Source organism: Sphingobacterium sp. UBA3519, from assembly GCF_002377215.1.
Taxonomy (GTDB): Bacteria; Bacteroidota; Bacteroidia; order Sphingobacteriales; family Sphingobacteriaceae; genus Sphingobacterium; species Sphingobacterium multivorum.
This window is the reverse complement of record NZ_DFPI01000033.1, coordinates 57,672-115,342: the sequence shown is the minus strand read 5'-3', so window position 1 is coordinate 115,342 and position 57,671 is coordinate 57,672. Positions and strand designations below refer to the sequence as shown.

At 39.9% G+C, this 57,671-nt stretch carries 55 protein-coding genes (2 of these 55 cut by a window edge); 21 read left to right on the top strand and 34 right to left on the bottom strand.

What is annotated here, in order from left to right:
* Positions 1 to 222: the 5' portion of a MerR family DNA-binding protein gene (locus B3297_RS20915; protein ID WP_070568534.1), read on the bottom strand. Its footprint begins 147 nt before the window's first position; 222 of the gene's 369 nt are visible here — the first part of the coding sequence; its start codon is at positions 220 to 222; the stop codon falls past the left edge of the window.
* A 123-nt stretch (positions 223 to 345) separates the two neighbouring features.
* Between B3297_RS20915 and B3297_RS20910 the strand changes: the two genes are divergently transcribed.
* Entirely contained in the window at positions 346 to 1,233 is an 888-nt protein-coding gene (locus B3297_RS20910; protein ID WP_070568803.1) for an alpha/beta fold hydrolase, read from the top strand.
* A 105-nt stretch (positions 1,234 to 1,338) separates the two neighbouring features.
* On the opposite strand, the gene B3297_RS20905 is transcribed toward B3297_RS20910, so the two are convergent.
* The 6 genes from B3297_RS20905 to B3297_RS20880 all read right to left on the bottom strand — a co-directional run bounded on the left by B3297_RS20905 (position 1,339) and on the right by B3297_RS20880 (position 8,361).
* Entirely contained in the window at positions 1,339 to 4,029 is a 2,691-nt protein-coding gene (locus B3297_RS20905) for a carboxypeptidase-like regulatory domain-containing protein (RefSeq protein WP_286779447.1), read from the bottom strand.
* Positions 4,010 to 4,789, bottom strand: a complete 780-nt coding sequence (locus B3297_RS20900; protein ID WP_112374551.1) for a GLPGLI family protein — start codon at positions 4,787 to 4,789, stop codon at positions 4,010 to 4,012. Before B3297_RS20900 ends, B3297_RS20905 begins: the two co-directional genes overlap by 20 nt.
* Positions 4,790 to 4,855: 66 nt before the next feature.
* Complete coding sequence (locus B3297_RS20895; protein WP_139145066.1) at positions 4,856 to 5,170, bottom strand: hypothetical protein; 315 nt, start codon at positions 5,168 to 5,170, stop codon at positions 4,856 to 4,858.
* A gap of 1,185 nt (positions 5,171 to 6,355) precedes the next feature.
* Positions 6,356 to 7,294: an SPFH domain-containing protein gene (locus tag B3297_RS20890; protein ID WP_070568567.1), complete on the bottom strand. Its 939-nt coding sequence runs from the start codon at positions 7,292 to 7,294 to the stop codon at positions 6,356 to 6,358.
* A gap of 262 nt (positions 7,295 to 7,556) precedes the next feature.
* Positions 7,557 to 8,153 (bottom strand): cation transporter, encoded by a 597-nt coding sequence (locus B3297_RS20885; RefSeq protein ID WP_286779446.1) that lies wholly within the window; start codon positions 8,151 to 8,153, stop codon positions 7,557 to 7,559.
* Positions 8,143 to 8,361 (bottom strand): cation diffusion facilitator family transporter, encoded by a 219-nt coding sequence (locus B3297_RS20880; RefSeq protein WP_286779445.1) that lies wholly within the window; start codon positions 8,359 to 8,361, stop codon positions 8,143 to 8,145. The genes B3297_RS20885 and B3297_RS20880 overlap by 11 nt, the downstream gene beginning before the upstream one ends.
* Before the next feature lie 229 nt (positions 8,362 to 8,590).
* On the opposite strand from B3297_RS20880, the gene B3297_RS20875 reads away from it, so the two are divergent.
* Positions 8,591 to 10,453 (top strand): PAS domain-containing sensor histidine kinase, encoded by a 1,863-nt coding sequence (locus tag B3297_RS20875; protein WP_286779444.1) that lies wholly within the window; start codon positions 8,591 to 8,593, stop codon positions 10,451 to 10,453.
* A gap of 59 nt (positions 10,454 to 10,512) precedes the next feature.
* Here B3297_RS20875 and B3297_RS20870 read toward each other — a convergent pair whose 3' ends face one another.
* Together B3297_RS20870 and B3297_RS20865 are read right to left on the bottom strand one after the other, a co-directional pair.
* Positions 10,513 to 11,313 carry an inorganic diphosphatase gene (locus tag B3297_RS20870; RefSeq protein WP_286779443.1) on the bottom strand — a complete coding sequence of 267 codons (801 nt, stop codon included), beginning with the start codon at positions 11,311 to 11,313 and terminating at the stop codon, positions 10,513 to 10,515.
* Between the two features lie 114 nt (positions 11,314 to 11,427).
* Positions 11,428 to 11,859, bottom strand: a complete 432-nt coding sequence (locus B3297_RS20865) for a hypothetical protein (protein ID WP_286779442.1) — start codon at positions 11,857 to 11,859, stop codon at positions 11,428 to 11,430.
* A gap of 293 nt (positions 11,860 to 12,152) precedes the next feature.
* Between B3297_RS20865 and B3297_RS20860 the strand changes: the two genes are divergently transcribed.
* From B3297_RS20860 to B3297_RS20845, 4 genes are all read left to right on the top strand, one after another.
* Positions 12,153 to 12,650: a DinB family protein gene (locus B3297_RS20860; RefSeq protein ID WP_286779441.1), complete on the top strand. Its 498-nt coding sequence runs from the start codon at positions 12,153 to 12,155 to the stop codon at positions 12,648 to 12,650.
* Positions 12,651 to 12,738: 88 nt separating this feature from the next.
* On the top strand, positions 12,739 to 13,335 hold the full coding sequence (locus tag B3297_RS20855) for a DUF4142 domain-containing protein (RefSeq protein ID WP_046675942.1): 597 nt from the start codon (positions 12,739 to 12,741) through the stop codon (positions 13,333 to 13,335).
* 233 nt (positions 13,336 to 13,568) lie between these two features.
* Positions 13,569 to 14,438: an alpha/beta fold hydrolase gene (locus B3297_RS20850; protein ID WP_286779440.1), complete on the top strand. Its 870-nt coding sequence runs from the start codon at positions 13,569 to 13,571 to the stop codon at positions 14,436 to 14,438.
* A gap of 224 nt (positions 14,439 to 14,662) precedes the next feature.
* A complete protein-coding gene (locus tag B3297_RS20845; RefSeq protein ID WP_286779439.1) occupies positions 14,663 to 15,124 on the top strand; it encodes a DNA-3-methyladenine glycosylase in 462 nt (153 codons plus the stop codon).
* 152 nt (positions 15,125 to 15,276) lie between these two features.
* On the opposite strand, the gene B3297_RS20840 is transcribed toward B3297_RS20845, so the two are convergent.
* Both B3297_RS20840 and B3297_RS20835 read right to left on the bottom strand, forming a co-directional pair.
* On the bottom strand, positions 15,277 to 15,735 hold the full coding sequence (locus tag B3297_RS20840; RefSeq protein WP_286779438.1) for a hypothetical protein: 459 nt from the start codon (positions 15,733 to 15,735) through the stop codon (positions 15,277 to 15,279).
* A 205-nt stretch (positions 15,736 to 15,940) separates the two neighbouring features.
* Positions 15,941 to 16,480: a hypothetical protein gene (locus B3297_RS20835; RefSeq protein WP_286779437.1), complete on the bottom strand. Its 540-nt coding sequence runs from the start codon at positions 16,478 to 16,480 to the stop codon at positions 15,941 to 15,943.
* 613 nt (positions 16,481 to 17,093) lie between these two features.
* Here B3297_RS20835 and B3297_RS20830 point away from each other — a divergent pair.
* Positions 17,094 to 18,083, top strand: coding sequence for a DEAD/DEAH box helicase (locus tag B3297_RS20830; protein WP_286779436.1), 990 nt, complete (start codon positions 17,094 to 17,096; stop codon positions 18,081 to 18,083).
* Here the strand turns inward: B3297_RS20830 and B3297_RS20825 are convergent.
* On the bottom strand, positions 18,070 to 18,492 hold the full coding sequence (locus B3297_RS20825; RefSeq protein ID WP_286779435.1) for a glutathione peroxidase: 423 nt from the start codon (positions 18,490 to 18,492) through the stop codon (positions 18,070 to 18,072). The genes B3297_RS20830 and B3297_RS20825 overlap by 14 nt on opposite strands.
* A 342-nt stretch (positions 18,493 to 18,834) precedes the next feature.
* Complete coding sequence (locus B3297_RS20820) at positions 18,835 to 20,124, bottom strand: glycoside hydrolase family 71/99-like protein (protein ID WP_286779434.1); 1,290 nt, start codon at positions 20,122 to 20,124, stop codon at positions 18,835 to 18,837.
* A gap of 483 nt (positions 20,125 to 20,607) precedes the next feature.
* On the opposite strand from B3297_RS20820, the gene B3297_RS20815 reads away from it, so the two are divergent.
* The 3 genes from B3297_RS20815 to B3297_RS20805 are packed head-to-tail and all read left to right on the top strand — an operon-like array spanning position 20,608 to position 25,001.
* The gene (locus B3297_RS20815; protein ID WP_286779433.1) at positions 20,608 to 21,429 is read left to right on the top strand and encodes an ATP-binding protein; all 822 of its coding nucleotides are present in this window, start codon (positions 20,608 to 20,610) and stop codon (positions 21,427 to 21,429) included.
* A gap of 24 nt (positions 21,430 to 21,453) precedes the next feature.
* Positions 21,454 to 23,196: an ABC transporter ATP-binding protein gene (locus tag B3297_RS20810; RefSeq protein ID WP_286779432.1), complete on the top strand. Its 1,743-nt coding sequence runs from the start codon at positions 21,454 to 21,456 to the stop codon at positions 23,194 to 23,196.
* Entirely contained in the window at positions 23,196 to 25,001 is a 1,806-nt protein-coding gene (locus B3297_RS20805; RefSeq protein WP_115048128.1) for an ABC transporter ATP-binding protein, read from the top strand. Before B3297_RS20810 ends, B3297_RS20805 begins: the two co-directional genes overlap by 1 nt.
* Before the next feature lie 553 nt (positions 25,002 to 25,554).
* Here B3297_RS20805 and B3297_RS20800 read toward each other — a convergent pair.
* From B3297_RS20800 to B3297_RS20765, 8 genes are all read right to left on the bottom strand, one after another.
* Positions 25,555 to 25,908, bottom strand: a complete 354-nt coding sequence (locus B3297_RS20800) for a YtxH domain-containing protein (protein WP_286769662.1) — start codon at positions 25,906 to 25,908, stop codon at positions 25,555 to 25,557.
* A 201-nt stretch (positions 25,909 to 26,109) separates the two neighbouring features.
* Complete coding sequence (locus B3297_RS20795) at positions 26,110 to 26,622, bottom strand: hypothetical protein (protein WP_286779431.1); 513 nt, start codon at positions 26,620 to 26,622, stop codon at positions 26,110 to 26,112.
* A 258-nt stretch (positions 26,623 to 26,880) separates the two neighbouring features.
* On the bottom strand, positions 26,881 to 27,747 hold the full coding sequence (locus B3297_RS20790) for an AraC family transcriptional regulator (protein ID WP_286769664.1): 867 nt from the start codon (positions 27,745 to 27,747) through the stop codon (positions 26,881 to 26,883).
* A gap of 132 nt (positions 27,748 to 27,879) precedes the next feature.
* Positions 27,880 to 29,760: an MGH1-like glycoside hydrolase domain-containing protein gene (locus B3297_RS20785; protein WP_286779430.1), complete on the bottom strand. Its 1,881-nt coding sequence runs from the start codon at positions 29,758 to 29,760 to the stop codon at positions 27,880 to 27,882.
* Positions 29,761 to 30,202: 442 nt separating this feature from the next.
* On the bottom strand, positions 30,203 to 32,143 hold the full coding sequence (locus B3297_RS20780; RefSeq protein WP_286779429.1) for a family 43 glycosylhydrolase: 1,941 nt from the start codon (positions 32,141 to 32,143) through the stop codon (positions 30,203 to 30,205).
* A gap of 252 nt (positions 32,144 to 32,395) precedes the next feature.
* Positions 32,396 to 32,821, bottom strand: a complete 426-nt coding sequence (locus B3297_RS20775) for a DUF1330 domain-containing protein (RefSeq protein WP_070568634.1) — start codon at positions 32,819 to 32,821, stop codon at positions 32,396 to 32,398.
* A gap of 1 nt (position 32,822) precedes the next feature.
* Entirely contained in the window at positions 32,823 to 33,167 is a 345-nt protein-coding gene (locus tag B3297_RS20770) for a GIY-YIG nuclease family protein (RefSeq protein ID WP_286754482.1), read from the bottom strand.
* A 17-nt stretch (positions 33,168 to 33,184) separates the two neighbouring features.
* Entirely contained in the window at positions 33,185 to 33,601 is a 417-nt protein-coding gene (locus B3297_RS20765; protein WP_286779428.1) for a MarR family winged helix-turn-helix transcriptional regulator, read from the bottom strand.
* A gap of 319 nt (positions 33,602 to 33,920) precedes the next feature.
* On the opposite strand from B3297_RS20765, the gene B3297_RS20760 reads away from it, so the two are divergent.
* The gene (locus tag B3297_RS20760) at positions 33,921 to 34,643 is read left to right on the top strand and encodes a DUF3667 domain-containing protein (protein WP_286779427.1); all 723 of its coding nucleotides are present in this window, start codon (positions 33,921 to 33,923) and stop codon (positions 34,641 to 34,643) included.
* 95 nt (positions 34,644 to 34,738) lie between these two features.
* Here B3297_RS20760 and B3297_RS20755 read toward each other — a convergent pair whose 3' ends face one another.
* The 3 genes from B3297_RS20755 to B3297_RS20745 form a co-directional block, all read right to left on the bottom strand.
* On the bottom strand, positions 34,739 to 36,205 hold the full coding sequence (locus tag B3297_RS20755; protein WP_286779426.1) for a sigma 54-interacting transcriptional regulator: 1,467 nt from the start codon (positions 36,203 to 36,205) through the stop codon (positions 34,739 to 34,741).
* 6 nt (positions 36,206 to 36,211) lie between these two features.
* Positions 36,212 to 37,333, bottom strand: a complete 1,122-nt coding sequence (locus tag B3297_RS20750) for a vWA domain-containing protein (protein ID WP_286709500.1) — start codon at positions 37,331 to 37,333, stop codon at positions 36,212 to 36,214.
* A 310-nt stretch (positions 37,334 to 37,643) separates the two neighbouring features.
* Positions 37,644 to 39,731, bottom strand: a complete 2,088-nt coding sequence (locus tag B3297_RS20745; protein ID WP_286779425.1) for a DUF7594 domain-containing protein — start codon at positions 39,729 to 39,731, stop codon at positions 37,644 to 37,646.
* 276 nt (positions 39,732 to 40,007) lie between these two features.
* On the opposite strand from B3297_RS20745, the gene B3297_RS20740 reads away from it, so the two are divergent.
* Positions 40,008 to 40,229, top strand: coding sequence for a hypothetical protein (locus B3297_RS20740; RefSeq protein ID WP_286779424.1), 222 nt, complete (start codon positions 40,008 to 40,010; stop codon positions 40,227 to 40,229).
* A gap of 10 nt (positions 40,230 to 40,239) precedes the next feature.
* On the top strand, positions 40,240 to 40,404 hold the full coding sequence (locus tag B3297_RS20735) for a hypothetical protein (RefSeq protein WP_286779423.1): 165 nt from the start codon (positions 40,240 to 40,242) through the stop codon (positions 40,402 to 40,404).
* A gap of 27 nt (positions 40,405 to 40,431) precedes the next feature.
* On the opposite strand, the gene B3297_RS20730 is transcribed toward B3297_RS20735, so the two are convergent.
* Positions 40,432 to 41,244 carry a class I SAM-dependent methyltransferase gene (locus B3297_RS20730; RefSeq protein WP_286779422.1) on the bottom strand — a complete coding sequence of 271 codons (813 nt, stop codon included), beginning with the start codon at positions 41,242 to 41,244 and terminating at the stop codon, positions 40,432 to 40,434.
* 213 nt (positions 41,245 to 41,457) lie between these two features.
* On the opposite strand from B3297_RS20730, the gene B3297_RS20725 reads away from it, so the two are divergent.
* The 4 genes from B3297_RS20725 (at position 41,458) to B3297_RS20710 (ending at position 46,329) form a co-directional block, all read left to right on the top strand.
* Complete coding sequence (locus B3297_RS20725; protein ID WP_286779421.1) at positions 41,458 to 42,324, top strand: helix-turn-helix domain-containing protein; 867 nt, start codon at positions 41,458 to 41,460, stop codon at positions 42,322 to 42,324.
* Between the two features lie 73 nt (positions 42,325 to 42,397).
* Positions 42,398 to 43,660: a serine hydrolase domain-containing protein gene (locus tag B3297_RS20720; protein ID WP_286779420.1), complete on the top strand. Its 1,263-nt coding sequence runs from the start codon at positions 42,398 to 42,400 to the stop codon at positions 43,658 to 43,660.
* 129 nt (positions 43,661 to 43,789) lie between these two features.
* Positions 43,790 to 45,097: a hypothetical protein gene (locus B3297_RS20715; protein ID WP_286779419.1), complete on the top strand. Its 1,308-nt coding sequence runs from the start codon at positions 43,790 to 43,792 to the stop codon at positions 45,095 to 45,097.
* Positions 45,098 to 45,270: 173 nt separating this feature from the next.
* Positions 45,271 to 46,329: an alpha/beta hydrolase gene (locus B3297_RS20710; protein ID WP_070568666.1), complete on the top strand. Its 1,059-nt coding sequence runs from the start codon at positions 45,271 to 45,273 to the stop codon at positions 46,327 to 46,329.
* A 17-nt stretch (positions 46,330 to 46,346) separates the two neighbouring features.
* On the opposite strand, the gene B3297_RS20705 is transcribed toward B3297_RS20710, so the two are convergent.
* The 9 genes from B3297_RS20705 to B3297_RS20665 all read right to left on the bottom strand — a co-directional run bounded on the left by B3297_RS20705 (position 46,347) and on the right by B3297_RS20665 (position 54,417).
* Positions 46,347 to 46,859 carry a 4'-phosphopantetheinyl transferase family protein gene (locus B3297_RS20705; RefSeq protein ID WP_286779418.1) on the bottom strand — a complete coding sequence of 171 codons (513 nt, stop codon included), beginning with the start codon at positions 46,857 to 46,859 and terminating at the stop codon, positions 46,347 to 46,349.
* Positions 46,856 to 47,110: an acyl carrier protein gene (locus B3297_RS20700; RefSeq protein WP_286779417.1), complete on the bottom strand. Its 255-nt coding sequence runs from the start codon at positions 47,108 to 47,110 to the stop codon at positions 46,856 to 46,858. Before B3297_RS20700 ends, B3297_RS20705 begins: the two co-directional genes overlap by 4 nt.
* A 4-nt stretch (positions 47,111 to 47,114) precedes the next feature.
* Entirely contained in the window at positions 47,115 to 48,386 is a 1,272-nt protein-coding gene (locus B3297_RS20695) for a beta-ketoacyl-[acyl-carrier-protein] synthase family protein (protein WP_112374520.1), read from the bottom strand.
* Complete coding sequence (locus tag B3297_RS20690; RefSeq protein ID WP_286779416.1) at positions 48,383 to 48,820, bottom strand: 3-hydroxyacyl-ACP dehydratase FabZ family protein; 438 nt, start codon at positions 48,818 to 48,820, stop codon at positions 48,383 to 48,385. Before B3297_RS20690 ends, B3297_RS20695 begins: the two co-directional genes overlap by 4 nt.
* Before the next feature lie 17 nt (positions 48,821 to 48,837).
* Positions 48,838 to 49,890 (bottom strand): type III polyketide synthase, encoded by a 1,053-nt coding sequence (locus B3297_RS20685; RefSeq protein WP_112374519.1) that lies wholly within the window; start codon positions 49,888 to 49,890, stop codon positions 48,838 to 48,840.
* Positions 49,887 to 50,600: a methyltransferase domain-containing protein gene (locus B3297_RS20680; protein ID WP_286779415.1), complete on the bottom strand. Its 714-nt coding sequence runs from the start codon at positions 50,598 to 50,600 to the stop codon at positions 49,887 to 49,889. Before B3297_RS20680 ends, B3297_RS20685 begins: the two co-directional genes overlap by 4 nt.
* Positions 50,591 to 51,724 carry an NAD(P)/FAD-dependent oxidoreductase gene (locus tag B3297_RS20675; RefSeq protein ID WP_286779414.1) on the bottom strand — a complete coding sequence of 378 codons (1,134 nt, stop codon included), beginning with the start codon at positions 51,722 to 51,724 and terminating at the stop codon, positions 50,591 to 50,593. The genes B3297_RS20680 and B3297_RS20675 overlap by 10 nt, the downstream gene beginning before the upstream one ends.
* Positions 51,725 to 51,970: 246 nt before the next feature.
* Positions 51,971 to 53,608 (bottom strand): carboxylesterase/lipase family protein, encoded by a 1,638-nt coding sequence (locus tag B3297_RS20670; RefSeq protein ID WP_286779413.1) that lies wholly within the window; start codon positions 53,606 to 53,608, stop codon positions 51,971 to 51,973.
* Positions 53,609 to 53,784: 176 nt separating this feature from the next.
* Positions 53,785 to 54,417: a hypothetical protein gene (locus B3297_RS20665; protein WP_286779412.1), complete on the bottom strand. Its 633-nt coding sequence runs from the start codon at positions 54,415 to 54,417 to the stop codon at positions 53,785 to 53,787.
* Positions 54,418 to 54,623: 206 nt separating this feature from the next.
* On the opposite strand from B3297_RS20665, the gene B3297_RS20660 reads away from it, so the two are divergent.
* The 4 genes from B3297_RS20660 to B3297_RS20645 form a co-directional block, all read left to right on the top strand.
* Positions 54,624 to 54,944, top strand: coding sequence for an ArsR/SmtB family transcription factor (locus tag B3297_RS20660; RefSeq protein ID WP_286779411.1), 321 nt, complete (start codon positions 54,624 to 54,626; stop codon positions 54,942 to 54,944).
* Position 54,945: 1 nt separating this feature from the next.
* Positions 54,946 to 55,410, top strand: a complete 465-nt coding sequence (locus tag B3297_RS20655; RefSeq protein WP_286779410.1) for an SRPBCC family protein — start codon at positions 54,946 to 54,948, stop codon at positions 55,408 to 55,410.
* 8 nt (positions 55,411 to 55,418) lie between these two features.
* Entirely contained in the window at positions 55,419 to 56,003 is a 585-nt protein-coding gene (locus B3297_RS20650) for a YdeI/OmpD-associated family protein (protein WP_286779409.1), read from the top strand.
* 148 nt (positions 56,004 to 56,151) lie between these two features.
* Positions 56,152 to 57,671 carry the 5' portion of a sulfatase family protein gene (locus tag B3297_RS20645; RefSeq protein WP_286779408.1) on the top strand. Its footprint extends 40 nt past the window's final position, so the window shows 1,520 of its 1,560 coding nt (coding positions 1–1,520); the start codon lies at positions 56,152 to 56,154; its stop codon lies beyond the right edge, outside the window.

The window sequence follows — 57,671 nt, the reverse complement described above, 5'->3', positions numbered from 1 at the left end:
CCATGCATCAATAACCTGTTTAATTTCAGCTAAGGTAAAGCCTACAGCTTTCGCCATCTTTATGAACCTCAGTTTTTCGGTTACTTCATCGTCATAATACACGTACTTGTTGGAAGTTACATCCTTTTTTGTCATGCCAGAAATGAGTCCGCTCTTTTCATAAAAGCGTATAGTTCCAATAGGCATGTTCGCTTCCTTCGCTAGTTGACTAATTAATTTCACTTGATAATCAATAGTTTAAAAAAATAATAAAAGTATATAGTATACTTCATACTTGTGGGTTGTAAAAATACAGTTTAAATTTGTCTATTGAAAATCAATGGTAACTATCAATTATCTTTTATCATGAAAATAGGATATTCCGACAAAGAACTTATTAAACTTGTACCCGGCTTCACAAACAATTTTATTGTAATAAATGGCCTATCAATCCATTATGTTCAAGGGGGCAAAGGAGACCCCATAATTCTTATTCCGGGTTATCCAGAAACATGGTGGGCTTACCATCATGTCATGCCAATATTAGCAGAAGACAACCAAGTATTTGTTGTTGAAATTAGAGGGATGGGTAGCTCGGATAAACCGGAAAATGGTTACGATAAAAAGAACATGGCCAAGGATATCTACGAATTAGTCAAGCATTTAGGCTTCGACAGCGTTTGTATTGCAGGTCATGATATCGGTGCACATGTCGCTTTTAGTTTTGCTTGTAATTATCCACAAGCAACAAGCAAATTGATACTGCTGGATACACCACATCCAGACCCAAGCATGTATCAGCTTCCGATGTTACCTATTTTAGGGAGCAGTTATTTATATCCCTGGTGGCTAGCTTTCAACCAAGTCAAAGAATTGCCAGAAAAGTTGCTTGAGGGACGCATGTCAATCGTCATCTCTTGGTTATTCGACAACCTGCTGATTAATAAAGATAGCATAAGCCAATTTGATATATCGGTGTATAGTAAAGCGTATGACAACCAGGATGCCATTCGTAGTTCCAATGCATGGTATCAGGCCTTTCCACAAGATATTAAAGATTACGGGAGCTATGATAAATTAGAAATGCCAGTCCTAGCGATTGGTGCGAGTGGTTATGACCTATTGCATCATTCTTTACCGGAAATCACCTGTAATCTAACACTTAAAAAAATTGAAAACTGTGGCCATTTTATTCTTGCCGAAAAACCTATCGAAACTGCCGAATTGATCAAAGAGTTTTTATTGACGATCTAATTTCAGACGAAATCAACTTGTAATCAACCAGCAACGATTGTGTTGGCTATCCGCGTAGGATTTTCAGCTTTGGGGATAGTACTGTCCTAGTTTCAAAATAAAAACTTAAAAGCTATAATCTACCCCAAAACTGATATAACCAGGCAAAAGCTTATATTCGGTGCTGGTATTATAAAGGTCTGTCAATTCAGCATTTCTGAAAAAGCGAGTATTGAAAATATTTTTTGCTGTCATGGTAAATCTTGTCCTATGCTGCCGCAATTCATAAGCTAAGGAGAAATCCGAGAAATAATAGGTCTTGGAATCCTGGCCAAGGAAACTACCAAAGCGATAGGATTCATTCTTTAGATTACACTGTATGTTTTTTCCCATATTCAAAAATACATTCAGAAACCCGCGGCTATTATGTAGTGTAGTTTTGCTATCTGAGCGATAAGTAACCGACTGCAGGGCGTAACCTGTGTAAATATTCAACCTGGATTTCCATGCACTTCTAAACGATAGTCCATAATCGTATGTCTCTGTATGGATGCGACGATTGCCCACGCCCACCACCAATGTTTCGTAATCTGCTGTATTTGCACCTAAGTCCAAACGAAAATTTCCTCCTACAGCCTTCAGGTAGTAATTAAGATCCGCCTTATAATTGCTGCTCTTTTTGTTTTTGAGCAATACCTGTTGCACAAGGCTAAAATTGGGGTCTAAACTGCTTTCTGTACCCACATAATCAAACAAAATCTGATGTCCGACCGAGAGGTTCGCAAAAAAACGATCTGTCATACTGCCATAGGTATACATCAGCGTGCCACCAGAACTGCTTAGCGTGGCTAGCTTATCCATTCCTCGAATAAAGTTTCGAACTCCTGTCGTATAATAATGGGGAATGAGCTCGGTAAGCGAGGTATTCTGTTGCTGAAAATAGAGGTCGGTTTCCAGGCGCCCTTTTGGGTGGATAACCCATTTCCCCGATAATCCAGGCGAAAGCAAGAGGTTATTTTTAGGCATGGTTTTCCCAAAATCTGTTAACCTATTCTGTACGAGACCTACCTGCAAACGAGGTGTTAATTCCCATTTATTTCGTTTAAAAGTGTACTTGGAAGTAAAGTTTGTCTGGAATACGTTTAAGTCCATCGCATTAGAAAATCCCGAGGGAGAGACTGCTTTTCCCCCTAACTCATCTGGATTTGACAGCAAATCTAATTCGGTATTAAGCTGTTGCTGCTGATAGGCCATATTGAAAGCCAACTCAAAGAAGTCACCATTTTTTTTCCGGCTTACATAATGCGTAGTGGCACCCAAATACTGTAGATTATTTTCAATATGTTGTTTTACCGCACGGATATCTTCCCCCCCAAACAAGTCTTTATAATAATATTGATCGATACTGTAATCTACTGGCGATTGCTGGTTTATCCAACGTAGTGAGCTGACCAGTACATCCCGCTCCGAAAATTTGTAGCTATAACTCAGATTGTGGTTGGTCAAATACCCCTTGCTTTTGGTCAGTTCCTCACTTTGTACACCATTGAACAATAACGCGCCCAAATCATTTTTCCCCAAAGAACCAAGTGTACCCGAATAGCTCAACAGTGTACGCTTATTGGGCTCCAACTGCAGCTCCAGTTTCGTGAAGTAGTTATCGATGTTTCTGGTAAACTGATAATCTTCGGTGTTGGTAAATTGGATATCCTCCAAATGATAGTTCTGCACGGTATTTCGGTAAAATGATTTTTTAGTAGGATTTGCAAAACCCAGCCATTTGATTTTTAACTGTGGGGTCGGATTTAAAATGGTATTCAATGACAACAACTTGTCGTTATTGAAATTGGTTCTTTTATAATCAAAACCAGGCAGATTTGGTGTATTATCTATCAAAGTGGGTGTTGTTACCCCCACACCAATCTGACCTGGTTCATCTGGAGAACCAGACTGAATGAGGTGGTTGATGCTGCTTACGGCATCCACTCCGTTATTGTTAGCAGCACCCAAGAGATAATATTTGTTCTTCTTCCCAAAATTCATCAGGTTAGCACTCGCCTGATAATATTTGGGGCCTATGGGAACCACCTGTGCATCAACAGAGCCAAGCCACTGTGCCCTACTTTCCTCCTTAAGTTGCAGATTTAGTGCAATCTTGTCCGAATTTTCGATACCTTTCAGCTGCTTATTATTGGAATACCGCTGCAATATCTGAATTTTTTCCAAGGGACGAACAGACATGCTTTGCGTCAGCAAGCGGTAGCGCTTTTCGAAAAAATCATCCCCTTCCACCATCACTTTTTCCACTTCTTTATTACCTATTTTGATACTGCCGTCGGTACCCACCTGAATACCTGGGATCTTTCGAAGTAGATCTTCTACCGTACGCTCGTCGCCCTGCAAAAAGGATTTCACAGCAAGCTCAATGGTATCTCTGCCCCGACGATAAGCCCCTTTGGAGTGGACAATCACTTCCTGCAATTGTTCCACTCCCCCCGCTGATAACTGCACATCAATTAGCGTATCGACCTGCATTGGTGTGATGGAAAGGGAAACAGACTTAAAGCTCAGCGCCTTGAATAGCAACGTTAATGATCCACTTTGGGCCGTTTGCACATGATATTTCCCCTGACCGTCGCTAAACGTATAAGCCAGCATTTTGTTATCGCCATCACGCCGTAAATCAATACGCACCCCTCCTAAAGGTTTTCCTTCAGTACTGACGCTTCCATGGATAGCAACTTGTCCATATACGGCCATACACAACAGACAAAAGCTGAGTAAGACCGCTATCCGCTTATTGATGTTCCCATTCATACACTTGCTCTACACTGCCCCTAACTTTTTGCTTCTCAACGCTTACGCCTTCCATCATTGGCATTTTGCTGTACATAATGCGCATTTGCTCTTCATTGAATTGGTCGTCTTTCTTGACAAACTCTTCCAGGCTCAATTTGGGTAAAGACTGAATATATTTATCATTTACGGGAATATCGCCAGTATAGGGATAATTTACCTCCTTCAAGTACCAATAGTTCGGATTAGCACTTTCGTTATAGAGCATCACGATAAGGCCTGGCAAGCCGCCAAATTTCGATGGTCCAACAGGCACGGGAATATCATTCGTATAATAAGCTACCAACGTAGTCCCTCGATAAGAGGCCGTTGCCTTATGGCATACATGTTTGCCCAATGTATCCACATCGGTGTAATCCGTATTCCAGACCAGCGCCGGAAATTTGTCCGTCACCAAATAGTTAACACCTTGAATGGAACGGGTTTCTAACTGTTGGTCAGTCTTATTTTGATGGATCACGACCCTGTTATACCTCTTGCCAGAACCGATTGTTATCGAAAATGAAGATGCTACTTCTTCATCGTCGGCATCTTTGTTAAGCTCTTGCTTACGAATTGGCATCGAATCACGAACAGCAATCTTCACTGTTCCATCATAATAGACCGCTTCTTTAAAAGTAGCCATTGCCGATGGAATGTATTCATATACGGCATGAAGCCGCTGTGCAGAAGATAATCTGGAAAGGAACAGAAATAAAAAGAATATATAATATTTACACATGATAATTTAGTTTAGAAAGACGGGGTCAAAGCCCCGCTTTTGTTTTTTGTGATAATGAATAAAAAGTTAGTTGTTTGCAACCCAGTCATGCATTGCAGCAAAAAAACCCGCACAACCGCCAGCTGAAGAAGCATAATCTGTATAGACTGCGCTGCCTAGCAAAACGCCGTCGCTGCTATATATGCTTACCTTAAAATTACAGCGTACAAAGGCTGCATTCGTTTCCGTGGTTTCCTCGGTTACCCGGAGCGTATTGTTGGCCAGGCGCTGGGAAGTTGTTTTCATAGATGCATTTCCGTTGACCGGTGTTGTCGCTGTCTTAGCCGAAGCAACAGATGATAGCATAACCACTGCTACCAAACTCATCATTAATCTTTTCATTGTTTTTAAATTTACTTGTTAAACCATGGTATGATTTGATGGCATACCCTTGTATATGACGGTAAAAATAAAGACACATTTAATTATTTAAATGATGATTAAATATCTGTAAATGGTCACTTAGAATTCGTAGCTGATCCGTTACTATTCGCAATGGGCTTGTTCACTGAATAACTAAAATTATGGGGCAAATCGCTATGAGATAAAAACGCACAAAGCCTTACCGGATACCGATTAAGGGGGCTATATAAACAGGAGGTCAACTTGCAGCTTATGCTGATGTTGAATAAGGTAGATGAAGTAGCGAAAAGTTGTATCAATCAGATTCGACAACGTGCAGAACGAAAATCTGAAGTGCTTAACTAAGATCCGATGGTCCTGGATAATCTGTTTTTATGAAATTTTCATTTTGGTCAAAAGAATATAGCGCTGAATTCCTGTCTCTTAAATACTTGCCTTAAGACAAGTATTTGAGGTATTTTATGCTTTAGTTTTACAAGATTAATGTTTCTTAATCATGCAAAATCTTTTTCTAGCTATTACAATAAGTTCTCTTGTCCTATTTTGGTTCGCTGTAAGGCACAAACTTTCGATACAAGTTTATATTATTTGGTCGATCTTCATAGTATTCGCCGCTCTTTCGGGGCTCTTTATACAATTCCCACCTTCTTTTGCCTTATTGCTATTGGGTACAGTTATAATAATAGTCTGGTGTACCAAGTTATTGACTAACACAAAAATAAATATTTATTTGCTTTTGGCGATCCATATCTTGCGTATTCCCATAGAATTTGTTCTCTATTCTTTATTCAAAGCTAAAATGCTGGCGCGAGAAATGACCTTTATTGGCTTCAATTATGATATAATTTTCGGAATTACAGCTTTAGTATTTTTGATAATTGGTATTTTCTTTCGTAAAATTTTCTATTTCCAGATTTTCAGATTATGCAACATATTCGGTATTTGCTCGGTTCTAATCGTTGTTATTCTAGGAATACTATCATCCCCAATTCCTATACAATTGATCGCCTATGATCAGCCGAATATTGCTATGCTACGATTTCCATATGCTTTATTGCCCAATCTCGTAGTACTCTTGGTGATCTTATCCCATATCCTGCTGTTGAGGAATTCAGTTACATCAACATTTAGATAATACATACTTGGAAGAGCCTCTTCGGATTTCTATTCCTGCCGACTGCTATCTTTAGGAATTTCAGGCAATTGCGCACTAGTATGCCCATCAATTTTTTGTGCTGCGGCCATTGAAACTACCAAATCATTCAGCATAGTGCTTGCTGCTGTTGGTGAATTTGGAAGCAAGACCAAATTGCTTCTGCTATTTGCTCCAATGGCATTCAGCGTATCATAATGTTGCGTCACGACAATTAAGGCAGAAGCTTCCTGTGCATTGATATTGGCCGCATTCAGCATTTTTACCGATTCTTCCAGTCCCTTCGCAATCTCTCTTCGCTGGTCTGCAATCCCCTGCCCCTGTAATTTTTTAGATTCTGCTTCAGCTTTTGCAACGGCAACAATTCGTATTCTTTGTGCCTCAGACTCATATTCTGCGGCAGTTTTCTCGCGTTCAGCAGCGTTGATTCTGTTCATAGCATGTTTCACCTGTTCATCAGGATCAATATCTGTCACCAATGCTTTGATAATATCGTAACCGTAGCTTTGCATCGCATCCTGCAATTCACTTTTTACAGCAATGGCAATATCGTCTTTTCTTACAAAAACATCATCTAATTTTGTTTTTGGAACTTCAGCACGCACAACATCAAAAACATACGATGTAATCTGATTTTCGGGATTCTCCAGACGATAATACGCGTCTTTTACATTATCTCTGATTACCTGATACTGAACAGAAACTTTCATCTTAATGAAAACATTATCCAATGTTTTGGTATCAATTATGACATCCAATTGCTTTATCCTAAGATTCAGCCGCTTAGCGATCTGATCCAAAAATGGAATTTTTAAATGCAAACCGGCATGACTTACTTTTAAAAATTTACCCAGCCTTTCTATCACGGCCGCAGACTCTTGCTTTACCGTATAAAATGAAGCAAATAATGTAATAAGTCCAAAAAAGACCAAAATTCCTAAATATAGCATAACCTTAAATTTAATATTGGTGATCTACAAACTTACACGTTTACATTGTCATTCTTCTACTTCTTACATAATTTTTCGATAAAGTTCCGAAACTCGGTTATCCATCCTAAAGATAGCCCAACGCTACATTTTACTGTGCTAGCCAACGCTGTGTTCTTTGCAATCTTGGCATAAGCCCCCCGCGATGTCCTTGCAAAAGCTCACTTTCAAAACAAAGCAACTGCTATTAAAATAGCTATCAAGGTTAATTGGCGTTTAATATTTATTTTGGTTGGATAATGACATAATGGATAAATTGAAATTCGGTTTTAATGCGTGTACGGATGCGGGTAATTGCTTCGGTAATATCTTCTGTATCAAGATCATCCTTAAAATCAATGATAAGCATCAATATAACGTCTTCAGGAGACTGATAGGTAGACAGCGAGCTCCGACTTTCCCTGGCGAGAATAAACGAAACAAAAACCAACAGCACCCCAACAATTACAGAAGCTAATCCACCCAATTCGGGAATCTGCAGGGAATGGCTTAGCGACATGAGGATCATGACAATCAATAGTCCCGCCACTGCTGCTCCATTCTCAAAAACAACAAGAAAACTGGAGGGGTCTTTGCTTTTAATGATCGCATCCCACCAGCCAACCCCCTTTCGGGTTTTGTTGAATGCTTTTACAGCAATAATAAAAGAAGTACCCTCAAAAATAAGCGAGAGAATCAAGACGATATAATTCCAGAAAGGATCTTTCATCAATTCGGGCTCCCGTATATGCATCAATCCCTGATAGATGGACAGCGCTCCCCCCCAAACCGAATATGAGAATAGAAACGACAAAGGACCAAAAATAAAGCTATTTTCCATAACCAAAGGGATGAGACTGGTCGGGCCCCTTTTTACTACGTTTCAATCCATATAATATCAACAGCTGATTAGCCGTATCAACTGTGGAATGAATTCCTTCAGATATCATAGAAGAACTGTTGGTAAAAGATCCGGCGATAAATTTGGTCAGCGCTATCAGTAGATTGGCAGCAAGGGCACTGTAAATTGATGTTTTATTATTGTCCATGATATAATAGCCTCTATTTTTTGCTGTCCGCCATGAAATATTATACTTAAAATTATTCGATATTATTATTTTCAAACTGCCGTCACCCAATTTTTGTTTACTTTAAATACCTTCAAACATAGTTTAGTGCGATTTTTGTTATTTATCATTAAGATGACCCGTACTTTTACCTTTTTTAAAGTAGTTTTATATCCATATAATTGTCTTTATAACACCATACGACATCTTTATGAACAGCTCCGAACAAATAGAACAATTACGAATTGAAAATCTCGAGCTCAACAACCGGATTACTGAACTAACTGACTTTATCGACAGTGCATCTCTAGCACTACATTGGGTTAACCGGGAAGGGGTTATTATTTGGGCCAATCAAGCTGAACTTGACCTTCTTGGTTATCGTAAGGAAGAATATATTGGTTTCCCCATTGCAGACTTTCACACAGATCAGGATACCATTTCGAAAATCCTACACATGCTTTTAAATAATCAACGTGTGGAGGATTATCCAGCAAGTCTGAGGTGCAAAAATGGAGATATAAAGCATGTTGTTATAAATTCCAGTGCTTTGATGAAGGATGACGAATTTGTCCATTCGATGTGTTTTACCAAAGATGTTACGGAAGCCGTACTTGCAGAAAAAAGAAGAGATAAACTCACAGCAATCCTACAGGAGAAGGAAGAGCGACTTCGCCTTGCCATCGCCTCTACCGGACTAGGGACCTGGGATTGGGACGCTGCGAAAGGAATAGTTCAACTTTCCCCACAGGCTCAAGAAATTTTGGAACTTTCTGCCCCAATCCAAAAGAAAGAAGCGATGATAACGCTCATCCATGCGGAGGATCAACCCGCTATTTTCCAGCAAATGAAAGGGCTGAGCGAAAATAAAATGGACGGCCATTTTGAGTTTACCTGCCGCATTATAAGACCTATCACACATGGGATTGCCTTTGTAAAAATCACGGGATCGGCTTTCTTTAGCGGCAGCAAAGAATCGCGCAGGATTATCGGAGCGCTTATGGATGTGACAGATCAGAAAAAAGCGACAGAAAAAAGTGCCGAACTCGCAGCCATTGTTAACTCATCCTACGATGCGATTATCGGAAAGACACTAGACGGTATTATAACCAGCTGGAACGACGCTGCGACGAATCTTTTTGGCTATTCAAATGCGGAAATGATCGGTCAGTCCATCCTAAAATTAATTCCACGAGATAGGCATTCTGAAGAAGATTATATCCTGGGGCGAATGCGCATGGGACATTCCATCAAGCATTTTGAAACTGTTCGGCAGACAAAATCAGGCAAATTGGTCGATTTGTCGCTGACTATATCCCCCATAAAAAACGATCTCGGCGAGATCATTGGTGTATCAAAAATTGCACGGGATATCAGCGAAAAAAAGCAGGAAGAGAAGCGAAAAAATACGTTTATATCCGTCGCAAGCCACGAACTCAAAACACCGCTCACCACAGTCTTGATGAGTGCGCAGATGATGCAACAGCATGCAACTATATTTGGTGAAAAAAGTGCCCAGATAGGAACTAAGATCGAATCCCAAGTAAGAAAAATGATGCTCATGATTGCGGATTTTCTAAGTATAACGGAGGTAGACGAAGGAAAATTGCAACTTCACCAAACCATTTTTCAGCTTGACAAATTAATGCGGGACTGTATTAATGATTTGGAAACGAATCGGCACAGCATTGAACTGCGTTGCGATCCTACCGTTCATATTTTAGCTGACTGGCCCAAAATGGATCAGGTTTTTGCCAACTTACTTAACAATGCCATAAAATACTCTCCCCACGGCGGAACGATTATTATTGGCACGCAGATAATAGGCGAAAAAGTACGTATATATGTTCAGGATGAAGGGATTGGAATCGAGCCCAAACATCAAAAAAATATTTTTAAATCATTCTATCGGGTGGATAACCTAAATACTTCTAACATATCTGGATTTGGCATAGGCCTATATTTGGTCGCAGAAATCCTACGAAAACATGGTTCACAGATACACGTTCAAAGCGCCAAGGATAAGGGATCTATTTTCTATTTTGATTTTCCGTTCACCTACGCTTCAAACTAAATAAATCTATAAGCCTACTAGGTCTACATTCCAGCAGATCTACAGTATTAATATACCGACTAGAGCAGCCCGACCTCACTTTGTCTAATAACTAACTCTTTCTGGGCAAATTGTAATTCGAGTTTTTTCTTGAATTGTTTCCAGTAGGCATGGTCGATTTCAGCAACCATGATTTCATAAACCACATTCTCGTCTTTAATTGGCTGTTTTTTAGGATCGATCCATATACCAATGGCAGGGGCACGCGTATAAGCTGTTATCCCGCCAAAGTCTTTAATGAGCTGCTTACTAATATCCTGAAATAGTTGAGCGGAGAAGGGTGTTCCCGACGCATCGTAGAGTGGAAGAAAAAGTTCAATTTTTTTGATGGGCTGACTGTTACTTTTTGCTTTTTCTATTGCCTTACATGCATCTTTAGCACTTAGAATTTTCAAAGGCTGGAAATTTTTGCCTTCCTGTTTATTATAATTTATGAAGAACTGTTGCAGTTCATCGAGCACGGTTTCAGGCAATTGGGCGACACGATGAATGTGACCAAAGACGGCTGAAGCCTCTGGCACAACCAAAAACCGGTCATTTTCTACAGTGTCGCCATCTTTATTTTGCTGTATCGCCTTTATTGCACCAATTATTCTGCATTTCAATATACAGCCAGGAAACGTCCCTTGTTCCGAAATAACGATAATATCCAAAGGGTCACCATCCTCTCCTACCGTGCCCGGGATAAAACCGAAATCATAGGGGAAAACTGAGCCCAAAGGAAGGTATTTTGCTAGAACAAATCCGCCACATTTTGGCTCATAGTTGTATTTAGCATTTGAATTTTTGGGTGTTTCAACCGTGCAGAATATGTATTTCATCGTCATTTCTAAAATGGGTTTCGGCTCAATATCGACTTATTAAAACTAATGAGTTTTATAGTGAACAGTAGCATCTACAATTTCGTTTACGATTTTATAACAAATTTAAAGCGTCTAGATCTTTACACCTTTTGCCTTTTTGATAGATTGCTCTATCCTTCCCAAACGCTTTCTCCAGGCCATGACTTGCGGTTCTTCATATCTTGGAAGGCCATCCTCCTGCATTAATCCCAGTACTTTGGCCAAACGCTGACTTAAGTCCGCTGACCCACCGTTCAGCTTCTTCCATTTGCGCTGATCTTTCAACAGATCATTTTCATAGGCAGCGAGCGCCTTCTTTATGGTACTTAGCTCTTTCTTGTACATTTTCTGCCTATGATATACAATCATGAGCCGATTATATGCAGCGGTATACAGCTTATCCTTTGCGATAACTGTATGATAGTTTTTGACAGCATCCTCCAATTTGCCTTCGGATTCTAACAATTTAGCCTGTTTCATTAATTCGTTGATAGACAGACGTGCTGTGGATCTTTGATCAGCCATTTCAATACGATTGTTCGAGACCATAAAACGCGGGTATGAGCCCGGATCATAAAGCGATTGCCTTTCCTAGGGAATCTCGATAGAAGGACAAGATTCAGCAAATAATAGTTTGTCTACTGATTACATCCTCCATAGAACCTTTTCACTCCGCAACTATTCCAGCGTTGCTAGCTGGAATTCTTCAGTACGATGTTAGCATTTTAAACGAATACACAATTGGTTAAAACTAATTCCTGTATAGTTCGGTTTACTTTCTAAAATCTCAAACTTAATCATTTTAAAACTAAGTCATTATGAGCACTATTCTGATAAAAGATATCATTCAGCAATTAAAGGATGTGGAGCACGCCGATCTATGGATCGATGAAAATTTTGAAAAAAAATTAGCTACGGTGAGCGAATCATCTGTTTATGAGCGTCCTATCCCAGAAATGCACAGTGTAGCGGAACTGATGTCGCATCTCATTGAATGGCGTAAGGAGGTTCTAAGCCGTTTGAAGGGAAATCCACGGGGACTCGAAATGAACGAAGCTAGGAATTGGCGAACGAATGACGAACTGAAGACAACAGGCTGGAAAAAGCTGTTGGAAGATTTCTGGGATAGTCAGCGACACGTTATTCACTTTCTCAACGGCAAAGACGATTCCTTCCTCGAACAACCCTATAAACATGCGAATCCTGATTTCCCGCATAACCTCAAATACCTCCTGACAGGCCTTATCCATCACGATTTTTACCACCTGGGTCAGCTGGGTATCACTATTAAATTTTTGAAGCTAAAAAACACGTGAATGTAATATGAGATAGTTGCGTTGGTCATTTTTTTGAAACGATACTGTTTTGACCACTGTTTATCTAGAAATCAAAACTCATAAGATCATGAAAAGAATATTTTTGACCCTAGCAATTGCATTTTCTATTGTTGCTGTCCAAAGTTGCGGCAATGCAAATAACGACAGCAAAAAAACAGCAGACAGTATCAACGAAACAAAAGCACCAGAAAACATAGACGATAATAATACGGCAACGACGCCTGTTGCTGTCAGTGAAGACGATGCAAAATTCGTTACTGAAGCAGCGAACGGTGGCATGGCTGAGGTAGAACTTGGAAAACTGGCAAAGGAAAAAGGCCAGCATCTGGATGTAAAAGCCTTCGGCGAAATGATGGTTAAAGATCATTCCAAAGCAAATGATGAACTTGCAACACTTGCACAAGCAAAAAATATCACGCTACCAGCCACCTTGGGTACAGATGAGCAAAATTTGAAGGATGAATTGTCCAAAAAGTCGCCCGGAGACTTCGATAAATCGTATATCGAAGATATGGTTAAAGACCATGAAAAGGATATCAAACTGTTTGAGGACGCTAGTAAAAATCTTAAAGATACCGAGCTGAAAGCGTTTGTAGATAAAACTCTACCAACACTTAGAAACCACTTAGATCATGCTAAAAGTGTAAAAGATAAGTTGAAATAATAGCAAAACACAGGGGCTGGTATAGGCTATTGGTCCCTGTCTTTTTTAATTACACCTCAACTGCCCCAGCGATACGAAATCCTCCCCTCGGTATTATCGCGATCCGATCTTTTTTTTACCGAACTGTCTGCTCGCGTTTCTGACGCAATCGCCCCTATATTTGTCGTATTTCCACAGTATTTTCCTGGGAAATCGTAATGATATTTGTCATGTACATTTTAAATAAATTCGTTATGAACACACGTATCAAAACCAATACTATTTTTAAATCATTACTTTATATCATTATGATGATTACTGTTATGCAATCTTATGCCCAAATTAAACCCTCGGCTCAAGGTTTAGTACACCTTAAGGACAGCAAGGTATATTATGAAGTTTATGGTACTGGAAAACCGATTGTATTATTACACGGCGCTTTTATGACCATCAGCACAAACTGGAGTCAGCTCATACCCGAACTATCAAAAAACAGGAAAGTCATCGCCATTGAGTTGCAGGGCCATGGCCATTCACCCTATTCTGATAGAAAATTTGACCACGCCATACTTGCAGCTGATGTTGCCAAAGTGATGGATTATCTGAAAATTGAACATGCTGCAGTGCTTGGCTACAGCTTTGGAGGGGCAGTAGCCTACCAATTTGCCATTCAGTATCCGAAGCGCTTAGATGAATTAGTCATTATTTCTGCTACCTATAAAAGTAAGGGATGGATGCCGGAAATTAACAAAGCCCTCCAGAACATGAAACCAGCACTATTTGAAAATAGTCCGATGCAGCAAGCCTATGAAGCCGGTGCTCCCGACAAAACAAAGTGGACAAAATTTTTAGAACAGATGATCTCTTTGGCACAGCAACCATATGATCTGGGAGACGCAAATATTGCCAAAATATCTTCACCTGTACTCTTGATTGCTGGAGACAATGACGGTCTAGACAAGATCGAGCTGGTAAAAACATATCAATTATTGGGCGGTGCAGTAGTTGGTGACTTTGGACAAATGCCGAAGTCCCAATTAGCTATTATCCCAGGACAAAGCCACGTCAGCCTGATAGGCCAAACTGGTAGCATTTTAGATTATCTGAATAGCTTTTTAAAATAATCCACACAACATATACTGTACTTATTGTTTGTCAAACTGTGCCGTCTTACCAATAACATCTGCTAAGGAAACACGAAAATTAAGATAAACAAGTTTTGCATCTGCTCCGGAATATAAGCCCTGAAATCATTTGATTGGCTAATGAATAGCGAATCAAATGATTTTCCCTATATTTAATCACCGTCATGCGACGAACATAATCGTTGACAGTTAGAAGGATAAAAATGGTTAAACTACCTCAATCTTATTACACTAATACAAATACCATATTCCTGGCGGAAGATCTGTTAGGAAAAGTTCTCTATACGCAAAAAGATGGCCTGGTAACAGCGGGTAGAATTGTCGAGACCGAAGCTTACTTTGGCATTATGGATAAAGCATCCCATGCATTTAACGCAAAGAGAACATCGAGAACCGAGCCGATGTACAAGGAAGGTGGCGTCGCCTATGTATACCTCTGTTATGGTATTCACCATCTGTTGAATATTGTGACTTCTGAAGCAGACGATCCCCAATGCGTTCTAATTAGAGGGATTGAACCGTTGGTTGGCATTGACGTAATGGCATTGCGGAGACCTGTGCGACCCGAAAAACCCTCCTTCTCCAACGGACCGGGATCTACAGCTAAAGCTTTGGGAATTGACGCCTCATTTAATAGCGTATTATTGACCGGTGATAGCATATGAGTTGAAGATCAGGGAATCAAATACAGTTCAGCACAAATCGGAAAAGCAGCACGAATCGGTATCGCTTATGCTCAGGAGCACGCAGTCCTACCCCTGCGTTTTTTTGTAAAGGACAGTAGATACGCCAGGAAGGGATAACATAATAATGCGGTTTATTGCTGAACTTTCGGGCCAGCCTGCTGTTTTTTGATTATTTTCCGGAACAGGATAAATTCTAAGATCGTGCTGGCTAGATAAATAACGGAGAACAGAAGCAGCATTTTTAACGGGTCAAGAACCATATGATATCTATAAAATCCAACCAAAATATAAATGATCAGTAAGATCAGGCAAACAGCCGGTATTCCCGAAAATGTCAAAAACGATAATCCTTTATTACGGCGAATTTTTTCGATATGATTTAGAAAAAATAGTAAGGAACATAAAATCACCGCGAAAAGATAAATTGTTGAAAAACCCAAATTGACAATAATATCCAGAATAACGATGATTGTCTCGAGAAATCCCGTAGCAGCCGTATCCGTCTCTGCGATAACAAGTCGGTACAGTACAAATAGCGCGACACTTATCAATACATTAACCAACCAAAATCTGAATATAATTTTTCCCATTTTTATCTTTTTACCAGTTTGTATAACTTCAATTTCCCAGAGTAACTATTGCCTGTTCCGATTACTCCTTTTGTTCTCCGCACCTTGTTCTTATGAATAGTTCTTTTTCAGCAGTACAATTCTTCCTGTCTTATCAACGTAATGCAGGAGTATACGGTAATAAAACAAATAAGAGTAATAAAATATGCTTCGTACCAATTGCTATCTACAGACTTACCGTAGGTTCAAGACAATCACCCGGAACAAATTTATTGCTTTCTTCATCTTTCAGATAGTCAATTTTCTTTGATTTTGGCTTATATATCAATCTGAAAGTACGCACTTTGAACTTTTCCAATTTTTCAGGTGTAAATACGAGAACATCATTATGTATCTTACAACTTCCATTGACAAATTTCATACTTTTTTCTTCCACGAGAACCTCTCCCTTTTTCTTTGCAGCGGCCTTTTTAACAGGATCGTAACTATAGGAAGTGATTACCATTCTAGCATTGTCTCCTGCCAAGCCATATTCCAGTAAATTCTCGATTATAAATAACAGCGAATCCTTCCGTTCTTCGGTTTTATAAACAAAACATTTTGCCATAGGAACGAGATCAAGATCTTCGATTCTTTTCGCCTCGGGAGGATCTATTGGACGTTCAATTTTTGGAAAAGATAGACGTGTTTTGCCCGATTTTTTTTTCTGCCCGAAACACAACATATGTGCTAAAATAATCAGAATCAGAATACTAATTTTTTTCATATTACTTCGTAATTTATATTTGTTGTTGCTGATTCTTGGTTTTATGAATAATATAACCGAGATAACGTTTTGTTTATGCATTGACAACTCCTTCAAGTAAGCTTACAAAGATATCAAGTTATTTCCTGGGACTGATACACGAATATAAAGTCAATTTCGGCGAATAGTAATTATTATGCCATCCAATAAGCCTAACAGCAGACAAAACGGCGCCAAAATCCACCCCGCTTATTTTTAACTTTTAATTAACCACCTACTGAAATTCAGGCTTAAAAAGAGCCCATTTTTGGAGGCTGTACAGATCAAGCACAGATGAAGCACATGCTAAGCACAGATAAAGCACGGATATAGCACTGTTCGGGTACAAGGGGTTAGTGCCTTGAAAGTGCTTTAAACGCACTATGAAAGTATCTCTATCGTGGATAAAATGGTTGTTTTTTTCCCTCGGCAAGCATATACAATATTTAACTTAAAGAAAACATAGTCTCCATATCGTCGCCTAAATTCGAGGTCAATAGAGGTAATTTCACAAGCCTCTCCAACAAATCGTAATTTCAACTAAATTGGTATATTGCGCTGCAATATGGTGTAAATTTTAAATTATCCGAATCTATTGACTGAGTACCCTAAAGCAATTAAATTCAAATATCCATGGCGTAAGTACCAATTACGGGTACTTGAGGAATTACAGGAGCATCTTAAAGATGGTCATTTACATGTCGTGGCGCCTCCCGGCTCAGGTAAGACGGTCCTGGGGCTTGAAGTTGCTATACGCATCAATAAACCAACGCTAATTCTCGCACCGACACGTGCAATCCGTAACCAATGGATACAACGGTTTTGTGAACTTTTTCTTCAATCGGATACCGTGCCTGACTGGATCTCCAGGGATATCCGAAATCCTAAATTTATCACTGTAGCGACTTATCAGGGAATGCATGCTGCCTGCAGTGATCAAGATCCAAAGGGAGCAGATTCAAACCTTGACTTTATCCTAAAAGGATTGAAATCCCAAAAAATTGGTACAATTGTCGTCGACGAAGCACACCATCTTAAAAATGAGTGGTGGCATACATTAATTAATATCAAGAAAAAGCTGAACCCGACGATCGTTGGCCTAACAGCGACTCCCCCTTACGATGTCTCTCCAACAGAATGGCAGCGCTATATGGACCTCAACGGCCCCATAGATGCGGAAATTTCGGTCCCCGAACTTGTCATTGAAGGTGATCTATGTCCGCATCAGGATTATATCTATTTCACCAATCCCAGCGAAAGGGAAAGACAGTTTATTGCCGATTACAGGGATAGTATGCTTAAGCTATTTAAGGAATTAGGCACTGACGAAATCGTACTTCAGGGGATCCAAAATCATCCGATATGGCTAAACCCGATGGATGATCTCGACTGGGTCTATAATAACTTGAAATATTACTCGGCATGCTTAATTTTTCTCCATGCCAACCAAATCCCAATTCCCGAGCTCCATATGGAAATCATCGGTGGCAAAGATTTTAAAATACCTCACCTGGATTATGAATGGCTCGAAATTCTACTTGAATTTTACCTACATCAGGAAAAGGTGCATTTCACTGATAAATAGGCGCTTGCCCCTTTCCTTTAACATCAATCTTTGCTGCCATCGGAAAAGTTACGCCGTAATTCCGTTGACAAAAAGCAGCTATTTCGGCATCTTTACCAGGTTCTTGGTCTAAAAAATCATTTGATGGAAAACCTACAATGACCAACTTATCACTAAATCTTTTATACAAGCGTTCGAGTCCCTCGTACTGTGGTGTAAATCCACATTTAGAAGCGGTGTTTACAACAAGTATCTTTTTACCTTTAAACTGCGCAAAATCGATGGACGAGCCATCCAACCCCTTCACTTTAAAATCATATAGCGTAGCTGACTTCAAGGCCATATCTACTTTAACATTACCATTGGTGAATAAATAATAGGCTACACCTGCGGCGACTACCGCCACGATGAATAAAATTATAAAGAGCATTTTTTTTATTTTTTTTTGAAACATGACAATCTATAGCTACACGAAACCACCCCAACATCGTCTGAATTTAGGTCGATGAATACCCTTGGACCTAGGACCAAGGATGGTACATGACAACCTTGCCGACCAACGCTGTACAAGACAAAACGTATGCTGCGAAGTTTTATAAACGGTAAGCGCAACGTTCATCATAGATTAAAGTTACTAAAGAAAGTCTGAATTGAAAATGAAAAGTGCTTTTCTGATCGGATAATAAAACCCTATAAAAAACCGAATCTTCATAACGAAGATTCGGCCGCACTATTAAACTATATAAACCAATTGTGTTCGTTAAAAGTTGACTTATTGTGGGGAGGTTGGTCTATTTGGGTTCAGCGGTATCTGTCCCTTTAGCATCTTTCCACCGGCCATTGTGATCCGGAGATAGTAATCCGAAGAACAAGCAGTCCCATCTTCATCCATGGATTTAATCCCCAGCCCAACCGGAACATCCTGTTGGGTTGCAGCAGTCTTCGCGATCTGATTGGATTCGTTGTACTCATCAAACATAGACACATACATACTCTTGACACCGAGCGAAGTCAGATTATAGAATTGTCGCCACATAAAATCACCATGTTTTCTTTGCCCCTCCTGCAGTGAGCCCGGCAATACACAGGGCTGATAGTCTATGTTATTTAAATTACAAAACTGTAGATCAGCATTTTGGATATGCTGTGCATAATGATCCACGTCTGCAATGGTTCCGATACGTCCTACCATCCAAGGCGACAACATATCAAATGCTTTGTAAACGTCGATGTAGCCCTGCCTCGAATCTCCCCCTGCTTGTGCCAGCCTCCAATGTGTTGGCGTGCCGCCCATGACATAACAGCCTTGGTCGCGAAACCACTGGATCACATCCAGACAGACGGCCGCCGACCAGGGGTGGTTGTTGTCATTAAAACCAAATCCCCAAATACCGACCACAGGCTTGCCATTCTGTTTGGCATAGGCTGGAGACTGAGTATATTGTTTCATTAGATTTAGCCAATCATTTTTTATCTCAGCCTGCATATTAACCCAGGCCGACACATCATACATGATATAAAATTTGACACCGTGTTGCTCGGCGGCAGTTTTAACTTTAGCGGTAATGGCATTGCGAATGGGACCTTCTATCCCTGTGGGATTAAATCGCTGCAATGCCGCCGTGTGGATACCATAATCCTTCATCCATTTAACCTGGACATTGACTGTCTGATCGTCAAATGAAGAAAACAAAGACGCAGGTGAACCATTGCCCAACGCCGGTAAATTGCTGTTGTATTTTTTTTGGTATTCACTATTGTCGGGCCAAGAAGGAATATGGAAATTACCCTGGGACGGCGTCTGTTGCCAGGCCTCGGTCCAGTGCCACCAATGTGTTCCCATGGGAGAATTGTCGCCAGCGCAGGAAAACCAGCCCTGGTATCCCACAGTAATCTGGCCAACAACATCGCCTGTCGCGGAAACTCCATTATTGCCATTTGCCTTTTTGGGCTCCTCTTTCGGGAGCGGTTGTTCCATAATCTTTTCGCTCTTCGAACAGGACGCCAGCAAAGTTGCCAACAAGAAGACCGCACATAATTTTGTTTGCTTTTTAATACTCATAATCAAGTGATTTTTTTATAAATGGTTGAAACTGGTTTATACATATTGGTTTATTTCAATGCTGGTGCCCATACTGCTTCGCTGTTTTGAAAGGCCAAAAATTTTATTGGGCTTATTCTCGAAATCAAAGCTATGAGGTACCATTAATGAACTATTAACAAGAAATTAATAGCTTCTATAAATCGGTATGAAACGAAAAATTATTTATAAATATATTGGTGGGCCTAAAGCAATTTTGCCGTATATTGAAAAGAAATATTACAGCAATTTATCTATAAAGAAGTATTGATCTAAGCGATCTGATGGGGTTTTCTTTCGAAAAAAGAAAACAATACGATCTAAATGCTGTATATTAAAGGAGCTCAATGGTCGATTTTTTTGACTACAACTATTTATTCTTTAACAGAAGACCAAAAGTTCCTTTGAGTAGTCGTTTTTTAACTCGAATAAATTAAACTAATATAAACACCAATCCGATTTTCTATGAAAATTACGTTAACATTAACCCTTATCATGTTTGTACAAGTCCTGTTTGGACAGAAGTCTTTAACGCCTCAATGGCAATCGGACACTACCCTAAGATCTCCAGAGTCCGTTTGGGTAGATGCCAAAAACAAAGTACTCTATGTTTCAAATACGATTGCCTTCGAACCTAACACAACTGCATTCATCAGTAAACTGGATATGGACGGAAAATTTATCAAAAAAGATTGGGTGACAGGATTAAATGCTGTTTTGGGCATAGGAATCTACAAAAACCGGCTCTATGCAGCGGAAGCATTCGCTAAATCGATTGCCGTCATCGATATAGATAAAGCAAGCATCGTTAAAAGAATTACCATCGATGGTGCTGAGCTGCTCAATGACATTACAGTTGACTCAAAGGGTATTGTTTATGTGAGTGATACGCGACTTGGAAAAGTATATCGCATTGAAAATGAAGCCACTACGCTATATGCCGAAAATCTCAAAGGTGCAAACGGACTGCTGGCTGTCGGCAAAGACTTGTATGTGTTATCGGATGGTGCTCTTGTTAAGATAGATCAGGATAAAAAAACCACTGTAATATCGAAAGGTATGGAAGGTGGATTGGACGGTGTCGTACAAATTAAACCCAACGAATTTGTAATTTCGGGCTGGCAAGGACTGATCTATCATGTCAAACCTGACGGCTCCAATACGGTATTGCTTGATACACGGGACAAGAAGATAAATGCTGCCGATATCGGTTACGACAAATCTTCGGGTATGCTTTATGTGCCTACCGTTAGGAGTAACAGCGTTCAGGCATACAAACTGGACTAAATGATTTAATGGATATACAAGCAGATGAAGCTTTCCACGTTTACCCCTTATACCAAGTCATTTAGAAAGGCTTTTTTGATTATTCCCTTTTTCGTTGTAATTGATGTGTTTTGCGAAATTGTACAACCTCGTCTAATGTCTATTATTGTCGATGACGGAATCTTGCATAAAGATATCAACTACATTTTGAAAATTGGATTGGCCATGATCGGGTTAGCCATCGTTGCCATCGTTGCCAATTTGTGCAACATCTATTACTCTGCACATGCATCTGTGGGTTTTGCGACGAATCTCCGGACTGCCCTGTTTCGAAAAATACAATCTTTTGCTTTTGCGGATACCGATTATTTCAGTTCGGCGTCGCTCACTACGCGGCTCACCAACGACACCAATATGATGCAGCAAGTCATGATGATGTGCTTGCGTATGCTCCTAAGGGCACCCCTTATGATGGTTTTTGCCATTATCTTTGCGGTTTCTATAAATAAGGATCTGTCGATCGTAATGGCCATTGCGTTGCCTATATTAGCCTTAAGCATTTTCATATTATTACGCAAAGGGCTCCCCTTTTTTATCAAGATGCAGCAGGCGGTCGATCGTGTCAATAGTGTTGTGCAGGAAAATCTACTCAATGTGCGGGTGGTAAAAGCTTTTGTCCGCCAGGATTTTGAGAAAAAGAAATTCGACAAAGTGAATTTCGACCTGATGGATGTTGCGACCAAAGCTTCAAGCATCGTTGTCCTTATTATGCCTGTTATGCAATTGGTGATGGGCTTGTCGCTTGTTGCCGTGACCTGGTTTGGCGGACAGAAAGTAATGACCGGAACGCTTGCGCTTGGTGGACTGATGTCCTTTCTAAGTTATATCACGCAGATCCTTATTTCTTTGATGTTGCTCTCATTGACTTTCATGATGATTTCAAGGGCAATCGCTTCGGGTGATAGAATTGAAGAAGTTTTAGAGAAACAGCCTTCCTTATCGGATACGGTGGAAGGTCTCCAAAACAGATACGCTATCACAGCAGGACGGATCGCCTTTCAGCAAGTCACTTTTCGGTACAACAAACAAAGTGAGAAACCCAACCTCGACAACATTAGCTTCGACGTGAAGCCTGCGAGTACCTTAGCTATCATAGGTGGCACAGGTTCCGGAAAGAGCACGTTGGTACAATTAATCCCACGACTGTATGATGTGTCTGAAGGTAGCGTGTTGGTCGATGGCATCGATGTCAGAAATTACCAACTACAGGAACTGCGCAGCGAGATTGCGATTGTCTTGCAGCAAAATCAACTTTTTTCAGGAACTATTTTAGAAAATCTCAAATGGGGAAATGAGCAGGCAACGGATGAGGATATTTATGCTGCTGCCAGGAATGCCTGTGCAGACGATTTTATACGCTCCTTCCCCGCCGGATATCACACGCTACTAGGACAAGGAGGCGTCAATGTTTCGGGAGGACAAAAACAACGCATATGTATTGCCAGGGCTTTATTGAAGAAACCTAAAATCTTAATTATGGACGACAGTACAAGTGCTGTGGACATCGACACCGACCGGAAAATACGTGAAGGTTTAAAAAATTATCTGCAGGATACCACACAATTGATTATTGCACAGCGTATTTCAAGCGTCATGCACGCCGACCAGATATTGGTCATGGAAGAAGGCCGCATTGTCGGTTCCGGATCACACGAGGTACTTCTGCAAACAAATACCATCTATCAGGAAATTTATCAGTCCCAACACCTGCAAAAAGAAGAAGCCTAATGAGTACCTCAAACAAATCCATCCCCGTGAGTTTACCCGGTCCCGGAAGTTCAAGACGCATTAAAAATGAAAAGCCTCAACAGGGATTTAGGGCTCTATGGCGATTGATGCGCTACCTGTCTTCGCAACGGCTGATGCTCCTGCTGATTTTAATTTCACTTTTGCTGGGAACTGCGGGAACACTAGCGGGCAACTACCTTTTACGGCCTGCAATCAACAATTATGTACTTAAAAAAGATATTGTTGGTCTAGGACATATCGCCCTCGTCATGATCGGAATTTATATCGCTACAGGAATTTTCAACATGTTGCAATACCGGCTGACCATAAAAGTTGCACAGAAAACGATTTCCAACCTCCGAAATGAGCTGTTCGACCGCATGCAGTACCTACCTTTGCAGTTTTACGATACCCATCAACATGGTGATCTGATGAGTCGCTTCACCAATGACATGGATACCGTAAGCGACGCCCTAAACAATAGCATTACACAACTTTTAATCAGCTCAATTACCTTGTTGGGAACACTCGCGCTCATGGTATATATCAGCCCTATCTTATCTATTATTGCATTGATCATGATCCCCCTGATGTTATATCTGGCGAAACTGATCATCAACAAAAGCAAGCGTTTTTTTGCCGCCAACCAAGCTGCACTCGGCAATGCCAATGGCTATGTAGAGGAAATGATCAGCGGACAAAAAGTGGTGAAGGTCTTCGGGCACGAAAACGCCGCCATCGAACAATTTGAACAGCTTAATCAAGTGCTCCGGGAAAAAGCAACAAAGGCACAGTTTTATTCTGGCATGATGATGCCTTTGATGGCGAATATGAGCACCATTAACTACGCGCTGACTACCATCGCAGGTGGTATTCTAGTGATCACACGTGGATTCGATTTAGGGGGATTAACTGCATTTTTACAGTATGCACGGCAATTTGGACGGCCTGTCAATGAGATTTCTAGCCAATACAATAGCCTACAGGCAGCGTTGGCGGGCGCAGAACGTATTTTTGCCGTTATTGATACGGCTCCTGAAAGTGAAACGGTCGATCCGCAGGCAATGCCGGCCCCGGTGCAGGGCCAAGTGACACTATCGCATGTAAATTTTGGTTATGTACCCGAAAAACAGGTTTTATTTGATATCGACATCGACGTAAAACCAGGTCAAAAGATCGCTTTTGTGGGTGAAACTGGTGCCGGCAAGTCGACAATTATCAATTTGCTGCCTCGCTTCTACCCTTTGCTATCCGGGGATATTCTGCTAGATAAGACATCGATTTTTAAGCTGGATCGCAATGAACTGCGTAAAAAACTATCTATTGTATTTCAGGACACCCATTTGTTTACCGATACGGTTATGGAAAACATCCGGTATGGCCGGCTCAGCGCAACAGACGATGAAGTGATAGCGGCAGCGAAGCTTGCCGCAGCGGATAGCTTTATCATGCAATTGCCACAAGGATATAAAACCGAATTGACCAATGATGGAGCCAATCTGAGTCAGGGACAACGGCAGTTAATTAACATCGCCCGAGCAACTATAGCCAATACGCCAATCTTAATATTGGATGAAGCGACCAGCTCGATCGATACACGAACTGAAATCGCTATTCAGGAAGGTATTGACCGGTTAATGCAAAACAAAACAAGCTTCGTCATTGCCCATAGACTCTCGACCATCAAGAATGCTGACGTCATCTGTCTGATCGAAAAAGGGAGAATCGCCGAGTTCGGTTCGCATACAGAATTGCTAAAGCAAAAAGGTAAATACTATCGTTTGTATATGGGACAGTTTGACTGATCATTCCGAAGCTTTAACTCCCTACTTATTCCGTGAATACTGTATTTATTTCGTGGCAGAGGATCTTTTTTGAACGGTACAGCGGCTTGCAAAATACGAGATCATCGTTTTTCTGAAAGATGGCTACAACATTCTGACATTTGGATACATCTGCCTCCAACTTTACACAGAACTTTGTCTCAAGAAAAAAAAAGATTATGAAAGTATTTATAACTGGAGCTTAGGGCTTCATAGGTTCAGCAGTTGTTCAAGAAATGATCGATGCGGGACATCAAGTATCTGGTTTAGCACGCTCAGAAAAATCAGCAGAAATAATCACGAATTTAGGTGCTCAGGTAATCCGTGGCGATCTTATTTAAAACAAAAACCAAACTATCGCCCCTGGAATTTCGAGCGGGCTTTCACTAAGTTAGTGAAAGCTAACCGTGACCATTGAATTCAGTAAAACGGTCCATCTGGGCATGGACATTATAATTTTAGGGGCGGAGATCAAAAAATAAACAGCAGACCAAGCAATAGCTATTATCCGGTCTGCTGTTTGAATCAACAAAGATTATTTTTCTTTTTGATCTTTAATTGTATCTTTAATCGCCTTAGTTTCTTCGGCGGTCTTTTCACTTATTTGATCTTTATACTTATCAAATTCATTTGAGACCTTATCGGCCACATGACCTGCTGTTTCGCTAATCGAGGATGACACATGATCATACTCTTCTTTCACTTTATCGGCTACTTCTTCGTATGTGTGTTTTGCCTGTTCTTTGAGGTCCCTTGTTTTTTCCTTGATTTTTTTCCGCGTTTTTTTTCCACTATTCGGTGCCACTAATAGACCGACCAATGTACCTACTGCTGCTCCCGCCACCATTGCGAGAAGTAATCCCGTTGAATTATTTTTTCCGTTGCACATCTTTAAATTCTTTAGACAATCGTAATTAAGCATATATTTCAAAATGATTATGTTGTTAAACTTCTACAAGAGCAAACAATAAAAGCAAAACATTAGTTTGTCATATTTTAAATAATGTACAACAGACTAGATTGCGGCACCATATGAATCGAAAGGCGCTAAAGATGAGCGTTCAGAAATGGTCTGGATCAAATAGCTCTACTACACTCGACTTTTCAGTTCTGACCCCAATCCAGTGTTGATTTTCTTTTGTTTGAAGTATTGAAAAATGACTGCAATAATAAAAAGCACAAAAAGGACAAGAAGGGTCTGTCCAATAATTGGATCATTTATATCCTTTGCCAAGGGATGTCCGACCGGAACTCTGGTAAAGGTCTCATTAACAGTAGGCACCAGCGACAAGAAGAAACTAAATGACCATAGAAAATTTTCAAAATACCGAGCCTTCGTACTACTTTTCTTCGTTGCGTGCAGCCAATAGGCCACCGTTACAAGAACCAAGATGAAGAGTGAAAAAACATGTCCAGCATTGAAGCCGCCCTGTTTCGAAATCCCTAATGCCGTAAGAGAAGTGATGGCTGTCGCATAAAAATATAGCTTCCCCGATAATACTTTAAGATTGATCTTACCATAGCTGATAAATCCTAATACAGCGCCTAAAAGTGCTGTTACTCCAATAACTGTGTGGAAAACTCCCAAACCTGATAAATTCATTTTTTCTATTTTTAACGTTGATAATTTCAAAAAAATGTTCCTGTAATTTAAGGTCGTTGTCACGCTTTCACGGTACAGTCCATGGAATAACTACCCTTTAATGGAACACTACAAAGTTGCAATAGAATAAGGAAAATGGTTTTTTGATTTCGTTCAAAGATTTGATGTTTTAGTTCAAAAAACAGGACTACAATCTTATTGGAGAAAACTTGGTCCCCTCGATAAAATGGAATACCATATACAAGTCACCATTGGTTTTTAGTTGCTTTTAAGCTGTCGACGATAATTTGTTGGCGATATGTGGTATTTGTCACTAAAACTCTTTGTAAATGTTGCGAGGTCGTTAAATCCACAGTTAAAGGCAATTTCGGAAACACGCTGATCGGAAACCAAAAGGAGCTCTGCCGCCTTTTCGAGCTTCTTATTTTTGATGTAGCTGGCAGGTGTATCCTGATATAATTTGGCAAACTCTCTTTTAAATGAAGAAACACTCAGATTATTCTGTTCCGCAAGCTGCTCAATGGTTAATTGGGAAAACAGATTGGCTTCAATAATCTGTTTAAACGAATAGGTATTTGAAGAAAAAAGCTGTGATAATATCACTCGTATGACCGACGCGTTTCGCGTTTGGGACAGGAGCAATATAATTTCTTTTAATTTGAGCACCAGTATATCTTCATTGATCAATGAAGGATTTTCAAAATAGAACAGCAAGCCTTCCACATATTTCTGGATCAGGAAATCATTGTCAATTTTTTCTTTTGATTGGTTTGAAATGATATTTTCAGGTTCAAGCAGCAACGAGGGCAACTCTCTATCGTAAACTTTCTTCAAGGTATCTGGATAAAAAGTGACGATTAACAGCTGACAATCACGCGTTGGATTCACATCGTGTATTCGCTTTCCAGAATTAATACAATTCAGCAATAAGGAATAATGTTTCGCAATAGTTAGCTCTTCGTCATTTGCCTGGTATTGCATCTCCCCTTCCAGCACATAGAGGAAGCAAGCCTGTTCCGCTACTGGAAATTCAAACGTAAATGGTGCCTTCAATGCGATTTTCTGCATCATCGGTCTTCCAAATAGCTCATATTTTTTGTAATCATTTACCATTGTACCGCTCAATTTCTCAAATTTAACGATTGAGTTCCGTATAATTAAAATGACGGTTGTGCAATCGAGTCTTATTTTTTAAAATTCCGTTAAAATAGATTCTTCCAATCGATGTATTTTAAATTCGTTAAACACCTGTTAATATTAGTCTAAATTTACGTCTATTTTAACACCAAGATCTTTGCTGCTTGCCTTTAAAACATGATCTACCCAAATACATAGCATAGACTGTTTTCCAGGTTTGTTTTGATCCCAGTCTTCTTTCCAGACAATGTCTATTGTTTTCCCGTGATAGGCTAAGTTTCCGAGGTAAAAATAATCCATTTTGCCAGCAGGTATCAGCGGCTGAACCTGAAAGCTGTTGTGATGGGATGCCTCAAATCCAATGAGATCTGCTATGATTATGTCTGGATAGGTTGAATGAAAATAATCATTCTGCCCACCAAATTGCTCACCGTCACTTGGTATATACCATTCACCGATATTTGGGTGGGCATAACCGTGAAGCCGTGTAAGCTTCATAATTTGTTCGTACAGGGTCTCTTTGTCCTGCGCAGTGATTTGATTTTTATAATTTCTTAAATAGTTGCTGTATGCTTTATAGACGACTGAGTTTTGAAAAGGCCATCCTCTGCCGTTCCAGGCATAAGCCTGCTCATTATAATAGGGATGTTGTCTTTCGGCCGTGGTCATTCCTTTATGGTTATTGAAACCTTTTTCGGAAGTAAACATCGCCCAAGCTACCTCATACATTTTATTATCCTCACGCGGTATCATATTGAAATACCACGGGGTATAACCAACGGATTCCCGCACCCGCGCTTCGTAATCCCGTACACCATAGGCATTGTCTCCGGCTGTCAAGGTATAAAAAAAACCATCATCTGCATTCCAAAGTGTCCTGAGAAATTTCCGCTGTATTTCCTGGCTTCTGAATTTATAGTAATCTGCTTTCGCCTTATTCTTAATCGAAGGATGATGTTGCTCTTCCTGTCTATAGAGATTGTACAATGCGTTGGTATTCCCAAAGGAATAGCTTCCAATGGATGGGCGCACCAGATAAAAATCAGGATAACCTTTGGTAAAGGCCAATGGAAAGTCTTTCGCCGCAGTCGTATTTGCAGCCTTTTCTGTCGTCCCCCAACCTAAATAAAGATCTCTCCATGTACTATCGGTATAAAAAGCATAGGGCCATTTACTCTCAATCAAGCCAAGCAACGCCGAAAGGCTGAATTCCATACCATCGTACAGATCCAGAATTTTGTACATGCCGTTGGTCTTCGCATCGGGATTTTTCACAGTGAATAGGCTATCCAAAAGGTGCTGATGGTTCTCCATTGCGGGAAGCATCTTTTGCGTCCAGGCCTGATCGGGATGAATTTTTAAAAATGATTCAATACCATCGACCATCCAGCTGGAAAAATGAACACTTTCGGGCCTGCTCAAATGGGTCAAAAAATTACCGTTTTCCCGTTGATTTAATTTGGAAGCTGATCCAAGCATAAAATATTCGGCATAAGATCGAAGGTATTTTGGATCACGAAGCCAACGTACATCGTAAAACTGATGCGCTGTTGGGCAGGTAATCGCTCCACTCAAGGATCCCCAGGCGGGATACCCGAAAAATTCTGTTATAACCCAATATTTCTTTGAATCATGTGGATCGTAATAATCCCGAAGATGCTTGCTGATCATCCACCAACGATAATTATACACGCGATTTAGGGTATCGTTGGAACTCTCAAAATACGGAATATTATTGACTAAAAAGTCTTTGTTGTTGGATTCGTCAAAAGCTCCGTCCGATTTTGGCCGGTGCTCGAAAGCATTGAACTCCTTTATATTATCTGTTAGATTATTTTTCGCCACTTCCTTTAAACGATCAAGTTCAAGCTGATATATCGACTCCTGCTTCCCAGAAAATCCGCGGTTACTCGAACAGGAAAAAAGAACACCTAGAACCAAAAAGGCTGTGCTGCTTAAAACAATAGAATTTAAAAAAACGTAACGATGTTGTCTTTTCATGTGGTTATATGGAATAGAACTGGAACAAAGACCTAATCAACAGAATTTTTATGACAATTAAGCATGGTGGAACAAATCGACGTAAAATTGATACAATGTATCATATTGCAACAACCGTATTTATATAAAACTCAAATATTCCCATTTTCACATAAAAAAGTATCTTTTTCATATTCTTTCTACTGCTGTTCTAAGCTACATTTGTTCCATAAGTAAACTTGACTCAAGAGAAGTAATTGCCGAAATGAATGGAGATGCCTATCTCATCATTTTAAATTTCTGAATTGATTCGATAAGAATACTGTAAAAAGAATCCTACAATACTACACTGAAAAACATTTTGTGGAACGACGCTGTCGTTCCACATTTTTAATTTATTAAACCGGTCTTTACCCCACCTTCTACGGCAGCCACTTTAGCTTGCTCGCCGGCTTTTTCATGCTTAGTCTCCGGTAGTTCCTTCCGTTGTCATTTTAATTTTATGGATTGTACCATCTGGACGGTAATTTAGGGTGTCTATGCATATCGAACGGCTAAAACTGCCTCCATCTGGATTAATTCCCCCATTATGGTAAATGAAATACCATTGGTTTTTAAAAGGGACAATTGCTTGATGGTTCGTATTGCTGTTGCCTGCTATTTCATTCAGAATTCCTTTATAGACATAGGGGCCTTCGATCTTATCGGCCATGGCATAAGCGATCTTCTCCGGAAATTCCGTGGCATAACTCAAATAGTATTTTCCATTGCGCTTGTGAACCCATGGTGCTTCCGTAAAAGCTAGTCCTTCAAAATTCACCTGTTTTATTTCGCCATCAATCTCAACCATATTTTCTTTGAGCTTTGCGTAGTAACACTCGCGATTACCCCAGAAAATCCAGGCTTGACCATCATCATCAATAAAAACAGCTGGATCGATACAAGCCCAGGAATGGGAAGAAGCAAAACAGTCTTTGTTGGTCAATAAGGGTTTTCCCAATGCATCGCTAAAGGGACCTTCGGGTCTGTCTGCGACAGCAACCCCTATTCCGGACCAATTGGAACTGATGTACCAGTAATATTTTCCATTACGTTCGGTAACATGTCCCGCAAATGCATCGCCGCTTTTTGCCCAGGTAAAATCACTTATGCGCAAAGACACGGGATATTCCGTCCAATTTTTTAAATCCGTTGTAGAATAAACGATCCAGTCTTTCATCTTATAGCCTTTCTGACCTCCTGCAAAGTCATGACCTGCATACAACCAAAGTGTATCCCCCTTAACTAATGCTGCCGGATCGGCTGTAAAATGATGCTTAATAATCGGATTTCCCCTTGCGGTAAAATGATACCGGTCATCCGCAGCCACAGGAGCTAGCAATTCACCAGGTACACCGCCCCATTTATTGTTCAGAAGACGAGACTCTTCCTTGCTGATTGAAATCACACTTCCATGTCGCGGATTAAAATTCTTATGAAAAGGTTCAGGTTTTGAAGAGAAATTAAAGAGATCATCTGTGCGCTGAAATTCGTATCTTCCATTCGCATACAAATCGTACATCAAGATGTAATCGTTTGTTCCATTTAACTTAAAAAGGCTAGGTCCTTCGACAACAACAGACGTGTCTGCGTAGGCATCGAGATACCGGAAGTCTTCTCTCCATGGTCCTTTTAAGGATTTACTTGTCGCCTGCTGAATTCCATTTTTTACTTCTTTTCCAGCAGCATCTTTTGTATTACCCTTAAAGAAAAAATGATATAGCCCATCTTTATAGACAATGTCGCCATCAATACCGCCAAATTTTGGACTGAACAATAAAGTAGGTTCCTTTTCAAAGCCACTAAAATCTTTATTCGCATAGGCCCCGTAAAAATCAAGTTTATCATTCTCATGCGATTTCACCGTAAAATACACCAGGTATTTTTTTTCAGCCGGATCGTAGATCGTCTGTGGTGCCCATACCCATTTTACGTTCTTAAATTTTTTAGGGTATAACTTTGCCAGGTCAACAGTATTGTGTTTCCAGTCCGTCAGATTATCAGATCGCATCAAAATAATACCCGGATTACTTCCCCACCCATTCTTTACCGTAAACATATCAGTTGCGACCATATAAAATGACTTTTTGTCCTCTCCCCTAAGGATGTGCGGATCACGAACCCCTCCCGTTTGGGATATATCCGCCGATGACAAAATAGGTTTATTGTTATTTAATGCAACCCAGTTTTGCGCATCCTGACTGACTGCAAATCGCAATTGCTCTTGTGTATTTTTATCCCCCGAACCTTCAAAATATGCAAAAAGATAACCCGCCGCCTTATCTGCATTGTATATTTTTTGCGCTATGGCATTGGTAAAACTCATTAATGCAATACTCAATACCCCTATTTGTTTTAGTTTCATGTTTGATCAATTTTTAGGTTTTTCTAAATGCTCATTTGCCAAGTAAACCTTCTTTATTACACCTTAACCATGGATTATTTAATGCACAAATTCCAAATTATCTTGATCGAAGGGATATTCAACACAAATTTAAATTTGCTCAAAAACACTTTTCCACGAAGCTGTAGAAGAATACGATACGAGGTTTACTTTTATTAATGTCAAATATACATTTATTATTTAAATAGGCGATATTTTTATGGTAAGTACCGTTTAAAACGGGACATTTTCCAGGGGTAAAAGTCTTGAATCCAAGATTGCTGCAGTACGATGCCCTATAATCTTCATATACGCTGGATTTTGTTCAAATGAAAAAAAATCGGACACACTTCGCTGTTTGATAAGCAGACAAATATCCCACTGCTCCTGATCGGGGCCTATCAGAAACTGGTCACCATGCCCAACAAAAAGTAGCTCACCGCCGCTTTCTTCCACAAAAGGTTTGGCTAGCTTTATATAATTCATGAAAGCATCGTATCCCGAAATTTCTTTGATTGGCGCAATCTCCGGAAAATTAGTATAGTCCGCGATTTTCCTCAACTGAATTAAATTGAGATTGACAATGGGGCCTTGGATATTTTTCAATGCCAGATTCCTTCCGGCTTCATAACTCGGATACAAATACGTCTTTCTTGCCATATCAATAGATACTTGTTGTTTCACTCACTTTACTCTTCAACTCAGTTGCAGCATGATGTATGACTCTTTTATAATCAATGATTTTGTCGTTTTCAAATGGAATAATAACTGCATTTTCAAACAGGAAATTTCCCTCGCCCAATTGGTTCCAATCCGCCTGTAAGTTTTTATTGTCAAATTGCCCCATGTTTAACATAAATCTGATTCTGTTGGAAAGAGCCGTTAAATTCAGGCTATCTGCGATATATGTTTTATTTTCGGCCCTATTGTAAATTGTTAACACTCCCATCAATGGTTTACTGTCCAAGAATTCGGCTTTCAATTGCTTTTTATCTATTTTGTTCATGTGTTTTTAAATTAAAATTATAAATCTCCGCCCAATGACTTCAATTGCGCAGCAAAAATAAGGAGATCTGTTACGGCCATTCCGTCCAATAGCTTATTGGCGATGTGCTCAGCTGTAACAGTCGCCTCCTTTAAAATTCGATCACCAGCCGCCGTAAGCTTCACATAACTGACCCGGGCATCTCTATCATTGTGCTCTTTTACAACAAGCCCCATCTTTTCCATGGGGGAAATAATCCGTGTAATTCCTGAGGCTGTTAAACCGGTACTTTCAGCCAGATCAATTCGCCGTAGCCGGTTACCGGGAACCTGGCTTAAAATATGTAGGATCATAAAGTCTGTCAGACTTAGTCCATGCAAGCTCAACTCATCAAACTTTTTGGTGATGACAGATTGAACTTTTACAATGTTCAGAATCGTATTAATCGCATTCATAATATTATTGTTCTTGTTATTTGCACAATACTTGAGTAGTCAAGTATTATGCAAATATAATAGTTTTATTTAAATGGCCGAATAGAATAAAAGATTCTGCCAACAGCGCGGTTACACGACAGCGCAATAAATCTATTTACCTTACGAGAGAAGTTGGTTGGTATAAAACTACACTTAGGTGTAGCCTTGATTGACATAATCTATAATATTTTTGGACAAATTCTAATCGATAGGAGGCTAAAGCCAAAGATTTTCAGAATATGGAAAGGAAAGAATCCTCAAATATTAACAAATTTATTACCTATAACATAGTATAAACATGACAAATTGCAAAAACTGTGGGACAGATATAACGCTGAATTTCTGTCCGAAATGCGGACAGCCAGCGGTCCTTAAAAGAATTGATGCGCATTATATCGTCCACGAGATTGAACATGTCCTTCATTTCGAGCGCGGCATCTTGTACACGATTCGTGAACTCATTACCACACCCGGAAAAAATGTAAAAAAATATATTGCCGAGAACAGGAGTCGCCTGGTAAAACCCATTATTTTTATCATCATCACCTCGCTGATATACTCTGTAGTAAGCCATTTTTTTCATGTAAACGACAAATATGTGAGCTATTACGAATCCCAACATTCTACTACGGGTTCGATATACCTCTGGATCCAGGATCACTATGGTTACGCCAATATCATGATAGGATTGTTTATCGCTTTTTGGGCGAAACTATTTTTTAATAAATACGGTTTTAATTTTTTTGAAATTGTCATCCTGCTGTGTTTTATTTTGGGAATCACGATGTTGATCTATACTATTTTTGCATTAGTTGAAGGTGTAACACATACAGGTGTTATGGTACAGGCTAGCATCGTCGCTATGGTATATAGCGTTTGGGCTATTGGACAATTTTTCGACCCCTACAAAATACCCAGTTATTTAAAAGCGCTCGCTGTTTATATTTTAGGTTATCTGTCATTTACTGCTGTCGTCGTTATTATTGGTCTATCGATAGACTTAATTTTAATGAAAAGATAGGTTATCCTCCTTTTTCCGTCCTTGTGAAACCTTTTAAAATAACATGATGGGTAAGTTTGCGCTGTAAACTTACCCATCCTATTACTCGTTGCCTGTTACAGATTATTTCTCAGATATCCCTGAAAATTATCTTGAAACTGAAGGCCGGACCCCAGTCTATATTTACTTAATTTATTGTTGAGGGTAAGTCCCCATAAAACGAATTCAGTCAGAAAATGGAGATCTTCGGGTTTCGTTTCCGGTTGGTATTGCTGAATTAAAGCATGGATAGGCTTCACTTGATCCAAAACCTGCCCGTACGCCAAATCGTTGAGTTCATCAGATAATTCGATTCCTTCTGATTCCGAAAACCAACGAACAATATCATCGTAGGGATAACGCTCGTTTTCTCTTTCCAGTTTCTCAATTTTTGGGAATAAAATCGGGAAAAGGCTTTTAATCGCGTTTTCTATCAGCTGCACTGCAACGACACCCGCTCCTTCTTGCTCGCCTTCATAAACGAGCTCAACTTTGCCGGTTATCGCAGGCACAATACCCATAAAATCACTCAGCCGTACTGCAGTTGCTTGTTCCCCACTTCGGAGCATGCGTAATTCAGCGGTACTTAATAAGTTTTGAAATGCTGTAATGCTCATACGCGCACTCACGCCGCTCTTTTCATCAACATATTCACTATTTCGTGCTTCAAAGCTTATCTGCTCAATCAATTCCCTAGCCAGCTCCGGGACATATATCTGCTCCTTCTGGGCCGCTTCCAAGTTCGCCTCCTGCGCAGTAATTGCCTTTGCTATCTCAACCGATGCGGGGTAATGTGTAAGTATCTGCGATCCAATGCGATCTTTCAGCGGCGTCACAATACTTCCTCTATTGGTATAATCCTCCGGATTCGCTGTGAATATAAATTGTACATCTAACGGCAAGCGTAACTTAAAACCGCGGATCTGAATATCTCCCTCCTGTAATATATTGAAGAGGGCTACCTGGATTCTAGCTTGAAGATCAGGTAGCTCATTAATGACAAATATAGAACGGTTTGCCCGAGGAATCATACCAAAATGAATCACCCGATCGTCTGCATAGCTCAGTTTTAAATTTGCGGCTTTGATGGGATCTACATCACCGATCAAATCAGCTACTGTCACATCAGGCGTAGCCAGTTTCTCCGCAAAACGATCACCTCTACCAAGCCAGCTTATCGGTGTATCGTCGCCTTTCTCCTTCAGCAACTCTATCGCATAACGCGATATGGGGTTAAACGGATCATCATTAATCTCTGAACCTTGAACCACAGGCACATATTCATCCAATAAGTTGACCATGAGCCTAGCGAGACGTGTTTTCGCCTGACCGCCAAGGCCCAAGAAATTAATGTTGTGTTTGGAAAGTATTGCTCTTTCAAGTTCTGGAATTACGGTATCTTCATAACCATGTACCCCATTGAACACGGTTTCACCCGTCTTTATTTTTGTAATCAGATTCTGACGCAATTCTTCTTTTATTGTTTTAGGTTTATAACCCGAAGTTTTTAATGCACCAAATGTTGTAATCTTCGTGTAATCCATATATTCTTATCGTATTCTTTTTTTTCGATTTTCTTCGTAATCCTCAAAGATCATTTCACCTAGATCCCCAAGTCCCGTGTAATAAGCCTTCCCTTGATTTGAAGCTGTAAACTCGTCGACAAATTGCTGTAGATAAGGATCCGAAGCAATCATAAAGGTTGTAATTGGTATTCCCAACTTTCGAGCCTGCGCAGCCATACTATAGCATTTGCTGGTGATAAAAGGATCCAAACCCATAGGATTCTTATAGTAAGTGCCGTCCGGCATATTTAAACAGCTCGGTTTCCCGTCGGTTATCATAAAAATTTGCTTATTCGCATGCCGTTTTCGCCTTAGCAAGTCCATCGCTAGCTTTAAGCCCGCGACGGTATTGGTATGAAATGGTCCAACTTGCAAATAAGGCAGGTCTTTTATCGCGATAGGCCATGCATCGTTTCCGAAAACAATGACGTCAAGTGAGTCTTTCGGGTAACGGGTCAAAATAAGTTCTGATAAAGCCATCGCCACTTTTTTTGCAGGTGTGATCCGATCTTCGCCGTATAAAATCATACTGTGGCTGATATCGATCATCAACACTGTACTCATCTGTGACTTAAACTGTGTATCTTCTACGACGAGATCATTTTCGGATAAGGCAAACTCACCTATCCCATGATTGATCTGTGCGTTTTTCAAGCTCTCCGTCAAAACTATTTTCTCCAGGCTATCTCCGTACTGATAGTTTCTGAAATCGCCCATATTTTCGTCACTCCGTCCCTGGTGATTGGTTTTATGATTGCCTGATTTCCCTTTCCTCATTTTCCCAAATATCTGGTCCAAGGCATGCTGACGCAAAGCTTTCTCCAGCTTTGAGGTAATATCTACGCCACCTTCACCACCAAACTCCACTTTTTCCCTGATATAACCTTTATTCTTCAGATCCGCAATGAAATCGTCTATCGTATAGGCTGGCGTCGTCAGTTTGAACTCTTTATCCAATTGCCTAAGCCAGTCAATGGCTTCATCAAAATCACCAGAGGTATGGGTAATCAGTTCTTTGAAAATGTCAAATAATTTATCAAAGGGCGTTTGAAACGGCTCTTCATATTGTTTGAAAAGAAAACCTTTCCTTCGTTTCGTGCTTTTCATGCATTCCTCTTATTAGTATGAAGAAGCTATCCAACTCCTGTATCGGATGCTTCATAGTATGAATTTACGAAATAATAATTTTTGTGAGCACCGTACATCCATTTAACTTCAAAAACTGGCTATAGTATGACGCATCAAAAATAAGGTACACTAAAATTAATAGCAGTCTTGTTTACTTAGCCCGATTTTTTTGGGTGATAGCATAAAGCGCTATTGGAAAAGCGTAAAAAGCCACAGAGAATTGGCATTCTCTGCGGCTTCTTGATTTGGTTATTCCAAATAGGATAGAATTACCTGAATAAGTACCAGCTTAATAGAGCAGTTCCAAAGTCGGTTTATTGGCGGCAGCTTCCCTACTACTAAAAGACATATCATTTGTAGAAGAGGCCGCAGCTGTATTTAAAAATAGAAAGGATGCTTTACGATCAGTGCTGGTCAGCAATCTATTAATGGCCGAAGTGACGTCGATGGTCTGTAAACCTATCCCAGAAATAGGAATTTTACCGACAAGTACAGTATCCATTGGTGCATTGTTCCAATTAATGCTATTTTCCAACCAAGATGTCGTGGAGGTTGTATAAATATTAATAGTACGTTGTGGTGCTGTATTCACTCCTGCAACATACATTTTTAATTTTGCCGAACTCACTTTAGGTTTAGTAATCATCGAAATATCAAATTTAGTATATGCTTTACGTGCGTAAGATGTAGCGTCGGATTTGATGACAAGATCAGTTGTAGTTCCATAATTTGTACTTGCATAGGTACCGTTGCGGACATAGGCATCGGCAAGAGAGCTTCCGGCATTGGCTACAACAGCATGCTGAAACGCTCCAACGTCTGGATTACCCAATGGCAGCGCATTTCCAGCGAAATCCTCGCCTCCATTGTTACTTATAAATACACCGGCATTAAGGGCGGCCGAACTGGAACCGACATCATAACCTTTTGCAGCGTCAAGGCCGTTTCCACCGATTGGATTGACAAATACCGGATCTTCATAGAAATTGTTGTTCCGCACGGTAGTTCCCCAGTTCAATGACGTAAATGTACTCGACGGGAATAAACAATTATTGTTAAACTTCAGTCCGTTATCGGCTTGGGTAGACAAACTACTAATGGTCGAGGTCGTGTAAAAAATATTATTTGAAAATGTTGCATAAGGCTTTCCTGAACTTACGCCATTCATGACGTTAAACAGGCTGGCGGTTGGATTTTTGATATAGAATACATTATTATAAATCTCACGGGAATCGTATGTCGTTTTTTCGATCAAAAAGAGCTTTTTTAACCGTGTTGTACCGATATCGTTAACAGAAACGTTATAGCGAACTTTAATATTCTTAGACTGGTTCATAAAAAGCATAAATCCGCCGTTGTTATCATGCGAATAATTGTATTCGAAAATATCTCCATCGGTTACTGAATTGGTATCGTAGCCATCGGCATCGAACGCGACTCCATCGTTAGCGCCCCCGCCTGTCATACCGTAAACTTCATTATAAGCCACCAGCGTATTCAAGCTACCAATTGTCCAAATACCCGCATAATTTTCAGAGCCTGTGTTCATACATGCCTTATAGACCGTATTGTGTGTGATTTTACTTCCTCCCGTCACGCCGGACATAACGATTCCGTCGCCGTAGATATATTCAATCAAATTGTTATCGATAATAATATCTTTTGATCTGGCTGCCATAGCCCTATCGCCAGTGGTCCTTATCCCTTCAACGGAACAATTGGCTACGTGGCAACTTTGTACCAAAGCACCGTATATTTTACCGTCTAAGATAATCCCGCCAGAGCTTTTGTTATAATTGGTCTGTCCATCGATCGCACCATTGACGTCGTGAACATAACAATTTCTAACGGAGACATTGCTAATTGCTGTTCCTGCAGAACTGCCTCCAACCACGCGGATCCCCGTAGCAGCATAACTTGTTCCGCTTGGGATTGTATTTGTCAGTTCGAGGTTATTTACCTCAAAATAAGACACCCTATTGAGGTATAGTGCATTTGATCCGTTTCTCTTTCCACCACCGTTGATAATCGGACGAACATCGCCGCCATATTTATCTATAATAATAGGAGCTTCAGCCGTTCCCGAATTTTTCATATGCAACGTGTCATTCCATACGCCACCACTCTTGAACAAAATACGATCACCAGGGCCAAAAACCGAGGCATTAATTTTGGCCAGCGTTCTCCATGCTGCAGTTGTGCTCGTTCCTGTGCTATCATCGTTTCCGCTGGGATCTATATAGTAAGTATTACCTATACTTGCTAGATTTACCTTCGCTTTTGTTTTTACTGATGTCGGAGAATCTAGTTGAACAGACTTTTTGCAGCTCAATAGCCCAATGATTCCAATAGAAATCACCATCATAAATTTTCTCATAATGCTGTTTTTAGTTTATAAATGTTATAATTCTTGCAGACGTATTCCTTATTCCAACGAATACGAATTGTATAATTTGATTAATAACATTAAATTATAAATAACTTGCCAACCACAGGGGGTAAAATCTGAAATAAAGAGGGGTAAAATTTTAAAGGCAGGTCAACATGTAACCAAAATAAATCAATGCATCTTTTTATGCTGACCTACATCGATATAGAAGAAAATTTGATACTTTTAGCTAATAACTACAGCCCTTAAGAACAATACGATATTATGGAAATAGATCAGTATATCAATACACTTTCGGAAACGGAGCAAGAGGTCATCCGTCAATTCCGGAAAGCGATAACAGAAAATGACAATACCGTCTCTGAGAGCTTCGGAAAATTCATGTCAAACCCTAATGCAATTAGCTTTAATGAACAGGGCGTATTTAAATACGGGCTAACAATCGCAAAGAATTACATTTCATTCTTCCTTGGTTATCTATACTAACCCCGAATTAATGGAAGAACTAAAATTAAAATTACCCAAGGCTAAATTTCAAAAAGGCTGTATTAATTTCAAAACATTGGATGAATTTCCCGCATCCGTATTGGCAGAACATATTCAGGCTTCATCCAAAATAGATTTTAGCCCCATGATAAATCGTTATTTGAAAAAGAAATAAGTACCTGGTCAATTCCCAGCATTCTATTTATTCACTTTTACGCGCAACAATAGCATAGACCATCGGAATTTTATTTCCCAAATGGGCTATTCTGAATTTTTTAGGATCTAGTTCTGTCATGTTTTTAAAAATGGGATAAGGTGAATAGTCAAATTCGTTCAGGTCTTGAATGTTTAGCCCATGATGAAGTAAAGCTCCAACGACCTCACTCATACTATGATTCCAGGTAACATAGGACTGCGAAATAGCTGCATCTTTATCGGCATAGGTTCCCTGCTCGGTTTCAACAATTGGAGCAACATTAAAATAATTATAGCCAATTTTGTCAAAATTATCATCGAACATCCAAACAACTGGATGAAACTCGACAAAAACAAACTTCCCTTTCGGTTTCAAGAAACGTGAAATTATTTTCCCCCATTTATCTAAATCCGGTAACCAAGTAATCGTTCCATAGCTGGTAAAGACCAGATCAAATTGTCCGTCAAGATGATTCTCAAGCTCATACAAATCACAACAGATAAACTGTACATCTGCATTCGTTTCTTTCGCAATTTCTCGGGCACTTTCAATCGCCTTGTCGGATAGATCAACACCAGTAACTTTGGCACCAAGTCTACTCAAAGAAATTGTATCCTGTCCGAAATGACATTGTAGGTGTAATATTTTTTTTCCGCTGATATCACCCAATAAGGCCAATTCGATTGAATTTAGCGAAGTCTCCCCTTTTAAAAATCCTGCTAGATTGTAAAAGTCTGATTTTAGATGTGTATCTGTTCTATTATTCCACGAGCGTTTGTTTATTGCGATGTAATTTTCTTCTAGATTCAAATCGTTCATTTGGTTTTTTATTAAACGGTTAATTACCGACTAAAGTACGCTAAAAATTGAATGCTATCGGATTCATCTTTTCCCCAATTTAAAAATAAGTGTTTTAAGAAATTAAGCTTGGTAAAAATTATCATAAAGGTTCTCTATATTTAAATCGATTATCCAATACATCCAAGTTTAAAAAGATGATGTATGAATAACACCTATTTACATGAAGAATAAATGACGATAAAAATATATAGACCAAAGAGCTTACTTCTAAAAAAATATATTGAATGCTTCTATGTACTTGAGAAAACTCACGAAGAAAAAGCGACGGCATATTTTACGTTTCCGAGCATTTACACCATAGTGACGATAAGTGAGCAGACCAAAACTAAGGTAAGCCCAAATGAGGTCATTACGAAGCATTGTCCGTCCAATTCGATAGAAACAAACCTTGTATGCAATTTTAATGAACCTGTTTTAGTGAGTTATGAGGGAAAAATAAATGAAATTACCACTTACTTCAAACCTCTTGGGATAAATGCTTTTATACCCAATGATTTAAGCTATTATAACAGCGGAACATTTCCCGATTTTAATCCGCACCTGGATTATAAAAACGCGATGACATCTATCCTTTCCATTGATAACCAAGACGAGCGAATCAGGGCCTTAGAAGAGTATTGGATATCAAAATTTTGGCTATTTGAAAATGCATTGCTCGAAAACATAATCACCGAAATGCTAGATACAAGTAACCTCAATCAATTGATGTCAGAATTTTCGCTAAAAACAGGAAGATCGAGAACAACCATAAATAAGCAATTCGATCAACATATCTGTAAAACACCTTCCCAATTCAAAAAAATCATTAGATTTCGAGCTGCGATTCAAAGTCACCTCGAAGATGGCAACAAAATAGGTCTGTCTTATAACCTGGATTATTTCGATCAGTCCCACATGATCAGAGATTTTAAAAAATTAACAGGGTTTACACCAAAACTTTTCTTTTCCAAAATAGCTGATCTTGAACGGGACCAAATAAAATGGATCTTATTTAGCAGGTTTACAAAAATACAATCACACTATTTTATTAAACAGTAACATTGCTCCATAATTATTTATACCATACGCTATGAAGCTTTTAATGTTACTTATGTTTTGTCCAATTTTTCTTGTGGCACAAGAAAAAACATCAGCCAAACTTGCCACCTATATGCAGGCACAAGCCGATGTAAATAATTTTAGTGGAACAGTTCTTGTCACGAAAAACGGCGCGATTTTAATAAAAAAAGCCTACGGTTTAGCAGATTATGAATGGAGGATCAAAAATACGATCGATACGAAGTTTCAGTTGGCATCGGTCACAAAACAATTTACCGCGGCTGCTATTTTACAGCTCGTAGACAGCGGAAGATTATCGCTAAACGATAAACTCAGTAAGTTTTTCCCCGATTATCCAAAAGCCGATAGTATAAGTATCCACATGTTGCTGTCACACACCTCAGGACTTGCTATGGGTTTCAAAGAAATCGCATTAAGTAGTATAAGTAGCGATTCTGCTTATACCGCCATCAAGAAAATTCCTTTCGAATGCTCACCGGGAACGAAAAGCGCCTATAGTAATATCGGTTATTATTTGTTAGCAAAGATTATTGAAAAGGTCTCAGGTGAGCATTACGCTTCTTTCTTAAAGAAAAACATATTTGATAAAGCTGGCATGAGTAACACCGGAGTCAGTAATAATGATTCCATCGTCACGAAAAAAGCAAAAGTATATTATCATAATGCAGAAGGTTTTATCCATAATCCCCATATCAACTGGGAGATCAACCTGGGCCACGACGGTATTTATTCAACCGTTGAAGATTTAGCCATTTGGGACAAAACACTCTATGGAACAACGATTCTATCGGCAGCGATGAAAGAAAAAATGTTTACACCATATAGCGCTGAAAATTGGGGCTATGGATTTATCATCAATCCATTTTACAATCACGGACATTATTTGATTGCACATGATGGCGGATTCTTTGGTACAATGACTTCTTTTAATCGATTTACTGAGGACAAACTCTTTGTCAATGTCCTTTCCAACAACGGCTCCCCCGCCCATATCATCGGGTATGGACTGTCTGCGATTGCGCTGGGTAAAGAAGTAGAGCTTCCCTATAAACATTATCCCACCAAAATAGATACGACGCTGTACGATAACTATGCAGGTGAATATGGGAAAATACATATATTAAAAATTACAGGCAAACTCTACTATAACGATGCGGATACTGAACTCATTCCCGAGTCTAAAACAAAATTTTTCAGGGCAGACGACAACGACAGAACAATCGAGTTTGTTAGAGACAAAACAGGAATTTACAATTCCCTTATTTTAACAAAAGGTGGCGTTAAGGAAGTTTCCCCAAGGACCAATAAAAATTAATGAACCCATATGCATGCTTTTAGCATCAAATGTGTAATCGACTCTTTGAAACCTTAAAGAAAAAAATTAAATTACGCCCTTATCAGTCCAGTGTTAAATAGTATACAAACTATCCTAAATTATAACATCGTGCAACAGACAGATCAAAATCCGGAGAAAGCTAAAAAGAGTCCTTTATTAAAGTCTTTTTTCGGATGCCTAGTGTTTATGGCAGCCTATCTCATCAGTTTTTTTATTTTTGATGCAGGCAACAATGTGAAGCTGAATTATATTATTTTTTCGCCGCTTGCATTTATACTGAGCTGGGTATTTTGCTATTTCTATCTGCTGTTAAAAGATACCAGTACTTTGAAATATTATCTACTGGGATGTATGCTGATAGCCGGTACAATTATATATACAAATGGTATTTTTGATATCGATATTAGGATTCAAAACTTCTTTCACTCGTCAACACTCCCGAAAAAATACGGGCAATATCTCGATATCAATAACACCAAAAATAGATTTGGACGACATGAAATCATTCTTTTCAAGGCGAGTAGTAATCCTATTGATCAGTTTTTGACAAAGAACAACGAATTAATCATCCATAGTTTGAGCAAGGCTAAAAACGCTAACGATGCAGAACCAACCATCCATATGTTTTATAAATTGGACAAAAACGGCAAGCAGATCGATCAATATTCTTACACACAGGATGAAGATAAGGATACAGAGATTCTTTTCGAGGGCTATCTGATCAACATAGGAAAACATTACTTTCGTAGCTGGCCATTAGATGGTGATACCACAAAAAACAGCATTGAAATACGCAATGTCGATCTCAACTGGACTGCGGATCAACAACGCCAACAACTAGATGATATCGATCGTAAAGCACAGTATTTTCTTTCTGAGCGAATCTATGATTTCGAACACAGCAATTCGAAAAGCTACTCAAAAAAAACGTATTTCATGGACGGTAAATGGCATATATTCTGTGAAAATATATCGGATGATGATAATTTAAATCTGCAAACCGCGTCTAGAGGGCGTACAGTAAATGATCTTTTCGGACACTGGAACAAGAATGAATGGGTCACGAATCATTCCCCCGCCAATATTCAATCGGTTTATTACCAGAAAATCAAACGAATTCGCAATCGACAGGATGTGAACAGCGGAAAATATGAGCAAGGCGATCGTTGGCAAGGTTGCCTTTTCTCACACCTTGTTGTCGAAAACGACACCTTAAAATTTAAAGATCATTTATATCTTGATGAGGAGTGGCATTGGTCTCAGATTGAAATCAATGGTAAGAATATTGGAGCGCTGACTTTTGAGGATACGGAACAATTTCATAACTATGGTTACTACTCAAATGCGGCTTTAAATTACCAGCTTTTCACCAGTCGACGCAATAGGCTTTATTTGATTAAAAGAATAGATCCTTAGCTTCATCCAGATAAATTAGGAAAAATAATAAGCAGACGAAATGCGGACTTGCTTTTTGCTATCCAAAATAATGACTATATTACATGAAATGAATTTTTGTAGAAATACATCCAATTTGATAGCCATTGGATCCTAGTGAAAATAAAATTCTGATATAGAAGGAAATAAAGCATATGAACAAAAGATATTTTTTCTACTTCATCCTCATTATCACCTTGTTCGCCTCGTGTGGTCTTATTCATAACCTTCCTGATTCGGCATCTCCCAATACTGGTGTAGATCCCAATTTATGGTATTCATTTGTGGATCAGAATGGAAATTTCTACCCCGATAATTGGAAGAAAAGTTATGGCATCCCCTCGAATAAAGCTGCTAGAGACCCTTATTCACTGATGAAGATTGCCACCGACAGAGGCGACCGCGAACAGTTACTTGCTTTTGAACGCGGTAACATGCTGCGTCTGTCAAAACGCATTGCACCAAAAAAACGTGTGTTCATTTTAGTTCATGGCTTTAATGCCGATGAAGAATCCGTTGTAAAACAATATAAATATATTGCCGATCATATCGTTACAAATCCCAAAACCGACGAAATTATTCGCTTTTATTGGGATGGTTTACGATCAACCTCTCCGTTTCGATCTGCAAAAAACTGGTTTTCCGCAGCCTCCTTTAGCCAGATGGCCGGTGAATTTGGATTGAGACGTATACTGAATAATATGGCCGATAAAGATGTCTTCATTATCTCTCACAGTCGTGGAGCATCTGTGGTGATGAGTGCTATTTCGAATCCGGAATACAATAGTTCTTTTTCCGCTCAGGCCAAAGACATTCATAAGGTCGATATCGAGCGGGCAAAACCTTTATTGGAAAACAAAAACAGGATTACCTGTATTATGTTGGCGCCAGCTATAGGGCTTTCCGAATTTCAGTATACCGATACAACAACTAACACCAAAAAATTTGTGGAACTGAGCTCCCAGGTTAAGAAAATACATATCACCATAAATGGTACGGATAAGATGTTGAAGAAGTTTTTTGGATTCTTATCGAATAAACTTAATCCAACAGATCTGGGATATAAAGAGGAAAGTTTTAACGCACTTAAGAAAAATTATACCATCTTTTCGATGACTGATTTCACAGGAATGTCAAGCCATGACTTTAGTCGTTATATCCGAGATCCCAAATTCAAACAGATGCTTCGGGAGGAATCCATCCAAGTACAATAAGATGGTCGCTCGTCTAATTAAGTCAATAGGCTATGAATCGAAACTATTCGCTCAAAACGGCCATGGTTACTTACGGAAACAGGCAAGCGCCTCTTCCCATCCCTCAGAACGAGGCTTGGGACTCCGAGAGAATCTTTAATAATTCCATCTCTTTTGATTTCAACAATATCGTCCAAATGAACTAATTCGCCAGCTGCTATGGTATGTATAAAATCAGGGGAAACGATGGTCTTCGTATAATACCTTTTTCCTTCGCAGATGACTTCTCCCCTCGCCTTGCAAGAAGATCGTTCATGAACTGAACACCGCAATTTCAAAGGGATGTACTTTCTGATTCCTGTCTGTCTATTCCATATTTTATAAGCAGCCTCTTTCATGCTCCATAAGAGCCAAACAACAATTTCGGGGTCTGGACTGTTCACAATCAACAGTTGTTCCTGCTCATCAAATAGTTTTGAAACAAAGCCCCTACGCCTCCAATTACTCTCTTTTCTGGACTGAACCAGATCGATAATGTCATTACCAATCATTTTTCTTGTAACTTGCTTTCGATTATTTCGACTGCGGCTCCCATATTAAGCATACGCTCCATGTCAGAATTTTCAATAACGATCCCAAATTGATCTTCGATATCCAGTACAATATCGACCAAATTGGCTGAATTAATTTGTAGATCACGCATAAAATCAGTCTCTTCAGTAAGCTTTCCGAAAGCTTCTTCGTTTGTTGTGTAGGGTGCTATAATTGGTTTTAAAGCACCGATCAATTCTTCTCTCTTCATAAATTTAGTTATCAAATTTTTTAAATATTAAACAGGCATTTACATCTCCAAACCCGAAACTTGCCTTGGCTATAATTTGGGGTTTGACATCAATTTGATGTATTGATACTCTTGATGGATCTATCAGTGCTGCGATCTCGGGATGTAAATCAGTACAATTACTGTTTCCGAATAAAAATCCATGAAATAACTGCAAAACTGTGGCCACGCATTCTATGCTACCTGCCGCGCTGAGACAATGCCCAGTCATTCCTTTTAGCGAATTTATCCATGGAAAATCTTTCCCTTTACGCCCAAGTGCCTCGGTCCAGTTTTCTATTTCAAAAGCATCTTTGGCTGTTGCCGTTAGATGACCGTTTATAGCATCGACATCCCATTTGGAGACTCCCGAATTGTTTAGGGCCTCTTGAATGCAACGGCGTACAGCATCAGCGTTTGGAGCTGTCATACTGCCTGTTCCCCGTTGTCCTCCAGAGTTTACTTGGCCGCCCAATAACTCGCCATATATAACGGCATTGCGTGCTAAGGCACTTTCCAAATCTTCCAGTAATAGGGCTCCAGCCCCACTACCCGGGACGAACCCTGCGGCTGTTGCACTCATTGGGCGCGATCCTTCCGCAGGGCGGTCATTATATTGCGAACTACAGACACGTAGTGCATCAAAACCGCCCCAAATATAAGGCCCACTATCTCCAGTACTGCCTGCCAGCATGCGTTTTGCTCTTCCGGACCGAATCCGGTCATATGCCATTAGAATTGCTTCAGTCCCAGTAGCACAGGCCGAGGAATTGGTGGTCACCTGATTTCCGAGGCCTAGTTTCCCACCTAAATATGCACTGACACCACTGTTCATTGTTTGCGCCACAACTGTACTACCTAGTCTGCGGGTTTGTAGCTCATCAATTTTATAAATACTCTCGCGAAACTTATCAATACCTGATGTACCTGAACCAAAGACTGTTCCGCTATCCCAATCGGGGGCCGAATTTACGGCAATAGGAAGACCTGCATTTGTCCAGGCCTCCATTCCAGCAATGACTCCGTACAAGATGCCTGTACTATTAAAACCTCTAAGCTCAAGTTCAGTGAAATATTGCCTTTTAAGATCATCTGATATTTGCGGCATTCCAGCAATCTGGCAGGAAAACTGTAGTTTTTCCAGCTGTTCATCATGTCTAATACCCGAAACGCCATCTTTGATGGCCTGAGTAAAGGCAGGCACCCCCACTCCATTGGGCGCAACGACTCCTAGTCCAGTAATCACAACTCTCTTCATAAATCCTCCGTCATCATGCCTGCCAATATCCCTTTACAAACTTCCTGTCCGGCTTCATTCTTCATCGTAACGGCACACTTTAGTTTGCCAAACCTAAAATATATTTTTTTTGAAAACACGGTGACTTTCTCCTTTGGATATACTGGTTTTAAAAACTGTATTTCAGTAGAAGTCAACGCAATAGACGAGCCTTGCATTAAGTCTTTATTGAGCAGAAAGATTCCCAAACAGGCCAGACCTATTTGAGCCATCGTTTCGATCAGAATAACTCCCGGGGTAATCGCTCTTTCATAAAAATGGCCGCGATAAAAGTCCAGATCTTCATCAAAAGTATAGGTACCTGCAACACCTTCGTCATCGACTTGAATCAACTCATCGACAAATAAAAATGGGGCCCTGTAGGGCAATTTCGCTAGTATAGCATTCAATTCCATTGTTCAAAATGAGTAAGTTACCACTGTAATAAAACCCGCTGTGCTGAAAATCCCGGACCGAAACTCAGCATCAGCCCCAATTCACCGGCTTGAGGCTTACGTTTCATAATACGTTCAAGGACGTAGAGTACCGTGGCGCTCGACATATTACCATAGTCCGCTAGTATAGCCTTAGTATCTTCAATATCTTTATCAAATTCAGCAAAAATCTCCTCGATTGTGGCTACGATCTTTTTCCCGCCCGGATGAAAAATCATGTAATTAATATCTTTAATTTCCAGCTGGTTCTTTTTCAGGAATGGATGTATAACTGCATCAAAATGGGACGCAATCACATTGGGCACATCCACATCCAGTATCATCTGCATACCAGTGTTGGTCAATTTAAACCCCATAATGTCCTCCGCATCATAAAAATGATACATCTCCTGATCAAGAATTACAGGTCCGCAATCTTCCTCACAGGATGAAAGCAGACAGCAAGCTGCACCATCGCCGAAAATGGCGGCACTGACCATATTCGACATCGAGAAATCTTCCAGCTGAAAAGTCGCTGTTGGCGCTTCGACGGCAATAACCGCAGCACGTTTACCTGGGTTTGCCTGAAGAAAATTTTTAGCATAAATAATACCTGAAACACCGGCAACGCAACCCATTTCGGTAACTGGTAACCGCACAATATCCTGTCGGAGTTTCATCCTATTAATAAGATACGCGTCCAGAGAGGGGATCATAATTCCAGTGCAACTGACTGTAATGATATAATCCAGAGACTGTGGATCCCAGCCCGTTTGTTCAAGGGCCTGACGAAGTGCTTGCTCCCCTAGGGCTATCGCCTCCCGGCAATACACATTGTTTTTTTCTTCAAAAGATGTCGCCGTGAAGACTTCGATCGGATCCATAATCGCATAGCGCCTGTCCACGGCGGCACCTTCGAAAAGTTTCTTGATTTTCTTAATAAAACGAGGTTCCTGTCCATGAAGCCAAATATCCAATAGCGGAAGAATATCAACGGTAGTACAAGAGTATTTAGGGAGTTGCTTGGCAACATTTATTATTTTAACATTCATATATTGAAAATTATCCACTGGTAACGAAAGGCCCATTTCCATTGGATGGTGTAATGTTCTAACCGTAATCTCTTTGCGAATTGTACAAGCTCAATCTTTTTAAACCCGCGCAGTATGGAAACAAGCCCATCCACTTTTGTCATTCTATTTAACCTAAAAACAACAGCAATAGTTTGAAAAAGCCGGTAAGCCATTTTACTCCTTTGTAAATCGTTGATGACGACCCCCAATTTTGATACGTTGACCAGGCTATCTAGCAAACGAAAAATCGCTTCATCGTCGAAATGATGTAAAGTAAGCGTACACAGAATAATGTCATACTTGACATCTTCAAAATTCGCTTCAAAGATATCTGCACACAAATAGGATATATTGGTATAATCTTTCGACAGATCCCTTGCACAATTTATTGTATACGGATTAGCATCAATCCCGAGCAATGAAAGCTTAATATGATGTCTATTGCCATAATCGCTTAACATGCGAAGCATGTCCCCATTACCACAACCGATATCCACAATGGTTATTGTTTCATTCTTGTAGCCGGTTGAAAGCAATGTTTTCACACCATTCAACGTAATGCTATTTCCGCCTAGAAAACGATTAATCTTTGCAATTCGATCCAGCGTGACGCGAAGTTCGTCGCCCTCCAGCCGAAAATCGTCCATGATCTCATTCTGCGATGTTCTATATCTTGTGTCTATCCCCATTTTATTGAGCTTGCATTTCCATGAGTTTGTTTTATCATCCAACTTAAGATTTTTGGAAAAAATATCGTAGCCTTCATTAGAACCGCGGTACCTATTTTATAACGCAGTACACCCGACAGATGTCGTCCGAATAAGAGCCGTCTTTTAAAGGTTCGATTCCATTGATTCATATAGGACTGTTCCAATTGCTGGCGCGAATCGATATGACCATGGTAATAGTCCACAATAAGCTCGGAAGCCATTTTTGCACTATGTATCGCCATCGCCATCCCATTTCCACAGAATGGATGAATAAGACCGGCCGTATCACCAATCATAAGCATATGGTTTTCTACCGCTGATTTCTGATCAAATGAAAATTGACTTATTGCAAGCGGCTTGTCAAAAAGTAGTCTACTCTTTTCAAAAAAACACTGAAGATGCCTATTTTTAGACAACACATACTTTTGATAATCACCTATATTTTTATACCTCTTGAACGTTTTTACATCGGCCAGATAACATAAATTTATCTGGTCATCTTCGACCTTAGAAATACCACAATAACCGCCTTCAAAATGATGCAAGGCAATAAGGTCATTCGGAAAATCGCCCGAATAGTGTGCTTTAACAGCCATCCATGGAGAGGTTTTTGTTATAAAATCGCGGGATAAGAGCTGATCCACATTGCTGCGTTTTCCATATGCGCCCAGTACAATTTTTGATCTTAATACCTGATCTTGAAACGAAACAGCAAATGTATCATTGCTAAAGGATACGCCTGTGACGGTCGCAATAACAATTGTACAACCCGTCCCTTTTACTCGCTGATATAATAGATCATCCAACGCGTAACGACTGATGCCAATTCCACCCAAGGGTAACCTGACCCTATTCATCTGCCCACCTTCTGTCGTGAACTCAAGCTCCCGAATATGTGTTGGACGTAGCGATTCAACATCCACTTGTAGCCAATGCAGATAGGGTAAGACTTCGTTCGAAACATATTCGCCGCAAACCTTATGACGAGGAAAATCATGTTTTTCGATTAACGTCACGTTGAATCCTTGTTCAGACAGATGCAATGCACTTGTAAGCCCAGCCAAGCCGCCACCTATAATAATCACATCAGGATTTATTGCCATATATCCAAGTTTGCTCTATATGAGTTTCATGTACAAAAAATCAACGTTATAAATCATGCTTCAGTCTCCTACATTGGTTGCCACCGCTGTCCAACAAGCGATTCTTAATAAATCTGTCCATGGTATAGGATATTTCTAAACAGCACAATATCGTTTATCCACTTTTATAAAAAGTCTCTCTGATAACAGCCCTTGGCAATAAATAGTTTGTATTTGGCGGTAAAATAAAGAAAGTGTATATCTTAATTAATTTTCCCGGTCGACAAACATTTTATCCAGAAAAAGATACCTGTTCCGAAATTCTTCAGCAGAAGCTTTCACCTCGGTATTCAAATTCAAGATATTCATTCGCTGATCTTTTGCTGTTGTTTTCGGCCAGGCTGGAAGTCCTTTTCCATTTGGATCACCCGTCTTGATAAAATTAACAAAGTACTGCTGACCAAGTTTCGAAACCTTGTAATCATCTTCTGTCCAGGCAAAAACATCATTACTCTGCAGATTTCCCAATAAATATTCGATATCACTGGCATGGAAAGCTCCCGGTAGGGGCTGTGGGCTTTTTTCCTTGTCTTCTTGTGTAGATTTCTTGCTAATTCCTCCGGCAAGCCCGGTTTGTGCATCACGATATGCCGGTTGCATGGGTGGCCGCGGTTTACCGAATATATAAACGAAGACTGGGTTACCGCTATTCTTTCGTTGCAGGTCAAGCCATTTCCAAGTACTATACACAATAAAATTATCGCTAGCTAATGCAGTTGCCGATTCAATGACTTCTGCCTCAGTCTTCCCTGGATACTCCTTGAGCACTTCTTCAGCTTTAACACCAAACTGTGCTCTTACCAACTTCTCATAATTCTCCGGAGATGGGTAAGATTTACCCATGTAAGCCATATAGGGAGCTTCCGTGGAAGTCCAACCGGCAAGCAAGGGAACCTTAGATTGCTCCCCGGCTTCAAAAATAGCCAATGGAGATCGCGGCAAAAAATAGCAATCAACAATCAAACGGGTAGTGAAGGCTCCTGGCTCGCTGGCTTTATCTAGAAGTTCGGCCGCAGGAATTTCACGCAGTTGATCAAGACCTGTTGCATTTACCCGCGATGCAAATGCAACACCCTGTTGTTCCTGCTCAGTAATAGAGGCTGTACCAAACCGTAAGTTAAAGACACTTCCGCTCTGACCGATAGCACGCGTAAACAACCCCTTGGATAGCGGACTAGTCATTTGAGCGGAAACAGACATACTTCCTGCCGACTCGCCACCGATGGTGACCGCATCGGGATCACCGCCGAATGCAGCTATATTTTTTTTGACCCAAACCAAAGCTGCATGCTGATCCAGCAATCCATAATTTCCTGAAGCATGTTTCGGTGATTCCTCCGTTAATGCTGGATGTGCGAAGAAACCAAAGATACCAAGACGATAGTTGACAGTAACGACAATAAGACCTTCTTTAGCAAAACTTTCACCATCATAACGATTTTCAGATCCATCACCAGCATTGAACCCCCCGCCGTAAAAATAAACTAAAACAGGAAGTTTGCCTGAATGAAGACTCTTTGGACGCCATACATTCAGGTATAGACAGTCTTCACTGATACCCGGCGACCGAAATCGCATATCCCCATAGATCGGTTTCTGCATCGGAGAATAACCAAAATGATCTGCTTTACGGATACCAGACCAGTGTTCAGCAGCTTGCGGTTCTTTCCATCTTAGATCGCCTACTGGGGGTTTTGCAAAGGGGATCCCTCGGAAGGACTCGACCCCGCTTGACAAGATAATCCCTTCTAGCACCCCCTCTTCAACCTTTACCTGTGGCATTTGGGCGAAAACAAACGATGCAACCAAAAGCCCAACAACTGTAAAAAAAATCTTTTTCATCATAACATTCATTTACAACTCTAGAGTTTTATTCTTACAGTTAAAATACAAAATAAAATCTATATCACCGTGATAGACTGACAATTCACCGCAAAAACCTAAAGAAAATTTAACCAATAGACAAATACCTGCAGCAGCCGGATGCTTGCTTGCTTGCTTGCTTGCAGTGATCAACGCATTTAGTTGGTCAGCCAAACAAAAAGTAGCATAAGCCATTGGACAAGAATACATGTCCAAAATGGCTTACTACTTGCTGTGGTCAATATTTCGAGTACACCAATAAACTTTGACCTTATTATAGTATAGAAGCTAGTGTTATTGTCCAAATCCAAGGAATCAAACTTCACTTTGTTCAGACCAAAAATGACAATGCGTCGCACCCAAGGGCTCTCAATTTTGGTATTTTTTACGTCATTAATCAGTTTAAGTTTCGCAAACGAATAATCAGCGACATTTTGTATTACATCGGGCTGATTTGATTGAAAAATTAAGAGTACTTTGTCAAATGCCGGAAGAATGAGATCATCCTGCCTTTCCTCCACGACAAGACTTGCAATCTTCGAAAACACATATTTGTTGCTGAAAATAAAAAGTAATACAGGTAGCAGGATCAATCCAATCAACCAAAGGAATTTAGCCACGGCTTGTACAGGACTGACTGTCGAAAAGAAAGCTTCATGACTAGCATTAAATTGTAAACTACCAACCACCAAATAAAGTAAAGTCGAAACAATAGCCAGCAAATAATATTTGACTAAAGTTTTCGTCCCCAATACGCTCAATTTTTTTAAGTACGATAACTGTGTTTTCATCTTGTTATAATTAATTACCCTAATTTAGCATTATTCGCCAAACATTGATCAGTAGGTTTAATTCTCGATTGTTTTCATTTTAAATCCGCCAGGAAAGAATTTTTATTCGTCCCCCCTTGCACTGCACCGATATTTTCTCCGCAGGAATGTAAAAACATTTGCGTAGCTAAATAACTACACGTATATTTATAGTCAAATGAATCAATATGAATTTAAGACGAGATGTTTTCCAAGCTATAGCAGATCCAACGAGAAGAGCGATATTACTCCTTCTCACCTCACAAGCCATGACTGCAGGTGCAATTGCAGCCAACTTCAATACCGCAAGACCGACAGTCTCAAAACATTTACAAATATTGACAACATGTGAGTTATTAAAATCTCAACAAAATGGACGTGAGATATACTATCAACTCAACCCAACGAAGATGAAAGAAATTGCAGATTTCATCGAACCTTTTTGTCAAATGTGGGATGACAGATTCAATAGATTGGAAGCTATTATGCAAAACTACAAGAACAAATAATATGGAGGTAAAAACCAACGTACAGGCTGAGGATAATAAACAGGAGATTGTCATTACAAGGGAATTCGATTTACCTGTTGAACTGCTCTTCAAAGCATACGAGGATCCCGAAATTTTTGAACAGTGGATGGGAACCAAAGTCCTGAAATTGGAAAATAAAACGCATGGCTCCTATGCGTTTGAAACTTTCCATAATGGCCAGGTCATGTTCAAAGCAAATGGAACGATACACGAATTCCTGCCCAATCAACGTATCACACGGACGTTTGAAATGGAAAACAGTACATTTCCCGTACAATTGGAATATTTAACATTTGAAAAAATAAGTGCAGAACGTAGCAGGCTTCACATCCATATTATATTTCAGTCGGTCGCGTTTAGAAACCAGCTGCTACAGATGCCTTTTGCGCAAGGAATCAATATGGCGCACAACAGATTACAAGAAATTCTTTCCAAACTTACCTAAAGCACTACATGATGAATCCAAAAATTGAACATTTTTTTGAAAATGCGACAAGATGGAATGAAGAATTCAATCTGTTGAGAGAAATTGTCCGTGGCAATAAAACACTGCAAGAGGATTATAAATGGATGCACCCTTGTTATACATTTGAAGGTAAAAATGTCGTATTGATACACGGGTTTAAAGAATACTGTGCACTGCTATTCCACAAAGGTGCATTATTAAAAGATCCCAAAAATATATTGATCCAGCAAACCGAAAATGTTCAATCGGCCAGACAGCTTAGATTCACCACTGTTGAACAGATTGAATCATTACGAGAGGTGATATCGGAATATATTCAGGAAGCCATCGAAATTGAAAAATCAGGTAAGAAAGTGGACATGCGAAAAGCTACTGATTACCCTGTGCCAGAAGAATTTAAGCGCGCCTTACTGGAAGACCCTTTGCTCCAAAAAGCCTTTCAATCACTTACGCCTGGTCGGCAAAAAGGGTATCTATTCTACTTTAACCAGGCAAAACAAGTGAAAACTCGCGAGGCAAGAATCGAAAAATACTACCAGCATATTCTCGATGGAAAAGGTGTCGATGACTAACATATTACAGTTTATTCGCGATATAGTAGTCTATAAAGAGTAGATTTGTCTACAATCAAATAGACAGAACTAGACCAAGACGAACGATTATAGCAATTATCGTAATCCGGTATACTCAATTCGTCGACTCATATATCGCTGAATTCATATGAATAAAAAATTAGTATTGCTCCTCTGCGGCCTCTTGCCCATTTTTTCACAAGCACAGAAAAAGAACAACGCAACACAACGCCCCAATATCGTCTTTATCCTGACGGACGATTTCACGGCCCAGGCATGGGGCGTATACGGTGGTATTTTAAAAGATTTTGTCAAAAATCCGAATATTGAAAAATTAGCCAGTCAAGGGGCGGTGCTCAATAATACCTTCTGTACAAATTCCATTTGCACCCCTAGCCGTGCAACCATACTGACAGGACAGTACAGTAATAAAAACCAAGTTTACACACTTGAAGATGCTTTGGATCCCGATAAGGAAAACATCGCTAAGGATCTGCACCATGCAGGCTACCAAACTGCTGTTTTTGGAAAATGGCACCTAAAAAAGAGGCCAAGTGGATTTGACGATTTTAAAGTTCTACCTGGACACGGTGTTTATCATAACCCGACTTACCTCTCTAAAGACAATTGGAATGATAAGGAAGAGGCTGGCAAACCTTACGAAGGCTATGTAGATGATATCACCACAACGATGAGTCTGGACTGGTTAAAATCACGCAACCCAGACAAGCCCTTCTTCTTAATGTGTCATTACAAAGCGACACATGAACCCTTTGATTTTGCGGAGCGATTCAAAGATTACTACAAAGATGTGGAGTTTCCTTATCCTCCTAAATTTTTGGACTCAGGAGCAATCACGACTGGACGCTCTTTTGAAGGTCAACCCTTGGAAGAGCTTGGCCGCCGCTATGAGCAAGCTTCGGTAGGCCCCTTTTGGACATCTTATCCTGAGCTTCCGTTTTCAACAAAAGGAATGGCCCCTTTGGAAGCCCGCAAAAAGATCTACCAAAAGTTCATCAAAGATTATCTCCGTTGCGTCGCTGGGATCGATGATAATCTGGGAAAAATTATGCATTACCTTAAGACCGCAAATTTGGACGAAAATACCGTTGTGATCCTGGCTTCCGATCAAGGTTACTTCTTGGGAGAACACAATTTCATGGATAAACGTCTCATGTACGAAGAATCACTGCGCATGCCTTTTGTAATCAGCTACCCCAAAGAAATCAAAGCAGGTAGTCGATTAGACGACATGATTCTAAATATCGATTTCGCTGCGCTATTTGCAGACTATGCCGGCATCAAGAAACCCGCTTACATCCAAGGTGAAAGCTTCCGGAATAACCTCAAAGGAAATACATCCAAAGCATGGCGGTCTGCCCTATATTACCGTTACTGGCAACATGCACCAATACGCCCTGCCCACCTTGGAGTCCGTGATGAACGTTACAAACTGATTTATTTTTACGGACAGCCCTTAGAAATGACAGGTAGTGATTCCAAAACAACAGCACCAGCCTGGGAATTCTACGATCTACAACAGGACCCCATGGAAACACACAATGCAATTCTGGACAAAAAATATGTCAAAGAAATTGCCCGGTTGAAGAAAAAGCTGACTAAACTAAAAGCCGAAGCAGGCGATGATGATGCAACAAGACCCGCTTT

Coding starts and splice junctions, on each gene's coding strand:
- B3297_RS20710 (WP_070568666.1), top strand. CDS start 45,271: ATGAACAAAAGATATTTTTTCTACTTCATCCTCATTATCACCTTGTTC.
- B3297_RS20810 (WP_286779432.1), top strand. CDS start 21,454: ATGAAGCTTTCCACGTTTACCCCTTATACCAAGTCATTTAGAAAGGCT.
- B3297_RS20665 (WP_286779412.1), bottom strand. CDS start 54,417: ATGAAAACACAGTTATCGTACTTAAAAAAATTGAGCGTATTGGGGACG.
- B3297_RS20895 (WP_139145066.1), bottom strand. CDS start 5,170: ATGAAAAGATTAATGATGAGTTTGGTAGCAGTGGTTATGCTATCATCT.
- B3297_RS20815 (WP_286779433.1), top strand. CDS start 20,608: ATGAAAATTACGTTAACATTAACCCTTATCATGTTTGTACAAGTCCTG.
- B3297_RS20865 (WP_286779442.1), bottom strand. CDS start 11,859: ATGGCTGATCAAAGATCCACAGCACGTCTGTCTATCAACGAATTAATG.
- B3297_RS20770 (WP_286754482.1), bottom strand. CDS start 33,167: ATGAACAAAATAGATAAAAAGCAATTGAAAGCCGAATTCTTGGACAGT.
- B3297_RS20910 (WP_070568803.1), top strand. CDS start 346: ATGAAAATAGGATATTCCGACAAAGAACTTATTAAACTTGTACCCGGC.
- B3297_RS20690 (WP_286779416.1), bottom strand. CDS start 48,820: ATGGAATTGAATGCTATACTAGCGAAATTGCCCTACAGGGCCCCATTT.
- B3297_RS20675 (WP_286779414.1), bottom strand. CDS start 51,724: ATGGCAATAAATCCTGATGTGATTATTATAGGTGGCGGCTTGGCTGGG.
- B3297_RS20780 (WP_286779429.1), bottom strand. CDS start 32,143: ATGAAACTAAAACAAATAGGGGTATTGAGTATTGCATTAATGAGTTTT.
- B3297_RS20890 (WP_070568567.1), bottom strand. CDS start 7,294: ATGCTATATTTAGGAATTTTGGTCTTTTTTGGACTTATTACATTATTT.
- B3297_RS20800 (WP_286769662.1), bottom strand. CDS start 25,908: ATGTGCAACGGAAAAAATAATTCAACGGGATTACTTCTCGCAATGGTG.
- B3297_RS20825 (WP_286779435.1), bottom strand. CDS start 18,492: ATGCTCTTTATAATTTTATTCATCGTGGCGGTAGTCGCCGCAGGTGTA.
- B3297_RS20655 (WP_286779410.1), top strand. CDS start 54,946: ATGGAGGTAAAAACCAACGTACAGGCTGAGGATAATAAACAGGAGATT.
- B3297_RS20750 (WP_286709500.1), bottom strand. CDS start 37,333: ATGAAAAGCACGAAACGAAGGAAAGGTTTTCTTTTCAAACAATATGAA.
- B3297_RS20680 (WP_286779415.1), bottom strand. CDS start 50,600: ATGGGGATAGACACAAGATATAGAACATCGCAGAATGAGATCATGGAC.
- B3297_RS20705 (WP_286779418.1), bottom strand. CDS start 46,859: ATGATTGGTAATGACATTATCGATCTGGTTCAGTCCAGAAAAGAGAGT.
- B3297_RS20885 (WP_286779446.1), bottom strand. CDS start 8,153: ATGGAAAATAGCTTTATTTTTGGTCCTTTGTCGTTTCTATTCTCATAT.
- B3297_RS20725 (WP_286779421.1), top strand. CDS start 41,458: ATGACGATAAAAATATATAGACCAAAGAGCTTACTTCTAAAAAAATAT.
- B3297_RS20905 (WP_286779447.1), bottom strand. CDS start 4,029: ATGAATGGGAACATCAATAAGCGGATAGCGGTCTTACTCAGCTTTTGT.
- B3297_RS20855 (WP_046675942.1), top strand. CDS start 12,739: ATGAAAAGAATATTTTTGACCCTAGCAATTGCATTTTCTATTGTTGCT.
- B3297_RS20880 (WP_286779445.1), bottom strand. CDS start 8,361: ATGGACAATAATAAAACATCAATTTACAGTGCCCTTGCTGCCAATCTA.
- B3297_RS20820 (WP_286779434.1), bottom strand. CDS start 20,124: ATGAGTATTAAAAAGCAAACAAAATTATGTGCGGTCTTCTTGTTGGCA.
- B3297_RS20840 (WP_286779438.1), bottom strand. CDS start 15,735: ATGGGAAAAATTATATTCAGATTTTGGTTGGTTAATGTATTGATAAGT.
- B3297_RS20700 (WP_286779417.1), bottom strand. CDS start 47,110: ATGAAGAGAGAAGAATTGATCGGTGCTTTAAAACCAATTATAGCACCC.
- B3297_RS20795 (WP_286779431.1), bottom strand. CDS start 26,622: ATGAATTTATCAGGTTTGGGAGTTTTCCACACAGTTATTGGAGTAACA.
- B3297_RS20650 (WP_286779409.1), top strand. CDS start 55,419: ATGATGAATCCAAAAATTGAACATTTTTTTGAAAATGCGACAAGATGG.
- B3297_RS20835 (WP_286779437.1), bottom strand. CDS start 16,480: ATGAAAAAAATTAGTATTCTGATTCTGATTATTTTAGCACATATGTTG.
- B3297_RS20730 (WP_286779422.1), bottom strand. CDS start 41,244: ATGAACGATTTGAATCTAGAAGAAAATTACATCGCAATAAACAAACGC.
- B3297_RS20745 (WP_286779425.1), bottom strand. CDS start 39,731: ATGAGAAAATTTATGATGGTGATTTCTATTGGAATCATTGGGCTATTG.
- B3297_RS20660 (WP_286779411.1), top strand. CDS start 54,624: ATGAATTTAAGACGAGATGTTTTCCAAGCTATAGCAGATCCAACGAGA.
- B3297_RS20860 (WP_286779441.1), top strand. CDS start 12,153: ATGAGCACTATTCTGATAAAAGATATCATTCAGCAATTAAAGGATGTG.
- B3297_RS20850 (WP_286779440.1), top strand. CDS start 13,569: ATGAACACACGTATCAAAACCAATACTATTTTTAAATCATTACTTTAT.
- B3297_RS20785 (WP_286779430.1), bottom strand. CDS start 29,760: ATGAAAAGACAACATCGTTACGTTTTTTTAAATTCTATTGTTTTAAGC.
- B3297_RS20670 (WP_286779413.1), bottom strand. CDS start 53,608: ATGATGAAAAAGATTTTTTTTACAGTTGTTGGGCTTTTGGTTGCATCG.
- B3297_RS20735 (WP_286779423.1), top strand. CDS start 40,240: ATGGAAGAACTAAAATTAAAATTACCCAAGGCTAAATTTCAAAAAGGC.
- B3297_RS20695 (WP_112374520.1), bottom strand. CDS start 48,386: ATGAAGAGAGTTGTGATTACTGGACTAGGAGTCGTTGCGCCCAATGGA.
- B3297_RS20740 (WP_286779424.1), top strand. CDS start 40,008: ATGGAAATAGATCAGTATATCAATACACTTTCGGAAACGGAGCAAGAG.
- B3297_RS20765 (WP_286779428.1), bottom strand. CDS start 33,601: ATGAATGCGATTAATACGATTCTGAACATTGTAAAAGTTCAATCTGTC.
- B3297_RS20685 (WP_112374519.1), bottom strand. CDS start 49,890: ATGAATGTTAAAATAATAAATGTTGCCAAGCAACTCCCTAAATACTCT.
- B3297_RS20845 (WP_286779439.1), top strand. CDS start 14,663: ATGGTTAAACTACCTCAATCTTATTACACTAATACAAATACCATATTC.
- B3297_RS20870 (WP_286779443.1), bottom strand. CDS start 11,313: ATGAAATACATATTCTGCACGGTTGAAACACCCAAAAATTCAAATGCT.
- B3297_RS20760 (WP_286779427.1), top strand. CDS start 33,921: ATGACAAATTGCAAAAACTGTGGGACAGATATAACGCTGAATTTCTGT.
- B3297_RS20875 (WP_286779444.1), top strand. CDS start 8,591: ATGAACAGCTCCGAACAAATAGAACAATTACGAATTGAAAATCTCGAG.
- B3297_RS20775 (WP_070568634.1), bottom strand. CDS start 32,821: ATGGCAAGAAAGACGTATTTGTATCCGAGTTATGAAGCCGGAAGGAAT.
- B3297_RS20900 (WP_112374551.1), bottom strand. CDS start 4,789: ATGTGTAAATATTATATATTCTTTTTATTTCTGTTCCTTTCCAGATTA.
- B3297_RS20805 (WP_115048128.1), top strand. CDS start 23,196: ATGAGTACCTCAAACAAATCCATCCCCGTGAGTTTACCCGGTCCCGGA.
- B3297_RS20755 (WP_286779426.1), bottom strand. CDS start 36,205: ATGGATTACACGAAGATTACAACATTTGGTGCATTAAAAACTTCGGGT.